General features: G+C 53.4%; 46 protein-coding genes, 2 riboswitches and 2 other annotated features (1 of these 50 running past the window's edge). Of the genes, 17 read left to right on the top strand and 29 right to left on the bottom strand.

The features are described 5' to 3' along the window. Positions 1-921, top strand: the final stretch of a protein-coding gene (locus C4S74_RS21740; RefSeq protein WP_103997440.1) for an ABC-F family ATP-binding cassette domain-containing protein. It extends 1035 nt beyond the left edge of the window; the window shows 921 of its 1956 coding nt (coding positions 1036-1956); its start codon lies off the left edge, out of view; it ends in the stop codon at positions 919-921. A 286-nt stretch (positions 922-1207) separates the two neighbouring features. Here C4S74_RS21740 and C4S74_RS21735 read toward each other — a convergent pair whose 3' ends face one another. From C4S74_RS21735 to C4S74_RS21725, 3 genes are all read right to left on the bottom strand, one after another. Then, positions 1208-2959: a methyl-accepting chemotaxis protein gene (locus tag C4S74_RS21735; protein ID WP_103997439.1), complete on the bottom strand. Its 1752-nt coding sequence runs from the start codon at positions 2957-2959 to the stop codon at positions 1208-1210. Positions 2960-3005: 46 nt separating this feature from the next. Further along, the gene (locus C4S74_RS21730) at positions 3006-4757 is read right to left on the bottom strand and encodes an alpha-glycosidase (protein ID WP_103997438.1); all 1752 of its coding nucleotides are present in this window, start codon (positions 4755-4757) and stop codon (positions 3006-3008) included. Between the two features lie 306 nt (positions 4758-5063). Beyond that, positions 5064-6614: a 2-isopropylmalate synthase gene (locus C4S74_RS21725; RefSeq protein ID WP_103997437.1), complete on the bottom strand. Its 1551-nt coding sequence runs from the start codon at positions 6612-6614 to the stop codon at positions 5064-5066. 113 nt (positions 6615-6727) lie between these two features. Next, positions 6728-7014, bottom strand: a binding site (T-box leader). 233 nt (positions 7015-7247) lie between these two features. Further along, positions 7248-7594, bottom strand: a binding site (T-box leader). Between the two features lie 345 nt (positions 7595-7939). On the opposite strand from C4S74_RS21725, the gene C4S74_RS21720 reads away from it, so the two are divergent. After that, the gene (locus tag C4S74_RS21720) at positions 7940-8896 is read left to right on the top strand and encodes a macrolide 2'-phosphotransferase (RefSeq protein ID WP_103997489.1); all 957 of its coding nucleotides are present in this window, start codon (positions 7940-7942) and stop codon (positions 8894-8896) included. Between the two features lie 143 nt (positions 8897-9039). On the opposite strand, the gene C4S74_RS21715 is transcribed toward C4S74_RS21720, so the two are convergent. The 12 genes from C4S74_RS21715 to C4S74_RS21660 all read right to left on the bottom strand — a co-directional run bounded on the left by C4S74_RS21715 (position 9040) and on the right by C4S74_RS21660 (position 18647). Next, the gene (locus C4S74_RS21715; protein WP_103997436.1) at positions 9040-10035 is read right to left on the bottom strand and encodes a hypothetical protein; all 996 of its coding nucleotides are present in this window, start codon (positions 10033-10035) and stop codon (positions 9040-9042) included. After that, on the bottom strand, positions 10032-10712 hold the full coding sequence (locus C4S74_RS21710) for an ATP-binding cassette domain-containing protein (protein ID WP_103997435.1): 681 nt from the start codon (positions 10710-10712) through the stop codon (positions 10032-10034). The genes C4S74_RS21715 and C4S74_RS21710 overlap by 4 nt, the downstream gene beginning before the upstream one ends. Positions 10713-10729: 17 nt before the next feature. Beyond that, positions 10730-11503 carry a hypothetical protein gene (locus C4S74_RS21705; RefSeq protein WP_103997434.1) on the bottom strand — a complete coding sequence of 258 codons (774 nt, stop codon included), beginning with the start codon at positions 11501-11503 and terminating at the stop codon, positions 10730-10732. Beyond that, positions 11500-12180, bottom strand: coding sequence for a hypothetical protein (locus tag C4S74_RS21700; RefSeq protein WP_146065519.1), 681 nt, complete (start codon positions 12178-12180; stop codon positions 11500-11502). The genes C4S74_RS21705 and C4S74_RS21700 overlap by 4 nt, the downstream gene beginning before the upstream one ends. 118 nt (positions 12181-12298) lie before the next feature. Continuing rightward, positions 12299-13102, bottom strand: coding sequence for a hypothetical protein (locus C4S74_RS21695; protein WP_103997432.1), 804 nt, complete (start codon positions 13100-13102; stop codon positions 12299-12301). Positions 13103-13162: 60 nt separating this feature from the next. After that, on the bottom strand, positions 13163-13630 hold the full coding sequence (locus tag C4S74_RS21690; protein WP_103997431.1) for a hypothetical protein: 468 nt from the start codon (positions 13628-13630) through the stop codon (positions 13163-13165). 540 nt (positions 13631-14170) lie between these two features. Continuing rightward, on the bottom strand, positions 14171-15196 hold the full coding sequence (gene tsaD / locus C4S74_RS21685) for a tRNA (adenosine(37)-N6)-threonylcarbamoyltransferase complex transferase subunit TsaD (protein WP_042234088.1): 1026 nt from the start codon (positions 15194-15196) through the stop codon (positions 14171-14173). Positions 15197-15247: 51 nt separating this feature from the next. Beyond that, positions 15248-15691: a ribosomal protein S18-alanine N-acetyltransferase gene (gene rimI / locus C4S74_RS21680; RefSeq protein WP_258042570.1), complete on the bottom strand. Its 444-nt coding sequence runs from the start codon at positions 15689-15691 to the stop codon at positions 15248-15250. A 70-nt stretch (positions 15692-15761) separates the two neighbouring features. Beyond that, positions 15762-16769: a tRNA (adenosine(37)-N6)-threonylcarbamoyltransferase complex dimerization subunit type 1 TsaB gene (gene tsaB / locus C4S74_RS21675; RefSeq protein WP_258042567.1), complete on the bottom strand. Its 1008-nt coding sequence runs from the start codon at positions 16767-16769 to the stop codon at positions 15762-15764. Then, on the bottom strand, positions 16766-17239 hold the full coding sequence (gene tsaE / locus C4S74_RS21670; protein WP_103997428.1) for a tRNA (adenosine(37)-N6)-threonylcarbamoyltransferase complex ATPase subunit type 1 TsaE: 474 nt from the start codon (positions 17237-17239) through the stop codon (positions 16766-16768). Before tsaE ends, tsaB begins: the two co-directional genes overlap by 4 nt. A gap of 15 nt (positions 17240-17254) precedes the next feature. After that, positions 17255-18286: a thiamine-phosphate kinase gene (gene thiL, locus C4S74_RS21665; protein WP_103997427.1), complete on the bottom strand. Its 1032-nt coding sequence runs from the start codon at positions 18284-18286 to the stop codon at positions 17255-17257. A 163-nt stretch (positions 18287-18449) separates the two neighbouring features. Next, complete coding sequence (locus C4S74_RS21660; protein WP_103997426.1) at positions 18450-18647, bottom strand: hypothetical protein; 198 nt, start codon at positions 18645-18647, stop codon at positions 18450-18452. Positions 18648-18836: 189 nt separating this feature from the next. Here C4S74_RS21660 and C4S74_RS21655 point away from each other — a divergent pair, with 189 nt between their 5' ends. Then, positions 18837-19700 (top strand): Ku protein, encoded by an 864-nt coding sequence (locus C4S74_RS21655; protein ID WP_103997425.1) that lies wholly within the window; start codon positions 18837-18839, stop codon positions 19698-19700. A 245-nt stretch (positions 19701-19945) separates the two neighbouring features. Here C4S74_RS21655 and C4S74_RS21650 read toward each other — a convergent pair whose 3' ends face one another. Further along, on the bottom strand, positions 19946-20896 hold the full coding sequence (locus C4S74_RS21650) for an RNA ligase family protein (protein ID WP_103997424.1): 951 nt from the start codon (positions 20894-20896) through the stop codon (positions 19946-19948). 314 nt (positions 20897-21210) lie between these two features. On the opposite strand from C4S74_RS21650, the gene C4S74_RS21645 reads away from it, so the two are divergent. From C4S74_RS21645 to C4S74_RS21625, 5 genes are all read left to right on the top strand, one after another. Continuing rightward, positions 21211-22506, top strand: coding sequence for a uracil/xanthine transporter (locus tag C4S74_RS21645; protein ID WP_103997423.1), 1296 nt, complete (start codon positions 21211-21213; stop codon positions 22504-22506). Positions 22507-22597: 91 nt separating this feature from the next. Then, positions 22598-24229, top strand: a complete 1632-nt coding sequence (ggt, locus tag C4S74_RS21640) for a gamma-glutamyltransferase (protein ID WP_103997422.1) — start codon at positions 22598-22600, stop codon at positions 24227-24229. A gap of 94 nt (positions 24230-24323) precedes the next feature. Continuing rightward, the gene (locus tag C4S74_RS21635) at positions 24324-25490 is read left to right on the top strand and encodes an oxalate decarboxylase family bicupin (RefSeq protein ID WP_103997488.1); all 1167 of its coding nucleotides are present in this window, start codon (positions 24324-24326) and stop codon (positions 25488-25490) included. 241 nt (positions 25491-25731) lie between these two features. Beyond that, positions 25732-26625 carry a non-homologous end-joining DNA ligase gene (gene ligD / locus C4S74_RS21630; RefSeq protein ID WP_103997421.1) on the top strand — a complete coding sequence of 298 codons (894 nt, stop codon included), beginning with the start codon at positions 25732-25734 and terminating at the stop codon, positions 26623-26625. A gap of 212 nt (positions 26626-26837) precedes the next feature. Next, positions 26838-27245, top strand: coding sequence for a hypothetical protein (locus C4S74_RS21625; protein WP_103997420.1), 408 nt, complete (start codon positions 26838-26840; stop codon positions 27243-27245). 89 nt (positions 27246-27334) lie between these two features. Here the strand turns inward: C4S74_RS21625 and cls are convergent, their stop codons facing one another. Continuing rightward, a complete protein-coding gene (gene cls / locus C4S74_RS21620) occupies positions 27335-28765 on the bottom strand; it encodes a cardiolipin synthase (protein ID WP_103997419.1) in 1431 nt (476 codons plus the stop codon). 199 nt (positions 28766-28964) lie between these two features. On the opposite strand from cls, the gene C4S74_RS21615 reads away from it, so the two are divergent. After that, positions 28965-29711 (top strand): HAD family hydrolase, encoded by a 747-nt coding sequence (locus tag C4S74_RS21615; protein ID WP_103997418.1) that lies wholly within the window; start codon positions 28965-28967, stop codon positions 29709-29711. A 42-nt stretch (positions 29712-29753) separates the two neighbouring features. Here the strand turns inward: C4S74_RS21615 and C4S74_RS21610 are convergent, their stop codons facing one another. From C4S74_RS21610 to C4S74_RS21600, 3 genes are all read right to left on the bottom strand, one after another. Further along, positions 29754-31238, bottom strand: a complete 1485-nt coding sequence (locus C4S74_RS21610; RefSeq protein WP_103997417.1) for a glutamate synthase subunit beta — start codon at positions 31236-31238, stop codon at positions 29754-29756. A 43-nt stretch (positions 31239-31281) separates the two neighbouring features. Further along, on the bottom strand, positions 31282-35871 hold the full coding sequence (gltB, locus tag C4S74_RS21605; RefSeq protein WP_103997416.1) for a glutamate synthase large subunit: 4590 nt from the start codon (positions 35869-35871) through the stop codon (positions 31282-31284). Positions 35872-36254: 383 nt separating this feature from the next. Beyond that, positions 36255-36884 carry a YdcF family protein gene (locus C4S74_RS21600; RefSeq protein ID WP_103997415.1) on the bottom strand — a complete coding sequence of 210 codons (630 nt, stop codon included), beginning with the start codon at positions 36882-36884 and terminating at the stop codon, positions 36255-36257. Positions 36885-37137: 253 nt separating this feature from the next. Between C4S74_RS21600 and C4S74_RS21595 the strand changes: the two genes are divergently transcribed. The 6 genes from C4S74_RS21595 to C4S74_RS21570 all read left to right on the top strand — a co-directional run bounded on the left by C4S74_RS21595 (position 37138) and on the right by C4S74_RS21570 (position 43013). Beyond that, positions 37138-37716: a thymidine kinase gene (locus C4S74_RS21595; protein WP_103997414.1), complete on the top strand. Its 579-nt coding sequence runs from the start codon at positions 37138-37140 to the stop codon at positions 37714-37716. Positions 37717-37822: 106 nt separating this feature from the next. Continuing rightward, complete coding sequence (locus C4S74_RS21590; RefSeq protein ID WP_103997413.1) at positions 37823-38923, top strand: glycosyltransferase; 1101 nt, start codon at positions 37823-37825, stop codon at positions 38921-38923. A 250-nt stretch (positions 38924-39173) separates the two neighbouring features. Continuing rightward, positions 39174-40157, top strand: coding sequence for a M23 family metallopeptidase (locus tag C4S74_RS21585; protein ID WP_103997412.1), 984 nt, complete (start codon positions 39174-39176; stop codon positions 40155-40157). 1 nt (position 40158) lies between these two features. Then, entirely contained in the window at positions 40159-40602 is a 444-nt protein-coding gene (locus tag C4S74_RS21580) for a polymer-forming cytoskeletal protein (protein ID WP_103997411.1), read from the top strand. Between the two features lie 99 nt (positions 40603-40701). Next, on the top strand, positions 40702-41580 hold the full coding sequence (locus tag C4S74_RS21575) for a DUF2935 domain-containing protein (RefSeq protein WP_103997410.1): 879 nt from the start codon (positions 40702-40704) through the stop codon (positions 41578-41580). Positions 41581-41663: 83 nt separating this feature from the next. Then, a complete protein-coding gene (locus C4S74_RS21570) occupies positions 41664-43013 on the top strand; it encodes an FAD-dependent oxidoreductase (protein ID WP_103997409.1) in 1350 nt (449 codons plus the stop codon). Positions 43014-43373: 360 nt separating this feature from the next. On the opposite strand, the gene C4S74_RS21565 is transcribed toward C4S74_RS21570, so the two are convergent. The 9 genes from C4S74_RS21565 to C4S74_RS21525 form a co-directional block, all read right to left on the bottom strand. Next, on the bottom strand, positions 43374-44423 hold the full coding sequence (locus tag C4S74_RS21565; protein WP_103997408.1) for an ABC transporter substrate-binding protein: 1050 nt from the start codon (positions 44421-44423) through the stop codon (positions 43374-43376). Positions 44424-44459: 36 nt separating this feature from the next. Continuing rightward, positions 44460-45224: an ABC transporter permease gene (locus C4S74_RS21560; RefSeq protein ID WP_258042566.1), complete on the bottom strand. Its 765-nt coding sequence runs from the start codon at positions 45222-45224 to the stop codon at positions 44460-44462. Continuing rightward, complete coding sequence (locus C4S74_RS21555; RefSeq protein WP_009674680.1) at positions 45157-45996, bottom strand: ABC transporter ATP-binding protein; 840 nt, start codon at positions 45994-45996, stop codon at positions 45157-45159. The genes C4S74_RS21560 and C4S74_RS21555 overlap by 68 nt, the downstream gene beginning before the upstream one ends. 597 nt (positions 45997-46593) lie before the next feature. After that, positions 46594-48948, bottom strand: coding sequence for a histidine kinase (locus C4S74_RS21550; protein ID WP_103997407.1), 2355 nt, complete (start codon positions 48946-48948; stop codon positions 46594-46596). 298 nt (positions 48949-49246) lie between these two features. Beyond that, entirely contained in the window at positions 49247-49864 is a 618-nt protein-coding gene (gene kdpC / locus C4S74_RS21545; RefSeq protein WP_103997406.1) for a potassium-transporting ATPase subunit KdpC, read from the bottom strand. A gap of 133 nt (positions 49865-49997) precedes the next feature. Beyond that, the gene (gene kdpB / locus C4S74_RS21540) at positions 49998-52043 is read right to left on the bottom strand and encodes a potassium-transporting ATPase subunit KdpB (protein ID WP_103997405.1); all 2046 of its coding nucleotides are present in this window, start codon (positions 52041-52043) and stop codon (positions 49998-50000) included. A 20-nt stretch (positions 52044-52063) separates the two neighbouring features. Next, the gene (gene kdpA, locus C4S74_RS21535; RefSeq protein WP_103997404.1) at positions 52064-53743 is read right to left on the bottom strand and encodes a potassium-transporting ATPase subunit KdpA; all 1680 of its coding nucleotides are present in this window, start codon (positions 53741-53743) and stop codon (positions 52064-52066) included. A 58-nt stretch (positions 53744-53801) separates the two neighbouring features. Then, positions 53802-53876 (bottom strand): K(+)-transporting ATPase subunit F, encoded by a 75-nt coding sequence (gene kdpF / locus C4S74_RS27275; protein ID WP_009674691.1) that lies wholly within the window; start codon positions 53874-53876, stop codon positions 53802-53804. 179 nt (positions 53877-54055) lie between these two features. After that, positions 54056-54496, bottom strand: a complete 441-nt coding sequence (locus tag C4S74_RS21525) for a hypothetical protein (RefSeq protein ID WP_103997403.1) — start codon at positions 54494-54496, stop codon at positions 54056-54058. A gap of 118 nt (positions 54497-54614) precedes the next feature. After that, positions 54615-54793: riboswitch (cyclic di-AMP (ydaO/yuaA leader) on the bottom strand. A gap of 107 nt (positions 54794-54900) precedes the next feature. After that, a riboswitch (cyclic di-AMP (ydaO/yuaA leader) is annotated at positions 54901-55094 on the bottom strand. A gap of 262 nt (positions 55095-55356) precedes the next feature. On the opposite strand from C4S74_RS21525, the gene C4S74_RS21520 reads away from it, so the two are divergent. Then, positions 55357-57447 (top strand): carbon starvation CstA family protein, encoded by a 2091-nt coding sequence (locus tag C4S74_RS21520; RefSeq protein WP_103997402.1) that lies wholly within the window; start codon positions 55357-55359, stop codon positions 57445-57447. After that, positions 57440-57643, top strand: coding sequence for a YbdD/YjiX family protein (locus C4S74_RS21515; RefSeq protein ID WP_103997401.1), 204 nt, complete (start codon positions 57440-57442; stop codon positions 57641-57643). The genes C4S74_RS21520 and C4S74_RS21515 overlap by 8 nt, the downstream gene beginning before the upstream one ends. The last annotated feature ends 28 nt before the right edge of the window (positions 57644-57671 follow it).

The following is a 57671-nucleotide window of genomic DNA, read 5'->3' as shown; positions in this document are numbered from 1 at the left end:
CTCGATTCCGTCTCGTTTGAGCTGCGGCGCGGCGAAACGGCTGCCCTGATCGGCCCCAACGGAATCGGCAAAACGACGCTGCTGAAAACCCTGATCGGCAGGCTGTCCCCCGATACCGGCACCATCCGTTGGGGGACCAATGTCAAGATCGGCTACTATGATCAGGAACAGACAACGCTGAATCCGCAGAAAACGATCCTGGAAGAGGTCTGGGATACGTTTCCTACTATAGAAGAAGCGCGCATCCGCTCCGTGCTGGGCAACTTTCTTTTCAGCGGCGAGGATGTGTTCAAAAAAATCTCATCCCTAAGCGGCGGCGAGAAGGCGCGCGTGGCGCTCGCCAAGCTTATGCTGCTGAATGCGAATATGCTCATACTCGATGAGCCGACCAACCATCTGGACTTGTACAGCAAGGAAGTGCTCGAATCGGCTCTGCTCGATTACGAAGGCACCCTGCTCTTCATTTCCCATGACCGTTATTTCCTGAACAAAATGGCGGAAAGCATGCTGGAACTGGAGCGCCACGGCGTGACCCATTATCTCGGCAACTACGACGACTATCTCGAGAAAAAAGCTGAGCTTGCCGAAATGGAGGCCGAGCGTATCCGCGAACAGGCGGCCCGTGACAGCAAGTCCAAGGCATCCGCTGCGTCTTCCGCGGCGCAGCAGGCGGATAAACCTTCGTCTTACGAAGCGGATAAGCAGGCCAAGCGGGAAGAACGCAACCGTCAGCGGCGGGTCGAGCAGCTTGAGCAGGATATCGCCCGGCTGGAAGAGGAAGTGACCGCTCTCGAGGAGGAACTGGCGGACCCGGCCGTTTACAACGATTATGTGCTTGTCCAGGAGAAGAACACCCTCATCGAGCAGAAAAAGGGAAGCCTGCAGGCATGTTACGAGGAATGGGAGACTCTTGTGGGTTAGACACTTGCGGCTTGACCGGCTGCTTCCAAAACAATAACATACAAAAAAAAGAGGCCCCTGCAGGCCTCTTTTTTGCGACATGCTGTTCTTATCTGATTCTGAGCGAGGTACTTAAGCTTCCTATGCGGTCGCTCCCTCACGCACTCCGCACCACGCGTCGGCACCCCACCCGGCACCCGGCAGGCGATATCGGTGGACTCCTGCCATACTGCGGGCATCCGTTAACCGTTCGGTCCCTGCCCCTCGCACCACACGGTGCTCGGCGTCACATGACGGTGGTCAACCCCTACAGCTTAAACCGGCTGATGCTCTGCTTAAGCTCCCGGGACATATCGCTCAGCGCACCGGCCGAAGCTGAAATATCCTCCATGGAAGCGAGCTGCTCTTCCGAAGAAGCGGCGACGGTCTGGGAGCTTTCCACGGTCTGCTGGTTCATGTGGGACAGCTCCGAGATGGACGCGGCGACTTCTTCCGTTCCCGCGGACATCTGCTGCGAGGACGAGGAAACCTCCAGGATCTGCTTCGCCAGCTCGTCCATATGATTGACAATGCGCTGGAAGGCTTCCCCGCTCTCGGACACGAGCTTCGTCATCTCCGTCACTTCTTCGGCCGTGTGGTTCATCGCGCCCACGGCCTGCCCCGTACCGGTGCGGATCGTGACGACGAGCTCGGCGATTTTATCCGAAGACTGCTTGGACTGCTCGGCAAGCTTGCGGATTTCATCGGATACGACCGAGAAGCCGCGTCCGTGTTCCCCTGCCCGTGCAGCCTCGATCGCCGCATTCAGCGCCAGCAGGTTCGTCTGGTTCGCGATATCCGAGATCAAAGCCGTAATACCGCCGATTTCCTCGGACAGCTGCTCAAGCTGGTTCATCGATTCCACCGAACGCTGTACCGTTTCGTTCATGAGGCTCATCTGCTTCACGTTATGCTGAATCATCCCGTTGCCGCGCGCCGCCTCTTCGGAAGCGGATTCCGAAGACTGGGCCGCATAACCCGCGGATTCGGCAATCCGCTGAATGCCCGTCGCCATCTCTTCCATGGCGTTCGAGCTTTCCTGCGTGCTCTGCAGCTGGCGCTCCGCTCCCGACGCTACCTGCTCGATGGCCGTCGCGATTTGGTGCGTGGCCTGCGTCGTCTGCTTCGCGTTGGTATCCAGCACTTCCGCGGCATGGCTAACCTGGTCGGAAGACTCCCGGATGCCCAGGATAAGGCTGTGGATGCTTGCGGTCATCGCGTTGAAGTTGCGGGCGAGACTACCGAACTCGTCTTCGCTGCGGACCGGAATGGAGACCGCCAGATTGCCTTCCGCCACTTCCAGCGACAAACGGGAAAGCTCCCCGATCGGCTTGAGAATCCTGCGGGTGAATACGCCCAGAAGCCAGGCGAACAGCAGAGCAATACCCACGTAAAAGGCCAGACTCATGAGCAGCCTTTTGGTTAAATCCCAGGAAACCGTGCCGTAATCGAAATCTACGCCGACATAAGCGACTGTTTTATCCGCTTCATCCTTCACCGGGCTCAGAATGGTTACCCATTCCCCCGCCTGATCCGTATAAACGGGCGTGCGCCCCTGTCCGCCGGTTTTTTTTACCTCTTCGAAGGCTTTCGTGTACTCCTCGGAGAAGGCGTAATCCGACAAAGGCTTCAGCCCCGCCTTATCGAGCGTCTCGTTCGCGGCGATAACCGTCAGAGCCGGTTTCCCGTCCGCCGTTTTTTCTTCCGGGTAGTATAATACGACGTTCGCCATATCCCCTTCTTTGACATAATGCTCCAACATCGCGCGGATCGCTTGAAGCTCCGTGGCCGCAGCGTCGGGTTTTCCTGCGCTTTTCATTTGATCCACCGCTTTTGTAAGGAGAGGGAGCTGCTGCTCCCATCCCAGTTCCACAACCCGCTCAATCGATTTGAGCCGGGTAAAATAATCGCTTCTTTGCGATAAATACGTCAAGGTCATGATCAAGATACAAAGGACCACCACCAATGCCGCCATCATCGCGATCAATTTCGCCGTCACGCTTCGTTTTAAGTATTTCATAGTTCCCCCCAAATAGTTAGATAGGAACTATATCGACAATGTTCGACTATTTTTTTAACGTTCTATATAAAATTCTATACCCAAGCTCCTCCAGCTCGATATGCATCACACCGTCCACCGGTTTGACCTCTTCCTGTGAAAGCGCATCGCGCCAATCTTCAGCCACCATAGGGTGCTGCAGCGTAACCCGTTCCTCGGTATTGTTCATCCAGATCGTAAAGTGCGTATGGGCGTCGATCCGCTCGTAAATGATGCAGGGATCGCCGTGATCCGCTTTCAGAAACCGGAAGCTGCCTTCCCGGAGCGCCCGGTTTTCCTTCCGCAGATGAATCAGCAGCTTGTAGAAGTCCAGCAGCTCGCGGTCCTGCATATCGGGATGCCATTCCATGCACTGGCGGCAGTCCGGATCGCCTTCTCCCTGAATGCCCACTTCGTCCCCGTAAAAAATACACGGCGTCCCCATGTACGTCATCAGGAAGACTACGCACAGCTTCAGTCTTCTTTTGTCGCCGCCTACTCTCGTCAGAACACGCGGAGTATCGTGGCTGCACAGCAGATTGAAGACGACCTCGTTGGCCTGTTTCGGATACCGCATCAGCAGGAAGCCCATGCTGCTCGCGAAGGAGTGCCCGTCCATGCCCGGACCCGAGAAGAATTCCAGCACCTTGTCAGAGAACGGATAGTTCATGACGGAGTCGAACTGGTCGCCCAGCAGCCACATCAGGGAATCGTTCCAAACCTCCCCGACGATGTAAGCTTCCGGATTGGCTGCCTTAACCACCTGCCTGAATTCCCGCCAGAAGCGATGGTCGATTTCATCGGCGACATCCAGCCGCCAGCCGTCGATACCGATCTCCTCGATCCAGTACTTGGCGACGTCGAGCAGATATTTTTTCACTTCGGGGTTGGCGGTATTGAACTTCGGCATGCCTTCGAAAAAACCGAACGTGTCGTAAGTCGGAATCCCGTCTTTTACGGCAACCGGATATTCGTTGATATGGAACCAGTCGGCAAAAGCGGACTCCTCCCCTTTCTCCTTCACATCCTGAAAAGCGGGAAACTCCAGCGCGCTATGGTTGAAAACCGCATCCAGCATGACCCGGATTCCGCGTTCGTGACAGGTCTCGACCACCTTCTTCAGCAGGGCGTTATCGCCGAAATGAGGGTCCACCTGCGTATAGTCCAGCGTATCGTATTTGTGGTTCGATGGAGACTTGAACACCGGGGTGAAATAGATCGCATTAATGCCGAGATCGACGAGATAATCGAGATGATCGAGCACACCCTGCAGATCTCCGCCGAAAAAGTTCTCCCGCTCGGGCTTTCCGCCCCATGGCTGCACGCCTTCCGGATCGTTTCCGGGATCTCCGTTGGCAAAGCGCTCCGGGAATATCTGGTAAAAGATCGCATCCTTGGCCCAGGCAGGGGGGCTGAACAGGTCGATTTCATGAATATACGGGAACGCGTAATAGCCTCCGGGCGGATAGGGCTGTTCGGAATGGATTCCGGTTTCCGTCATCCACAGCTGCTCGTTTCCGGCACTCAGCCTGAAGCAGTAAGACAACCGTTTGTAACTCGGCACCACTTCCGCCTCCCAATAATCGAACAGGGAATCCGAAGCGGTTTTAACCATAGAGATTTCCTGATAAAAGGTGTCCCAGTCGTATTTATCGCTGGCGATCACCGTCACATCTTCCACATCGTCCCTTTGTGTACGGACTCTCAAGTGAATCGTTTTGTTGTCGTACGCATAAGCCCAGTTGCTTCTCGTTCCGTGATAAAAGGCTTCTCTATTCATTCAGGCTCACTCCCCTGCGGATAAGTTTTGCCTTTTATATACACTTTTTTTTCCATGGCCGAACCATGTTTTTTATCCACACCTTCATCCACAAAAAAAATTAAAAAAAGCGCCGGAATTTCGGCGCTTTAAGCACTTATGAACAGGTTTATCCACATTATCCACAGTTTTCACTGAAAATGTTATCCGACAGTTATACGGAAAAGGAGGAAAAAACGGAAGCCTGAAAAATACGGATTTTTTAGAGTTATACACATTATCCACAGGGGGTGTGTATAAGTTCTTCACACCCATCCTGTTAATAATTTAAGCCATTAAGGATACACCTTGTGAAGCATTCGGATTGGCCCGTACGGCCTGGTTGCAGGCCGAGAGGAACGCTTTGGCGGCCGCAAACAGGATATCCACATCCAGGCCGGAGCTTTTGTAAGTCTGTGCGCCGCAGGAGACCGTCACGGTCGCTTCGCCGGTCGCTTTTTCGCTGGCCGATAAGGAGTACAGCTCCAGATCGGCGAACGTCACATCCATCGGCACCGCCTGGCGGATGCAGTTGACGATCGCTTCGATCGGTCCGTCGCCGGTGCCCGACCAGGTGGCCTCCGCGCCGCTCTCGTTATCGCGGATGGTGGCCGATGCCACGCGGCTGCGGTCGCTGGAGCTGACGACTTGAAGCTGTACCAGCGAGAAGCGCTCCGCCGCGGAGGCTCCCGCGTCACCGACCAGGCTCAACAGCTCGTCATCCGTGACGTGCTTCTGCTCGTCGGCCATGTCTTTGAAGCGGGCGTACACGTCTTCCAAGGCTTGAGCGTCCAAGTCGACTCCGTACTGGCCGATCCGGTGCTTAAGGGCGTGACGTCCGGAATGCTTGCCCAGAATGATCATCGAACGCGGAATGCCCAGCTTCTCAGGCTCCATAATCTCGTACGTGTTCCGGTTCTTCAGCAGTCCGTCCTGATGGATGCCCGATTCGTGCTGGAAGGCGTTGCGGCCGACGACCGGCTTGTTGAACGCGATCGGCATATTCATCATCCGGCTGACCATCGTCGATGTATTATAGATTTCCTCCAGCGCAATGCCGGTTTCCATGTTCAGCGTGTCTTTGTGTGTCTCGATCGCCATGACGATCTCTTCCAGGGAACAGTTGCCCGCCCGCTCTCCGATGCCGTTGACGGATACTTCCACGTAGTTCGCCCCGTTGCGGATGGCCGCCAGGCTGTTCGCAACCGCAAGGCCCAAGTCGTTGTGGCAGTGGGTGCTGAATTCCACCTTGTCTGCGCCTCTCGCATGCTTCCGTACATCCGAGAACATTTTGCCGTAATCCTCCGGCATCGCGTAACCGACGGTATCCGGCAGGTTGATGATCGTCGCGCCTTCGGCGATGACCGCTTCCACCATCTCATACAAATACTCCCGGCCCGTGCGGCTGGAATCCATGGCCGTAAATTCAATCCGCTCGCAGAACTGCTTCGCATAGGCAACCATCCGGCGCGCCTCCTCCAGCACCTGCTCGCGCGATTTGCGCAGCTGGAAGGCCAGGTGAATATCCGAGGAGGAGATAAACATGTGGATACGCCGTAAAGCGGCGTCCTGAGTCGCTTTTACCGCCGCGTCGATGTCGATCTTGACCGCACGCGCGAAGCCGCAAATTTCTACCCCCTGCAGTTCACGGGAAATTTGCTGCACAGCGGCGAAATCGCCCGGACTTGAGATCGGGAAACCGGGTTCGATCGTATCCACACCCATTTTCACGAGCTGCCGCGCGATGCGGACCTTTTCCTCCGGATATAAGGAACATCCCGGTGCCTGCTCGCCGTCTCTCAAAGTCGTATCAAAAATTTTAATTTGCCGTTTAGTCATTTTCGTTATCCTCCTGATTACCCGTTTCGGGTTTATTAAAAACTCCGGTCCGGAGTTTTTTGCGACATGCCCGCTTCAGCCGCCCTGAGCACGCAAAAAAGCCGCCGTCTCCGAAAAGAGACGACGGCTGTGCCGGCGCGGTACCACTCTTGTTGACCTTCCCCACGGGAAAGTCCGCTTACGGCAGCGAATGCGAACGGCTTTTCAACCTGCATTGCTGCGCGCCCGTTAACGGAGGCCAACCGTCGGCAGCTTAGGTGACGACCGCCGCGCATGCGGCATTCGTGACGTTCGGCTCCCGGCTCCCAAGCGAGTTCCCATCCCTTACGGACTGCGTCGCACCTACCCGCAGCTCTCTGTACCGTTACCGGATCGTACTACTCTTGTTCATTGCCTTTATGGATATACAAGTTTCGGTGTTTCCCCGGACACCCGCTCCTGCCTGAATGTCCGCTCGGTAAGCCTGCGATGATCACAGGTTGTGTCCGCAATTTTCTTGCTTTACTTGTTCCATCGTTCATTACCGTTGGTCGGGGCTTGCTCAGTTATGTCTATTTATCTCACTGTCGGTTATCGATGCTGTCTGCAAATCCGGCTTCCGCCAAGTATGCAAAAAGACCTGCCGCCTCTACTTCAAGAGACGACAGGCCGTTAGCCTTCCGCGTTACCACTCTCATTGATCCGCTGCAAGACGGATCCACTCGATGCGATTGAAATCAGGTCGGCCGGTATCCGGATACCGGGATGTTCCAATCGCTGCCCGATCACGGGGGCCAGCCGTTAAAACTTACTTCGCCGGATGCTTCGAAGACTTCTGTCCTGACCGGGAGACAATGTCTGCCGAGTTCGGGACGGGCTTGCCGGCGTTGTTCAGTTTTACCGCTCCCGGGCGAGTTCAGGGTTCATCCCGCTGCGTTGCACCAACCCGCAGCTCTCTGTGCGACATGAATGACCTTACTTTTCCCGTTCGTTGCGTGTACGTTTTGAACTTGTTGTGATTATAATATGCGCGAAAACGCAAAGTCAATACAAAATGTCAAAATGTTCAAAATTTTAAAAAAGTGCGGAATAAATTTTTTCAGAAAAACTCGCCCGTTGCCGGCGTTTCTCCCCATGGTAAAGTTAAAAAGGGGTTCCCCTAAATTCGATGGGAGGGGCGTTTAACATGGTTATCCACTTCATGCGGATCAGGTAATACAGACGGACTGACACATTACACCTGCTCTTTTTTCAAAAAAGAGAGATCAGGCTCATTTGTGCTGCCTCGTAGGGATGCTTTCATAAGATTCGATTACTTGATTAAAGATGAAGAGGTGCTGTCCGATATGAACGACTCCACAAAAAAATCGACGCAGTTAACGGAACAAGAGCAACTCAACCAATTTCGCGTACTGGCGGTAAAATATAATCTTAAACTGGACCTGTCCCAGTCTATGGAACTGAACGATTCCGGGCTGGACTTTCTGGCGGCCTCCGCCCGCACGACGGACGGCGCGGCTTGGATGCTTCGTATTCCGAGGCGACCGGACGTGATCCAATCTGCCGTTTACGAAGCGAAAGTATTAGAGCTTGTAAGCCGTAAGCTGCCTGTTGCCGTTCCCGGCTGGCAAATCAATCGGCCCGACTTTATTGCCTATCGCAAGCTGCCCGGAACGCCCGCAGCCACCATAGACACTACTGCAATGGCCTACAAGTGGCATATCGATCCGGAGGCGCTTTCCTCCGAGTTCGTTCAGTCGCTTGCGGCCGCAATCGCCGCCCTGCACCGGATAAACGGCCGGACCGCCGAACAGGCAGGCCTCTTGGCCGTTGAAGCCGGCGACCTGAGAGCGGGCGCCTCGGCACGTATGGAAGTCGTCCGGCAGGCTTACGGCGTATCGGAGGAGCTGTGGGAACGCTGGCAGGCTTGGCTCGCGGATGCTTCCTACTGGCCGCAGCACACCTCGCTGATCCACGGCGACCTGCATCCCGGCCATATCCTGGTCGACGAAAACGAGCGGGTTTGCGGGCTGCTGGACTGGACGGAGGCGGAATGCGGAGACCCGGCGGCGGACTTTTCCGCGTTTTACACCGTTTTCGGAGAGGAAGCCTTGTCGCGGCTGCTGGAGGAATATGAAAAAGCGGGCGGACGCGTCTGGCCGAGGATGAAGGAGCATATCGTGCAGTTCCAGGTGGCCTACCCCGTTAGCATAGCCTTGTTCGCCCTTAAATCAGGGCTGGAGCAATATGCAGACATGGCACGCGAGGCCTTGGGAGTCCCTGTTATTAAACGCGAGGAATAGAATTCACTTGAAGCAGGCTATGGAATTTCCGTCTGATGATTAAGATGAAGAAGTTCTGATTCGGTTCACACGCATAGCACAATGGCGTGATAAATAAAGACAGCCCCGGTTGCCGATAAGACTCCGTTGGCTGTCTTTGTTTCTTATTTTATTTGCGGGTATTTCGTTTTTGCCGCTTCGATTTCTTCTTTGCCTGCATTCATAATCCTGAATTCCTCGTTCTTCTCCCCGATTTTGTACATACTTTCCACCGGAGAACCAATAACCGGATCCTTATAGTGCAGGAAAATATAATGAGTATTGTCGGGCTTATTGTAGTAATCCTCATATTTTACTGACTCTTTAGCTATCAAACGATCGGGATAAAGCGGTCCTTTGTCTTTATCAATCCCGTACGAACTCATTCCTTCCTTATCCAAAAGAAGTCTATACATTGTCTTACCATCTTTCTGAATCTTGGCATTTTCAAAAGCTAGAGCCGTTTCCATCGGCAGCTTTTCCTTATCCGACGGGGTTGCCTTGCCGGCCTCTTCTCCCTTGTTTCCATCAGGTGTATAGATTGCCCGCGTATTCCCCTTTTCATCGGTATTAAGATAAACTTTACGATCGGTAAGTCTCTCCACATGATGTTTAGTAGGATAAAGAATAGTTAAAGCTAGATCAGGCCGATTAATAATTTTTTCGGGAACGCGAATATTTATAATACCGCTAACACTTTCTCCCACCTTTAATTGCATTAACGTTTTGAAATTTTGTGAATTTCCCGTGTCCCTCATAATTTCAAAGTCATTAAATCCATAACCGGAAAAAGAATGTGTAGAAATCGATGAAATTCCAATAGCAAGCTCTTCATTCCTGCCTTGCTCATCTATAATCTCGATCGTTACGGGAACGTCAATAACTACTTCGGCTCCTGCTTGTTTTGCTGTCATTTCCGGGTTAATTCGGTACGGCTCAATCGTATATTTCCGACCAAATGCCTCGATTGTAGCAGCTTGCCGGCTTGCATATTGCGCCGAAGTTTCGAAATTCTCTTTCAAAGAAGCATTCACAACCTGAAACCTGTATATAAAAATCAGGAGAAAGACAAGGATAGAGATACCTATCAGCCCGTTTATTTTCCGAATATGCCAATTCATAACGTGACGCCTGCCTTTTTAAACTCCTCGCTTCTTTGCCTTCCCACGATCGTCCCGCGTTCGATAATGATCTTCTCATCGGAAAGCTTCTCCAGTTCCTCACGATCATGACTGGCAATTACAATAGTCTTGCCCTCCTGTTTCATCCGAAGCAGCAAAGACCGCATATTTTCTACCGCATCCGTATCCAAAGCATTTGTAGGTTCATCAAGCAGAAGAAGATCCGGGTCTTCCATAATCGCTTGAGCGATGCCTAACCTTTGCCTCATCCCAAGCGAATACTTCCGGTATTTCCTTCGATCATTCGGGTCCAGCCCTACAATCTCCAGAACTTCACGGATACGCCGATCGTCTATTCTTTTCCTAATGGCTGCCAGCAATTGCAGGTTCTTAAATCCCGTGTATTGCGGCAAAAAGCCGGGGTACTCGATAAGAATACCGACACTTTCAGGAAAAGAGTTTTTTGAATCCAGTTTCTTGCCGGCTACCTCCACTGAACCTTCCGTGGGAACAATTAACCCACAAATCAAACGTAAAAGCATGGTTTTCCCCGAACCATTCTTGCCTTGTATGCCGTAAATATTTCCTTTTTCAAGATGAAGATCGATTTTATTTAAAACGATCTGTCCCTGCAATTTCTTGGTTACGTCATTTATCTTCACATAAGAAACATCCATTAAATAACTTTCCCCTTTTATTCAGATTTGGGCAGCACGTCTTTCCCTCGAATAACGTAGTGGCCAGCAAAGGCAAGCCCCGTGCAACTCACAGAAAAATATAAAAAAGCAGCCGTTAAATCCCAAAGGTTACGAGTTTCCAAGTATGGAGAGCGAATTAACATGCCGTAGTCCCCTGGAAGCCAAATCGATTGGACATAGCAACAAATAAGTAACACAGCTAGAGTAACAAAAAAAGACATAATGGTGCTGAACCATAAGCTTAAAACAGTCTGCAGCAGACCCATAAGTAAGGTAAGGGCACTTGAAAGCAGGACAGCAACCATGAGCAACTCAAAATCCTCTAATCCTTTTACCGGGAGTATGGCAGGCAATAATAAAAGAGAAAGTACAAATCCTACTGCTAAGAGTAAACCGTAATAAAGAACGACAGAGAGCACAGTCCACAAAATTTTGGACATCCACCATCTCCATGGATTTCTAACACGCGGGAAGATGTAGGTGCCATTAACGCGAAAATCCTCCGATGTATACTGGCCGATGACATAAAGAAATACGATATGTATCGCAAGCCAATCCGAAGGAAGCTTCAAATTTTCTCCTTCTCCAGGAGCATACCCTTCTAAAATATTTACAAGAATTAGTATGCCTCTATTCTCTCCATCTACTCTGTTCCAGATTGCCCAGAGAACGATCAATACTAAAACAACACCGGCCAAAATCCACTTCATAAAATTAAGCTGAAAACCGTGGATAAAATCTCGTCTAAATAAGATACGTATAGGTCTCATTGTTGTTCACTCTTCTCATGTGCTTTAAAATCCTGCTTTTCGAAAATCCTCTCACCGATTAGGATTAAAGCTGCAATAACCCCTATTAAATACACAACTCCCCATATAATTGAAGAAGGACTCAACCACCGCTCAATATTGGGAACCACATAATAAAATAATAGTTTAACCGGGATATCTGAGCTTAATAATCCTATTTCCGCACTTAATACGATAAATGTTAGGATAATAGCTAGAGCCGCATTCTTGGTCCATGTACGGATAATCTCCGTAACCAATAAAGCAAAAAACAAAGTTACGGCGTAATAAAAAAAACGCAGAGTCATGATTATACCCGTATGATAAAAATATTTATTTTGGGTCCAAACGGACGTCATATTCCTATTTAATGCTTCATGGTAGATCGCCCCTTCCATCATAATCCATGAATTTAAGTTTTTATTCAAAATCAGTGAAATTAAAAGTAAAGCGAGCATGGAGAATACGATGATAAGCGTCGCTGTCATAGCCATATATTTTATTTTCAGATACCAGATGCGACTCCTTACTCTGTAACGAATAATCTGATGCGACTGTTGAAAATCACGATCCAAATAATAAAAATAAGAGAATAATGCCACAGGAATATAAATAATCAACAACAAACTTCTACTAAATACATCATTTATCGCATCCATAAATTGAATGGACTCTGAAATTCGATACACATAAGCACTGTATACAAGTGTAATTATGAGGCAAAAACATACGGGTCCGGATAGGTATACGAGAGGACGCTGGCTTCTGTTAGATGGACTAATCAATCACATCCCTCCTCCTGGAACCTAAAAAGATAAGAATGCAAGCGATCAACAGACAAAACAGTAAAGTAGTTATAATACGAAAAAGATGATGGTCGATCATACCCGTACTCGCTCTCATCAGGACAAAAGGTATCCATTTGTATGGAATAATGATGGTTGCAATCAAATTCAGCAAAAAAACGGCTGATAAAACTACAAAGCGATTTTTCAAGAAAAAGGAGATTCCATAACTCAACGCTGCAAAGACAGCAGCATAGGCACAGGCTATTCCGATAAAAATAAATATGTACAAAAATGGATGCTCAAAAAATAACCCCAACCATTCGGAACCGTATTGAACGCTGAAATAACTCATGTAACTCAAATGCGGCGGAAGAACACTGGGGAGAATCATGGCTGAAACTGCAAGATCAAATAACAAGGGAACAAGGATGCTTATACCTCCTACCAACATAACGGCTAGAAGCTTAGATGAATAATAGCTTACTTTTGTAGTCCGAATTAAATAAAGCTTCTTAAACCCGCTTTTATAGTCTTGATAATAGGAATCCGCATAAGGAATAGAAGCAAGTAAGGGTAGAAGGTAGTAGAATTGCATATTAGTAAAGGACGCCCCATCAATCCCCAGCCAAAATAAATAGGGAGTCATAAATTGAGCGCCTATTAACGGTACCGGATAATAAGGAAGCACGCTCGTAGCAATGTGAATAATAGATATTGCCAAACCTGCAAGAATTGCAAATAGCAACGAGCGGCTATAAAAAGCTCGTATACATTCTATTTTTAAAGTTTTCATAGATGTACAATCTCCTTCAAAAAACTAGCAACTCTGATTAGAGTTGCTAGTTTGAAATAGTTAAATGCTATCTGGGCTCCATTTACCGTATACATTGTATTTGGAAGCTGTACCATCGTTTGTTCCTTTAATGGTAACATACACCTGCTTATTTCCATTATTTTCATAAGCCAAGTTAGAAATATATACACCTACGTTATTTGGATATATGGCTTTCTTTACACTGGAAGCTTTATAAAAATATTTATTCAGATCATCTTCGTACCTGTCACCTGCAGAATTAGCATAAACTTCAGCATACCAGACTCTACTGTTATCCGATTGGGTTCCTTTAACGTAGGAAGATGTTGCATCTTGCTTTAATCTAGGCGGTCTAAGCCAAGATTGATCGTTTGCAACAGCCACGTCAAATCCAATTGCAAAACTACTATCGCTTGTATTTCCCGCAAATACCGCTGACTGTAGGGAACCAATTAATCCAACGGACAAAGCTACACCTAAAGCTAACTTCTTTACTTGAAATTTCATCTTTACCTCCAATTTATATCTCATATTTTGTAGATCTACAGTAAATAATATACATTTTAAATAAATTATTGTCAATTTTTTACTAATTGTATATTTTTATCAACACTAACTATATGATATACCTTTTCTATTTAATCTTATTTCAGAGAAAGAGAATAATATGTAAGACTTAAAGAGTTATTCCTTCAACAACCCTTCTTTAGAGCAGTATCTAGCAAAAGTTTTATAGAAACTTTAAAATTTCATAGGAATCACTATATCTCATATTGAAATTTATGTCAATTTTAAGGATTACATACTCTTCTTCTAAAAAATAAGAAACATATAACTAGTACTTAAAGATCCGATACCGAGGATGAGCATTTAGAGGGATTACAGTGAAGGTAATGGCATCCGCTGTTCAATAAAAAATATAAGTAAACCATTAGGGTGATGTCCTAGATTAAATGAACATTAAATAAGCTGTCGAGATTTTCTCGACAGCTTGCAAGAATCTGATATTTAACGCTATCAGCTTCCTATAAATTTTTCCAATAAGCCTCAGTATCCCCACTTCTCCAGGCTCAGCACCGGCTCCGCCTTAAACTCCGGCCCCGTGATATCCCCGCGGTTCCATTTGAGGAAAGCGGCGGCGCCGATCATGGCGGCATTGTCGGAGCAGAGGTCCATCGGCGGCAGCAGCAGAGGCACGCCAAGCTCCGCACAGCGCTTCGTCAGCCCTTCGCGCAGTCCGCGGTTAGCCGCCACTCCTCCCGCCAGCAGAAGCTGCTTGGCGCCGTATTCCCGGACGGCCCGCGCGGCTTTCTCCACCAGCACGTCCACCACGGAGGACTGGAAACCTTTGGCGACATGGGCCGCCACGGGCTCTTCTCCGCGCATACGCGACTGGTTAAGGACGTTAAGGACCGCCGATTTCAAGCCGCTAAAGCTGAAATCGTAGGAATCGTCCAGCCAGGCACGCGGCATCGGAATTTCCCCGTCCGCTTCCTGGGCAAGGCGGTCAATGTGGGGACCGCCCGGATAAGGCAGTTTCAAGGCGCGCGCCACTTTGTCGTACGCCTCACCGGCCGCGTCGTCCCGCGTCTGTCCGATGATTTTGAAGCTTCCTTCGCTTTCCATATACACAAGCTCGGTGTGGCCGCCGGAGACGACAAGCGAAATCAGCGGATATTCCAGCTTGTGGACAAGCTGATTCGCATAAATGTGCCCGGCGATATGATGCACGCCGATCAAAGGCAGGCCGAGCGAGAATGCCAGCGCTTTGGCCGCCACTACGCCGACAAGCAGAGAGCCGACAAGCCCCGGCCCTTGTGTGACCGCAATGGCGGACATGTCTTTCATCGCAAGCCCCGCCTGATCGAGCGCTTCCTGCAAAATCCAGGTAATGCTCTCGACATGCTGGCGGGATGCGATTTCGGGCACGACGCCGCCGAAGCGCCGGTGGGTTTCGATCTGGCTTGAAACCACGTTGGACCTGATAACGGTCCCGTTCTCTATCACGGCTGCGGACGTCTCGTCACAGCTTGTTTCAATGGCCAGTATGTACACAGGCTTTGTAGTGTTCATGACGTTTTTTTCATTCCCTTTTATCGAATGCGAACAGGACGCTGCCGCCGCTCAGGCGGGTTGATTCGTGTCGGGCAAATCCGCCCACATAATGATCGCGTCTTCGTTATTGTCGGTATAATAGCCTTTGCGGACGCCGACGTACCGGAAGCCCATTTTATCGTAGAGGCGCTGCGCCACGTAATTCGACGCGCGGACTTCCAGCGTCATGCGGACCGCTCCCAGCGATCTAGCCTTCGCTTGAAGCTGGTGAACGAGCGAAACGCCCAGCTTGCGGCCGCGGAACCGGCTCGATATCGCGATGTTGGTCACATGAGCCTCATCCATAATGAGCCACATGCCCCCGTACCCCGCAATAACGCCGTCTACCATCATCACCGTGTAATGGGCAAAATGATTGCTCGTCAGCTCGTTGTGAAAAGCGCCTGCCGACCAGGGCGTCGTAAAGGCTTCCTGCTCAATTTCGCAAATGTGCGGGATGTCGTCCAGCCTCATCACACGGAAAATCGGGGTTGAAACAGGCTGCTCCCATCTTCGTTCGTCCAAAGAGCCCCTCCCCTTTCCGTCAGGATTTGGCCTTAGCCATCAGATTCACTTCAGCTTCCGTAAGCTGGGTGTAGTTCGGAACGAACGTATACTTGTCGATCGTTTCCCCGCGTTTTAACCGGTCCAGGCCAAGCAGACCCACCTCGGCCGCCGTCATATCATACGGAAGAACACGCACAGGGATGTTCAGTTCCGCCGCTGCCTGCCCGATCGCCTCTTCGAAAAAGGAAGTTTCGCCGACGAAAACGATCTCCTGAGGTTCTGCAAATGCGGAAGGCACGACAAAAGCTCCGCCGTCGCCCGCGGATTCCGCCCCAGTTGTCCCGGGGGCTTCAGCTCCACCCGCAGCGATCCCGATGTGCCGCGCAAAATCCGCCACGAGGCGGATGCCGTCCGGCTGAAGCCGGGCCCATCCGCTGCCCGTGCTGCCCGATTCCGCGCCGCCGTTCGCCCCTTCCAAGCCCAAAAGCCCGGCGGCCGGTCCATTCCCTGCCGAGGCGTAAACCGCGGTAAAGGCCTGCCCGCGCCGGGCATTCATCAAGGGCACGAACCAGCGCACGGCATCGTCCGCACCGTTGCCGGCCGTATCGGCGAGCAAAGCCGTCCGTCCGCCAAGCGCCAGCGCCTCCAGACTGGAGACGGCCGCAGCGGGAATGCCGAGCGACCAGGCGAACGTTTTCGCCGCGGTTACCGCGATCCGTACGCCGGTATAAGAGCCCGGCCCCTGGCCAGCCACGACCGCGGCAAGATCCTTCGGCTGAATGCCGCGGGACGCAAGCAGTTCCTGCAAATGAGGCATGAGGTGAATGGAATGATTGCGCTCCACGATGGTGTGTTTTTCTTCGACTAAGCAGCCGTCCCGAAGCAGGGCAACGGCCAGCGAAGCCGTGGACGTATCCAACGCAAGCACATACCCGTTCCCGTCATATACGGGCCTGCTGCGGTCCCGGTCCTCACTGTCTCCGGCCTGCGGAGAATCCGCCGCCTTTTCCCGCTCCCGCGTACTGTTCCCGCTTTCGCTGCTCATACCAACCATCCGTTCTCTTTCAAATTTGCGCACCAGCTCTCGTAAGGCTGTCCGGCCGGTTTCAAGCGGAACACCCGCTCGTCTCCTCCGCTGTGCTCGATATAAATTTCAAGCCGGTTCGGCGGCAGAAGCTCTTCCACCAGACTGGCCCACTCAATTAAAGTCAGGCCTTCTCCGTAAAAATAGTCGTCCAGCCCCAAATCTTCGGCTTCTTCCAAAGAAATTCGGTAAACATCCATATGATAGAGAGGGAACTCCCGCCCCTCGTATTCTTTAATCAGTGTAAAAGTCGGGGAGTTGACAACGCCCTGCACCCCGATCGATTTAGCCACCGCCTGCGAAAAACGCGTTTTGCCCGCGCCAAGATCGCCGTCCAGCGCGATTACGGCGCCGGGACCCGCAAGCGCTGCAAGCTGGGCTGCCAAAGCTTCCGTGTCCCGTTCGTCTGCGGCTTTATATTGGTAAGCCATTTCCGTCGCTTCCTCTCATTTCGCAGCAAAGTGATTGTAGCCCCGCTTCGGCAGCGGCTGCACCGAACCGTCCGGGCGCTGCAGCCGTACTCCGTCATCGGCACCCGTCACACGGCCGATGACGTGCAGGGGCAGCTCCGCGGCCGCGAAGGCCTCCCGCAGAGCCGCCAGATCCGCTTCCGCGGCCGTGCCGAGAAGCTGGTAGTCCTCGCCGCCGTACAGCGCCCACTCCAGCGGGTCGGCGGCCAGCTTCTCCGCGCAGGCGCGAAGCCCTTCCGCCAGCGGCAGCTTCTCTTCCGCGATGAGGACCCCGACTCCCGAAGCCTCGGCGATTTCGCCGGCTTCGCTCGCGAGCCCGTCGCTGATGTCGTTCAGCGCCCGGCACAAGCCTGTGCGCTGAAGCAGTTCCCCGGCCGCAGCCTGCGGCAGAGGCCGGGTGTGGGCGCGGACGAGTCCGGCCGCTTCGGCCGGCAGCTCGCCCCACTGCGCCGCGTCCGTGCCGCGGTTCAGAAGGTAGCTCAGCCCCGCGGCCGAGCCGCCGAGCGGCCCCGTCACGAAGACGGCGTCGCCCGGTTTCGCGCCGCTGCGCAGCAGGGCCCCGCCTGCGGGGACTTCGCCCAGAATCGTGACGGTCAGCACGATTCCGCCGCGCGTGGACGTCGTGTCGCCGCCGACGACGGCTACGCCGAACAAGTCCGCGCACTCGTACAATCCGGCGTAGATGCGCCGGATCCGCTCGGTGTCGGCATCCTTCGGAAGAGACAGCGCGACAAGCGCATAGCGCGCCTTTGCGCCCATCGCGGCCATGTCGCTGATGTTCGAAGCCATCGCCTTGAAGCCAATGTCCTCGTCGCGCATCGTCACGGGCAGGAAATGAATCCCTTCGGTCATCGTGTCGCAGGAGGCGACAAGCTGCATACCGGGGGACAAGGCGGCTACGGCCGCATCGTCACCGATGCCGACGACCACTCCCTGGGAACGCATCCCGTCGCGCTGCTGTCTGTCCCCCGTCAGCAGGCGGATCAGGCCGAATTCGTCATGCTGCATAGGCGGGCTCCTCCGGTTTGGTTTGCCTCCTATTATAGCCCTCTATCCTTCCTCTAGCAACCGGGATATCCGGGTTCCGTCAAGGCACGGACGCTCTTCCGGCTCCTTCTCCGCGCCGCAAAAAAAGCGCCTGCATGTACATTTCTTCATGCAGGCGCCAACCTTACTCTTCCCCGTTATCCGTTACGGATTCCGGATATCCCATCGTATCGGTCGTGGACTCCTCGATCAGACCGTTATGAACCGTAACCTGGCCGCCGCCGAGCCCTTCGTTGATCATCCGGTCGATGTCCATGTAGTAATCGTCCCGGCCCTGATGGGTGCTGTCTTTAAGTTCTTTCTCATTCTTGTCGTCTCCCATTTCATCACCTCCACTTCCCGGAGTAAACCTGGCTCCGGTTAGCGTGGCACAAAACCGCCTAAAGCATTCATATCCGGCGAATTTTTTGGACATACTGATCCTAAAAGAGTAAGGCCACAAAGCGTCCGGTTCCGTACGGACCCGGCAAAATAAGCCCGCCCACGCGGGCGCCCCAGGAGGTTTCCCCTCATGCATACGGTCTGGAAAGGCGCCATCAGCTTCGGTCTGGTGCACGTTCCCGTTAAAATGTTCTCGGCTACGGAAGAGAAAGACATCTCCATGCGTTACATTCATAAACGCTGTACAACCCCTCTTTCTTATGTGAGAAAATGCACCACCTGCGACACGGAAGTGGAGTGGGGAGAAATTACGAAGGGCTATGAATACGAGCCCGGCCGCTTCGTTCTTTTTGAGAAAGAAGAATTGGAGAAAATCTCCGGTGAAGCGACTAAAGAAATTAAAATTCTGGATTTTGTCGATTTGACTGACATCGATCCCATTTATTTTCAGAAAACTTACTACCTCTCTCCCGGTGATACAGGCGCCAACGCCTACAATCTGCTGCTCGAATCGATCAAACAGACCGGTAAAATCGGGATCGCCACCATTTCTATCCGTTCCAAAAGCAGTCTCGCCGCCGTCCGGGTTATCGATAACTGCATCGCTCTGGAAACGATTTTCTATCCGGACGAGATCCGTGCGATCAGTCAGGTTCCCAATCTTCCGGAAGCCTCGAACGTAAATGACAAAGAGCTCACGATGGCCAAAATGCTGATCGAGCAGTTGTCCACTCCGTTCGAGCCGGAGAAATACCAGGACGAATACCGCAGCGCGCTGATGGAAGCGATCCAGCACAAAGTCGCCGGCGAAGAAGTCCAGGTCGCTCCGGAGCAGAAACGTACCAACGTGATCGACCTGATGTCCGCGCTTCAAGCGAGCCTCGAAGCGGTCAAGCCCGTCGCGGCCGACAAGTCGGACGCCAAAGCCAAAGCGAAGCCGAAAGCGGCAAAACCGCGCAAGACGAAAGAAAAGGCGAAGGAAACGGTATCCTGAATCGGAGCCACGGAGCCACGCCCGGTTTTGGTTCCGGCTGTCTCCGGTTTCGCTTCGGCGCCTCCTTGGTTTGATACTTGCCGGATAATGACGTAAATAACGAGCCTCCGATTCGATTCGGGGCTCGTTTTTGTTTGTACCGGCTGCGTTTTCCTCCAGGAATGCACAATTATTTGAAGCGGAGGAAAGGAAAGCCTGGATTTTCGGCTGCCTCAAATTTCAGATCATACCGTATATTCATTTTGTTATTGTATTTGAGAAATCGTACAGCTTCTTGGAGGGACATCGACAAAGGCTTGAATGCTTGGATGTCTCATTGTGTTCGCAGGGGTGAATTCGAGAAATTCAACCTTAACAGCAAGCGCGGGACGTATCCATACGGCATCCTTCTGACGTAAAGGCATATTTACGAAGGGTCTATTTTCTATAGCTAATTCGTTCACTAAAGCGGTTATCTCCAACCACTCTTTATTAGTTAGCTTCCCCGTTCCGGCATGGCCAATATACGTCAGTTCCTTCCCTTCGTTATCGTACAGGCCCAGCAGTAACGAATTCACAATGCGATCACGAAAAGTAACCCCGCCGACTACCGCATAAAGGTCGACAAATATTTTGTGCTTCCTCCACCTGCCGTCCTTCCCGTTTAAGCTATACGCGCTCTGGAGGTCTTTATAAATGACTCCCTCCATTTGATGCTGCTTCATAACTTGAAAAAGAGCGTGTCCATCCGTGACATTCGGGACGAGTTGTACATGGTCATTTGGCACGATGACATTGTGGAGTAACTTTTGGCGATCACGCAAATTTTGGTCGATAACCCATTTTCCATTGAGATAAAGAATGTCAAACACCATATAACTTACCGGAATTTGGTTTACTGCAAGTTTTATTTTGGCGCTTTGCTTTAAGCTTTCTCTTCTCATCACTTCATGAAAGGACGGTTTGTTATTATCCAGACAAATAATTTCGCCGTCAAGGATCACGGAATCGGCCTGGCAAAATTTTCGCGTATCCAATAGTTCGGGATATTGCAGCGTACGTTCATTCAGCTTGCGGTTGAACAAGCGGGTTTCGGTTCCGTCAAAGTAATGCAGCATTCGTATGCCGTCCCATTTAATCTGGGTTATCCAATTTTCGCCTTCGGGCGTCTTGCTTGAACTTACGGGTTCAAAGGGAATGACGGGTGTCAGTTTCATTATGTGCCTTCTTCCGAAAAGGTTTGTTACCCGACATTATTCCCATCATCCGCCGATTTTTTTCGCAGCCTGTTCGAGGTGCCGTTTAACTCACTGGATAAATATTCAATTTATATAAATAAACATCTATTCTTATAAAGTTATCATTACATACAATTTTAATATGAACTTATTTTCACAAAATACCTATATTTATTTTTGTTTATGGGTAAACATTTGAAAGCCGCCAGGTAACTTCTTGTAAATCGCTGCTATCCCGGCGGTTCAGTTCAAAGCTATGAAAGGAGGTTAGGAGAAATGAAAGGAAAGATGTATTGAAGGGGGATAACTGGATAGCGGGGCTGCAGTGGTTATTTTTCATCTTTGCCAACAGTGTCATCGTTCCTCTGACTATCGGCCAGGCGTTCCAATTATCGGAGGATCGTATCATGACGACCCTGCAGCTCACTTTTATCGTCACGGGAAGCGCTTGTATTTGCCAGGCTTTTCTCGGACACCGCCGGGCCATACTGGAAGGCCAATCCGGATTATGGTGGGGCATGATTCTGACCACTGTAAGCATAGCGGCGGCCCAGAACATTTCATTAAACGAACTGGGTGGAAGTCTTACCGTAGGAATCCTTATTTCTGCCGTTGTGACGTTAACGGTCGGTATTTTCGGCTGGGGGGCCGCCTTGGCTAACTTATTTAAACCGGGGGTCATGGGTGTTTTCATGCTGTTGTTCGGCTTTCAATTAATCCAGATTTTCCTCAAGGGCATGCTGGGTATCCCCATGGGCAATTCACCGGATGACGCCAAAGTTAATCTCGGTATTTCGTTTCTATCGCTAGTTATGATGCTTCTGATCATTGTGGTGAATATTACCCTGCCAAACAAATTCAGCAAATACTCTCTGCTGGCGGGAATCGTTGCGGGCTGGGGTGCATTTGAGCTGTTTTTGGGCCAGGAAGAGACTGTTCCGCCTACCGCATCTTTTAAACTCGAATTTTTTATGCTGGGCAAGCCGGATTTAAACATAGGGATTATTATGGTGGCCGTGCTTTCAGGCCTTCTTAATCTGGCGAATACATTCGGGGCTTTAAAGGGGACCGAGGATTTATACGACAGCACCACACAAAAAAAACAATTCGATGCCAGCTTGATCGTTTCCGGTATTTTCACGGGGATCAGCGGGTTATTCGGACTGGTTCCTTATGCGCCCTTTGTCTCCTCCATCGGATTTTTAAAGCAGTCGGGAATCATTAATCGGCTGCCCTTTATTATCGGCGGCTCGTTATTCCTGATCATGGGGGCTATTCCGCCCATCGCTCATTTCTTTTCCAACATCCCCCTGAGTGTAGGCAGCACGGTGCTGTTCGTTGCCTATTTGCAGCTGCTGCTGTCCTCCCTGAAATTTTTCAAGAAGATAAAGTTGAATAAACGGAATGTATACCGCTCGTCTTTACCGGTATTTATAGCGGTAGTCCTCATGATACTTCCGAAATCGTATTTTTCAGGATTACCGACCTTTATACAACCTTTTATCAACAATGGTCTGCTTGTGGGGATTACACTGGCATTGATACTGGAAAATACAATAAATTGGGATAAAATAGAAGAATTTAATTGAAAATTAAAGTTTAATCTTATAAATATTGGTTAAATAGTGGACTAGTGCTTCTTACTGCAAGGAAGCAACTTTACATTAGGAAGGTGAGCAAATGAATATCAATTCGTACAAGATCGGTAGGGATATCGATCCCCGCTACGGCAGATCTTGTATAGCCAGGAAGTCGGCAGTTGCTACACCAAGCAACTTGGCCTCTATGGCTGCCAATCGTATTCTTAACGAGGGCGGAAGCGCAGTGGATGCCATGGTTGCCGCTAACAGTGTACTAAGCGTCGTATTCCCTCATATGACAGGTGCCGGCGGAGATGCTTTCTGGCTGATCTATGATGCGAAAACAGGAAAAAAACATTCGCTGAACGCCACCGGAAGATCGGGCTCGAACGTTTCCATGTCTAATTATTCACGGGAGGACGGAATCGATGTGCGGGGGCCAAAAGCGGTTAATACCGTGCCCGGTGCAGTGAGCGGCTGGCTTGAAGCTCATCGGAAGTTCGGAAAACTGCCCCTGTCCCGATGCCTGGAACCGGCCGTTGATTATGCGAGAAACGGATTTCCGGCAGGTGACTCCGTAGCAAGATTCTCGGAATTTGCCATCGATCTGCTGAGGACCTACCCCACCACAGCCAAAACGTTTCTGAAAGATGGGGTTGCTCCCTATATGGCCGGCGATATTATGAGGAATCCGAATCTGGCCAAAACGCTTGAAAAGATAGCCGAAGGCGGATTTGACGCTTTTTATAAAGGAGAGATCGCCAAGCAAGTGTGCGATTTTCTTCAGGAAAACGGAGGCTTTCTCACCACGGAAGACTTTGCGAATCATCGCGCTGACTGGTTCGACCCTATAGAGGTCGAATACCGGGACCGGAAGGTTTTGGCTCCGCCGCCGAACTCTGCAGGCTTTGTAACCTTGCAAATTTTAGGCATGATGGAGCACAAGGACGTCGGCAGGATGAAGCATGAGGAAAGTGAATTTATCGATGCTTTTACGAGGGCAACCGCCTTCTCCTTTAAAGACCGTGACACTTACCTGGATGACCCGGATTTTTATCATATTCCGCTTGAAACTTTATTAAGCAAGGAATATTTCCGCGACCGTGTCAAAAAATTGCATGACCCCAGCTTGGGGCCTCCCGAAAAAGGATTAGGTCAAAAAGGAGATACGACTTTCTGCTGTGCGGTGGATGAAGAGGGCAACGTGGCGGGCGTCATTCAGAGTCTTTATTGGGAATGGGGCTCGGGTTTAGTCGCAGGCGATACCGGAATGCTTCTGCAAAACAGAGGCACCCATTTCTCTCTGGATCCGAAATCCCGCGACAGGCTGGAGCCGAATAAACGTCCGGCACATACGCTCACATGCTCGATGGTTATGAAAGACGATAAACCGGAAATGGTTGTAGGCGCCATGGGCGGTGACGGAGAGCCTCAAACGCAAGCATTGATCATTATGCGGGTATTGGATCAAGGATATTCCGTACAAGAAGCCATTGATGCTCCGCGCTGGCTCCTGGGAAGGACATGGGGGGACCACGTCAGAGGCTTGAGACTTGAAGGAAGATACGATCCGAAAATTGCGGACAAGCTGCGTGAGCTGGGACATGAAAATGTCGAGATTCTCGAAAATTTCAGCGACCTGATGGGCCATGCCCAAGCGATCCGGATATGGCCGGAGCACTTGGAAGCCGGAGCTGATCCGCGGGCGGACGGCTTGGCGATCGGCGACTAGACACGGAAATATTGGACGGAATATTTCATTAATATTATATAAAAGAAAGGTGATATCCATGAAAAATTACGAAAACAATAAGGCTGACACTAACATGAACAATAACATGAACAACTGCTCGAATCATAACGTTCCCCAACCCCGAAAAGAAGACAAAGGCGGAGATATCTGGGGCGCGCGTAATATTCCCCGTGATTTGCAAAACCCCGATATCCTTGTACCTCCGGATACCGACCACGGAACGATGCCCAACTTGAAATTCTCCTATTCCGATTCCCATATGCGTGTGGAGCATGGGGGCTGGTCCCGGGAAGTCACGATCAGGGAAATGCCTGCCGCGAAAGAATTGGCCGGCGTTAATATGCATCTGGAGCCGGGCGGCGTCCGTGAGCTTCATTGGCATAAGGAAGCGGAATGGTCCTTTATCATCAAAGGCAGCGCGCGGATTACAGCGATTAACCCGGACGGCAGTTATTTCGTTGACGATGTGAAAGAAGGCGATCTATGGTATTTCCCATCGGGCATTCCGCACTCGATCAAAGGCCTGAGCGAAGGCGTCGAATTCATTCTTGTCTTCGATGACGGCAGTTTCTCGGAGAACAGCACATTCTCTATTACCGACTGGTTTGCCCACACACCTAAAGATGTTCTGGCGGCAAACTTTGGCGTATGCGAAAAGGCTTTTGACCAGATACCTAAACAAGAAGTTTACATGTATCAAGGTGAAGTTCCGGGTCCGATTATTCAGGAGCTGCCGAAAGATCTCAATGATCCGGTCAAGGAATCGTTCAGTTATAAACTGACGGAGAACAAGCCTATTGAAACCGACGGAGGCAGGGTTTGGATCGCCGATTCGAACAATTTCCCAGTTTCCAAAACCGTGGCAGCCGCATTAGTGGAAGTCGAGCCGGGCGGCATCCGGGAGCTGCACTGGCATCCGAATACGGATGAGTGGCAATATTACCTGGAAGGCCAAGGCCGGATGACCGTATTCGCTTCAGGCGGTAAAGCCCGCACCTATGATTACCGGGCAGGCGATGTGGGCTACGTGCCGTTTGCCATGGGACACTATATTCAAAATACCGGGGACAAGCCCCTGAAATTCCTGGAAATGTTTAAAAGCGATCATTTTGCGGATCTTTCTCTCACCCAATGGATGTCTCAAACTCCGCCTCACCTGTTGAAAGAACATTTGAATTTTGAAGACTCGTTTATAGAAAAGCTCCCTAAAGAGAAGAGACCTAATGTAAAATATAAATAATAGGTAAGGAAGTTAGTAAGATACGGCCTTGATTCCGGATATCGTGGGGATCAAGGCTTTTTACATTCTATTTTAGACATCCGGCATACTTCCTGAAACAGCTATTTGATCCGTTCGGAATCCGGCTTCTTCCCCTATTCTTTTGTCTAATCGGAAAACCGCCGCGCGTGCAAAGAATAGGCGGCGTCTTTTTCGCCCACAATGTGTATAAATGCTCGTACGTCCGGGAGGAGTGCACAGGATGCCCACAGGGTACAAAAAAACGCAAGGCACCATCGTGGTGGAGGGGCAGGAACTGACGATTACCAATCCCGAAAAACCGCTCTGGCCCGAGGCGGGAATTACGAAGCTCGATTTCCTCCAAAAGCTGATTGAGCTGTCCCCCTATTTGCTGCGCTACTGCCGGGACCGGCATCTGACGACGATCCGTTTCCCACACGGCATTCACGATAAATCGTTCTATCAGAAAAATACCCCGGAGCCCGTTCCGGATTTCGTGAATCTCGCTCCGCTGGACGGCATCCGGTATGTGAATCTGGATTCGCTTCCGACGCTGATCTGGCTCGGCAACCTCGCCTGCCTGGAATTTCATCCTTCGTTTCACCGCATCGGGGAGACGCTGCCGGCCGAGTGGCTCATTGATATCGACCCCAGCCTGGAAGTCGAGCCGCGGATTATGGAAGCCGCCCACTTGATCGGAGAGGTCCTGGATTCTCTTCATATCCAGTCCGTGCCCAAAACGTCCGGAGCGACCGGCGTACAAATCTACGTGCCCATTCAGCACGGATATACCTTCGAGCAGCTTCGCAAAATCGGCTATTTTATCGGCTCCTTCGTCGTTAAGAAATACCCGAAGCTGTTTACGATCGAGCGTCTGAAAAAGAACCGCGGCGATCTCATCTACTTCGATTACCTTCAGCACTGGTACGGCAAAACGCTTTCCGCTCCCTACACGCCGCGGGCGAAAATGCCCGGTACGGTCTCCACCCCGCTTCTGTGGGAAGAAGTCGAGCAGCGCTGTGATCCGAGGGATTTTACCCTGCACGTTATCGTGGATCGGATCAAGCGGATGGGGGATCTAATCGAGAAGGTGCCTCCCCAGAACCTGGACGCCGTTCTTTCTCATTTGGAATAGCGCGACGGTCCCATCCCATTGGCCCCTGGATAGACCTTTCCCTGTTGGGGGAGGTCTTTTTTTTGCATGCATGAAGAATTTCCAAATTTTATTTTCCAATGCTGCGATTATGAGATAAAATATAAGATACATTAACTACCAATTATGGATGACGGACAAAATCGGACGATGTATTGTTTACAAATTCGTTATACAGGGAGGCGATGGCTGCCTTGAACTTCAAAGAAGCCTTGAAAGACAGAACGTTCATGCTGCTCGGTTTGCTGTTTACGCTTTTCTTTTTGTTTAAAATGATTCCGCGGCTGGATGCCGGTAAACCCACCTATTGGCCCACCATCATCTTCCTCACTTGTATACTAATGAATATGTTATGCAATATTTATTTATCTCCCTTCCTCAAAAAACCGGATGAACGGATGAGATCGCTCCGGTCTAAAGCTATCTTCTATTCCTATTTCGCCGCTCTGATTTATTTCTCCGCAGCTTCGGCTCTAATTATGTTGGAAGTCACTCAAGTCCCGACTCATCTCCTGCTTATGGACTCGATAGGTCTGGCCGGTCTTACGCCCAGCCTTCTGCTTCTTCTATTTTTCAAAAAATCTGTGCCGCGCTCCTCATAATACTCCACTACTGAACCCCGGCCCAAACCTGAGAGCCCCGCTTCACTTTTCAAGTGAGACCGGGCTTTTTCCGCCGTTGGCCGCTTTTTTTAGAACAAAGGGGACAGCAGCCTTCCCAGCACTTCTTTGCCGCGCTGGAAACGGGAACGTTTTTCAAACTCCGACAGGATGATGCGTTTGCTGTTTTTCAAGTCCTCCAGGAAATCATGCTCCAGCCGCTGGATCGTTTCCGCGTCGTACAATATCGCGTTCAGTTCGAAATTGCTGTAAAAGCTGCGCATATCCATATTGGCGGTCCCCACGGTGGCGAACAAATCGTCAATGATGGTGACTTTCGCATGAACGAATCCGGGCTGGTACTGATAGAACCTCACTCCCGTCTGCATGAGCTCATGAATATAGGACAGGGAAGCATAATGGACGATCCAGGAATCGGGAATCTGCGGGAAAATAATTTTGACGTCGACGCCGCTTATGGCCGCCGTTTTAAGCCCCATCATCAGACTGGCATCGGGGATAAAGTAAGGGGTCGTGATATAGATCCGTTTCTTTGCGGTCGTAATCCCGCCGAAATACGATTCGAGAATAGAATCCCAGTGGGCATCGGGACCGCTGGCCACGATTTGAACGGGTTGTTTGCCTATACATGTATGTTCCGGAAAAAAATTCGTATCCACCAGCTTCTGGCGGCAGACAAATTCCCAATCGGACAAGAAGGTGCTCTGCAAATAATAGACCGAATCGCCTACAAGCTTCAGATGAGTATCCCGCCAAAACCCGAGAACCGGATGTTTTCCCAAATACTCGTCACCTATGTTAATGCCGCCCACAAACCCGACGGTTCCATCCACTACGATAATTTTCCGGTGGTTCCGATAGTTCATTCGTTTATCGAAAAAAGCGATAAAAGCCGGAAGAAAACAATAGGTCTCGACTCCCGCTTCAATCAATTCGCGTATGTAAGAAGAAGCAAGCTTGTAGCTGCCGATTCCGTCATAAATGACCCGAACCTTCACGCCCTCGCGCGCCTTCCGGATCAGAAGCTCCTGAAATTTCTTGCCGGTGTCATCGTGCCGCACGATATAGAACTCGAAGTGGATGTGATGTTTGGCCTTCTCCATGGCATCGAACATGGCTTGGTAAGCCGCCTCGCCGTTGGTCAATACCTCCACCTCGTTATTGCGGGTAATCGGCGAACTGGGGATGTTGCTCAGTAAACCGAAAAGCCGGGGTTCCTTGACAATTTTGGGCACGGGATAATCCTCGCCTTTTTTTGTCTTCTCCAGCTCCCGGCGCATTTCTCTTTGCATTTCCCCGAGCACCCGCCGGTTTTTACGTTTGACGTTGCGCCGCTGCGAGTATTCTTTGGCCAGAAAATAGTACATAATAAATCCGATGACCGGCAGGATAAACAAGATCATCAGCCAGGCAACCGTTTTGGTCGGATTCTTGAACTCCACCATAACGATCGTGACGATTTGAAAAATAAATAAAAGCAGCGCAATGACAAGCCACAGCATCGGCCGGTTCCCCCTTCTCTATTCCGTAACCGGCCCTTGCCGGCCGGGATTGCCGTATCTTTAGGTTTTACGTACTCTTAATCCACTATTCGGATCCTATAAACATAAGCCGACCACGTTGTCTTGTAAAGCTGGGTTATCTAAACCGGACATGGTATAATAATCGTTAAACCTATCTAGAGACCAGGAGAGAAAGCACATGAGACAAACCATTTTGTTCGATCTGGATGACACACTCATTCACTGCAACAAATATTTTAATGTCGTGATTCAGCAGTTCGTGGATACGATGCTGACCTGGTTCGCGGGCCATCGCCTCACGGATGAAGACATTAAACACAAACAGCTTGAAATAGATTTGGCGGGTGTGGAAATCCACGGATTCAAAGCGGAGCGTTTTCCGCAGTCATTTATCGAAACTTATCATTTTTATTCCGAGCTTTACGGCAGAACTCCCCGGAAAGAAGACGAGCAGTGGCTTTATCAGCTCGGCAACAGCGTTTACGAGCATTCGATCGAGCCGTATCCGATGATGGACACGACTCTTCAATCCCTTATGGATCAGGGACACGAGCTGTACCTGTACACAGGCGGGGATGCCACGATCCAGATGCGTAAAATCCAGGAAGCCGGCCTTCACCGTTATTTCGGCGAACGGATTTTCGTCGCGCTGCACAAAACCCGCGAATTTATGGAAACTCTTATTCATACCCAGCAGTTCGAGCGCGCCCGCACGTGGATGATCGGCAACTCCGTACGGACCGATGTCCTTCCCGCCATCGAAGCGGGAATCAATGCCATTCATATTCCGGCCCAGCTGGAATGGAAATACAATATCGTCGATATTACCGCAACGCCAAAAGGCGCCTTCTTCACGCTGCCTTCCCTGACGGAAGTTCCGAAGGTGATATCCGACTACAGCGGCAAACAAGCCGTTAGCTTGTAAACGTAAAAAAAAGGAGCCATTCGGCTCCTTTTTTATTTTACCTTACGGAAGGTTCGAACTGCCCATCAGGAAACGGTCCACTTCGCGTGCCGCTTCCCGTCCTTCATTAATGGCCCATACGACAAGGCTCTGACCGCGGCGTACGTCGCCTGCGGCGAAGATGCCTTCCACGTTCGTTTTGTACTTGCCGTACTGTGCTTTCGCGTTCGAACGCACATCTCTTTCAATGCCGAGCTGGTCAAGCAGGTTCTGCTCGGGACCCGCGAAACCCATGGCCAGGAAAACGAGCTGAGCCGGGTAAACCTTCTCGCTGCCTTCCACTTCTTCAGGCACGAGACGGCCTTGGTCATCGCTTTTCCAGCTGACCTTGACGGTTTTGAGCCCCGTCAGGTTGCCGTTATCGTCGCCGACAAAGTTTTCGCTGAGCGTCAGGTATTCACGCGGATCTTTGCCGTGAACGGCTTTCGCCTCCTCATGACCGTACTCCAGCTTGTAAACCTTCGGCCATTCCGGCCAAGGGTTGCTTACCGCACGGGTTTCCGGCGGCTTCTCGCGGTACTGGAACTGGACCACGCTCTTCGCTTTGTGGCGCACGGCAGTCGCAACGCAGTCGGTACCGGTATCGCCGCCGCCGATGACGATAACGTCTTTGCCTTCGGCATTGATGTACTCGCCGTCAGCCAGGTTCGAATCGAGCAGGCTCTTGGTATTCTTGTGCAGGAACTCCATCGCCGGGTAAATTCCTTTAAGCTCGCGGCCTTTAATATCCAGTTCACGCGGGCGTGTGGCGCCGATTGCCAGAATGACGGCGTCGAACTCGTCCTTCAGCTGATCGACCGGCACATTTTTGCCGATTTCCGCATTAGTGACGAAGTTAACGCCTTCCGCCGCCAGCAGGTCAACCCGGCGCTGCACGAGATGCTTCTCTAGCTTCATGTTCGGGATGCCGTAGGTCAGCAGTCCGCCGATCCGGTCGTCACGCTCGTAAACGGTCACGGTATGGCCCGCTTTGTTGAGCTGTGCCGCCGCCGCGAGTCCGGTCGGACCGGAACCGATGACGGCGACTTTCTTGCCCGTACGCGTCTTCGGCGGTTCAGGCACGATCCAGCCTTCCGCAAAACCGCGGTCAACGATCGCTTTCTCGATGTCCTTGATCGTAACCGGAGAATCGATCAGCCCCACCGTACAGGAGCCTTCGCATGGAGCGGGACAGACCCGGCCGGTGAATTCCGGGAAGTTGTTCGTCTTGTGGAGCCGGTCAAGGGCTTCGCGCCATTGACCGCGGTAGACGAGGTCATTCCATTCCGGAATGAGGTTGTTTACCGGACAACCAGTCGTTGATCCGGCAATAATTTTGCCTGTATGACAATACGGTATGCCGCAATCCATACAGCGTGCTCCCTGAACCTGCAGTTTCTCTTCGGAATTTTTATTGTAAAATTCCTTCCAGTCCTGAATCCGCTGCAGAGGGGCGCGCTCGGTGGGCAGCTCGCGTTGAAACTCGATAAATCCGGTAGGTTTTCCCATTGCGCTTCCTCCATCGTTTAGAATCTGTCCTGCTCGTTATGAATTAGTTGCCGCCGACACGGGCCAGATCGCGCGTGTTTTCTTCGAACGCCTTCATAACGGCATCCTGCTGGCTCAGTCCGGATCTCTTCATCCGTTCGATAGCATCGAACATCCGTTTATAGTCCTTCGGAATGACTTTCACGAATTTCCAGATATATTCATCCCAACGGCCCAGCACGCGGTGTGCGATCGAGCTGTCGGTAAAGGTTGCGTGATGCTGAATCATCAGCTTGAGTTCGTTGATTTCGTAGCTTTCTTCCACCTGCTCCAGCGACACCATTTCGGTGTTGCAGCGGCTTGCCATCGTGCCGTCCTCGTCGAGAACGTAAGCTACGCCGCCCGACATGCCCGCCGCGAAGTTGCGGCCGGTCTTGCCGAGGATGACAACGCGTCCGCCCGTCATATACTCGCAGCCGTGGTCGCCCACGCCTTCGACAACGACGCGCACGCCGGAGTTGCGGACAGCGAAGCGTTCGCCCGCGATACCGCGGATGTACGCTTCCCCGTCGGTAGCGCCGTAGAAGCCCACGTTGCCGATGACGATGTTGTCTTCCGGCACGAACGTCGATTCGCTCGGCGGGAAGATGACGATTTTACCGCCGGACAATCCCTTGCCGACGTAATCGTTGGCGTCGCCTTCCAGCGACAGCGTCACGCCCTTCGGCACGAATGCGCCGAAGCTTTGACCGGCGGAGCCGTTGAAGTGCAGGCGGATCGTGTCGTGCGGAAGCCCCTTCGCGCCGTAACGGCGGGTCACTTCGCTGCCGAGAATCGTGCCGACAACACGGTTCGTGTTGTTGATCGGCAGCTCGATGCGGACATGATCCTGGTACTCCAGCGCCGGCTTGCAGAGCGGAAGGATTTCGCGCATATCGAGCGATTTATCCAGCCCGTGATCCTGCTGCATCTGGTTGTAGCGGCCGACATCTTCCGGCATTTCCGGCTGGTGAAGCAGAGGGCTGAGATCCAGGCCTTCGAGCTTCCAGTGGCCCGCTTCTTCTTCCTGGGTCAGGAATTCGGTGCGCCCGATCATCTCTTCCAGCGTACGGAAACCGAGCTCCGCCATCGTTTCGCGGACATCCTGCGCGATAAAGTGCATGAAGTTCACGACATGCTCCGGCTCGCCCATAAAATGCTTGCGAAGCTCCGGATTCTGCGTCGCTACGCCGACCGGACACGTGTCGAGGTGACACACGCGCATCATGATGCAGCCCAGCGAGATAAGCGGTGCGGTGGAGAAGCCGTATTCCTCGGCTCCCAGCAGCGCCGCGACGATAACGTCCCGGCCGGTCATCATTTTGCCGTCGGATTCCAGTACGACGCGGCTTCTCAGGTTGTTCAGAATGAGCGTCTGGTGAGCTTCGGCCAGGCCAAGCTCCCAAGGAAGCCCCGCATGGCGGATACTCGTCTGCGGCGAAGCACCCGTACCGCCGTCGTATCCGCTGATCAGGATGACGTCCGCCTTGCCCTTGGCCACGCCGGCCGCGATCGTGCCGACACCGACTTCGGAGACGAGCTTCACGCTGATGCGCGCCTGGGGGTTCGCGTTCTTGAGATCGTGGATCAGTTCCGCCAGATCCTCGATCGAATAGATATCATGGTGCGGAGGCGGTGAGATCAGGCCGACGCCGGCCGTCGTACCGCGCACTTCCGCTACCCAAGGATAGACTTTCTTGCCAGGCAGCTGACCGCCTTCTCCAGGCTTGGCGCCTTGGGCCATCTTGATCTGAATCTCGTCGGCGTTGACGAGATAATTGCTCGTTACGCCGAACCGGCCGGAAGCTACCTGCTTGATGGAGCTTCTGCGCAGATCGCCGTTCTCGTCCGGCGTGAAGCGGTTCGGGTGCTCCCCGCCTTCGCCTGTATTGCTGCGTCCGCCGATACGGTTCATGGCGATGGCAAGCGCTTCGTGCGCTTCCTTGCTGATGGAGCCGAACGACATCGCGCCGGTCTTGAAACGCTTGAAGATCGCTTCAATCGGCTCGACTTCCGCCACCGGAACCGGCGAACGGTCCGATTTCAGCTTAAGCAGGCCGCGCAGCGAAGCCGCTTTCTTGGATTGGCGATTGATGAGCTCCGCGAATTTTTTGTACATGGAATAGTCATTGTTCCGCACCGCCGTCTGCAGCGAGTGGATCGTCTCCGGCGTGAACACATGATCCTCGCCGTCCTGACGCCATTGCAGCTCGCCGCCGGCATCCAGAACGGGATCGCGCCCGTCGCGCGGAGAATAAGCCCGCTGATGGCGCTGCAGCGTCTCCTGTGCCACTCCTTCGAGGCCGATGCCTTCGACAGGCGTGTAAGTCCAGGTGAAGTAACGGTCCACGAATTGCTGGCTGAGGCCGACCGCTTCGAAAATCTGCGCCCCGCGGTAACTCTGGATGGTCGAGATCCCCATTTTCGCAAGAACTTTGACGACCCCTTTGGTCGATGCCTTGATGAAGTTGTAGGAAGCTTTCTCTTCCGTGATATCTTTTATTTGACCGTTGCCGATCATATCTTTAAGCGTCTCGAAAGCGAGATACGGGTTGATCGCGCCCGCTCCGTAACCGAGCAGCAGAGCAAAGTGATGCACTTCGCGCGGTTCGCCGGACTCGACGATCAGGCTCGCTTTGGTTCTCGTTCCCTGGCGGATCAGGTGGTGATGGAGGCCCGCAACGGCCAGCAGAGCCGGAATGGCCGCCTGTTCCCCATCCATGCCTCTATCGGAGAGGATCAGGAAAGTAGCTCCGTCTGCAATCGCTTTATCGGCGGCGGCATAGAGCTCTTCCATCGCCTGCTCAAGCCCTTGGCTTCCCGACGATGCCTGGAAGATAGTCTGCAAAGTGACGGATTTAAAGCCGTCACGCTTGATGTAGCGCAGCTTCGCCAGTTCCTCGTTGGAAATGATCGGAGTCGGAATCCGGATCTGACGACAGCTTTCCGCTTCCGGACGGATCAGGTTGCGCTCCGGTCCGATCGTCGTTTCCTGCGCCGTGACGATTTCCTCGAAGTTGGAGTCGATCGGCGGGTTCGTTACTTGAGCGAACAGCTGCTTGAAATAGCTGTAAAGCAGCTGCGGGCGTTCCGACAGAACGGCCAGAGGCGCGTCGTAGCCCATGGAACCGATCGGATCGACGCCGGTTTTGGCCATCGGCTCAAGGAATTTGCGAAGATACTCAAAGGTATAGCCGAATGCCTGCTGGCGCTGGATGAGCAGATCGTGAGCCGGCTGCGGCTCGGAAGCGGCTTCCGGCAGGTCCCCGATGGAAACGAGATGCTTCTTGAGCCATTCCTGGTAAGGCTGCTCGTTAATGATCTGTCCTTTGATCTCTTCATCGGTCAGAATGCGTCCCGCCACCGTATCGACGACGAGCATGCGTCCCGGCTGCAGACGTTCTTTACGCGCAATCCGCTCCGGCTCGATGCTGAGTACGCCGACTTCGGACGACAGGACGATGAGATCGTCATGCGTGATGTAGTAACGTGCCGGGCGAAGACCGTTGCGGTCGAGCAGGGCGCCGATAATGCGGCCGTCTGTGAACGAAATCGCGGCAGGTCCGTCCCACGGCTCCATCAGCGTGCTGTGGTATTCGTAGAAAGCGCGTTTTGCCGGATCCATCGTTTCGTGCTTGGACCACGGCTCCGGTACCATCATCATGGCCGCGTGCGGCAGAGAGCGTCCGGAAAGCGTAAGGAATTCGAGTGTGTTATCGAGAATTTGAGAATCGGAACCGTCGGTATCGACGATCGGGAGAAGACTTTGGAAATTTTCACCGAACAAATCGGTTTGGATCATGGCTTGGCGGGCGTGCATCCAGTTAACGTTGCCCCGCAGGGTATTGATTTCACCGTTGTGGATGACGTAGCGGTAAGGGTGGGCGCGTTCCCAGCTTGGAAAAGTGTTGGTACTGAAACGGGAGTGAACGAGGGCCATTGCCGTCTCGAAGGACGGATCTTGCAGTTCCGTGTAATAAGCGTCTACCTGCTCGGGCGTGAGCATGCCTTTGTATACGATGGTACGGCTGGATAAGCTGGGGAAGTAGAGCTGTGCGTTATCCAGAGCGCGGGTTTCATTCTCGATCCGTTTGCGGATCACATACAATTTGCGTTCGAAGTTCAGTTCGTCCTGGATATCTCCGCTGCGGGCGATGAACAGCTGACGCACGAAAGGTTCGGAAGCTTTGGCCGATTCGCCGAGTGTGGCGTTGTCGGTAGGTACCGTTCTCCAGCCCAGGAACTGCTGGCCTTCTTCCTTGATAATCCGCTCCGCGATGCGCTCGCATTGCTGCCTGGCTTCCAGCCCCTGCGGGAGGAATACCATGCCGACTCCGTAAGTCCCGGCTTCCGGGAGGGAAATGTTATCTTCGGCGCACACCCTGCTCAGAAATCCGTGCGGAATCTGCAGCAGGATACCCGCGCCGTCACCCGTATTGGCTTCGCTGCCCTGGCCACCCCGGTGGTCCAGATTGCAAAGCACATTCAACGCCTGCCCGACGATTTCGTGGGAAGGCCTGCCTTTTATATTCGCAACAAATCCAATCCCGCAGGCATCATGCTCGAACCGCGGATCGTACAAACCTTGTTTGGAAGGGGAAGCGTTTCTGTTCATGATTGTGCAACCTTTCCTCTTGTTTATTTGGGTACAGCATCGTTTCCATGCCTGCATTAAAGGGGTGAAGTCCGGAAATACGCGCGTAAGTTGCCAAATTCGCCTGTATTTGCCCAAAAACCGAATCTTTTAGCGATTCGCCTCGATATTTTTCTATTATATTAACATTAGACTTTCTAGAGTGCAATTTAAAAAAAGGTTATGGGTTGAAAAAAAATTTTAATGGGAAACACTGGACAGGGCTTGAAACTCAGAGATTTCGCGGAAAAATTTCGCTTTTTATGAATCTACAAATCTACCATTTAATGTTAGTTTACAAAATTTTCAAATCCGAAAGTTAACATGGACTTACCCTTTAAATGTTTGTGTTTGGACAAGGAGGTTTATCCGATTCCGATTGTCTTTAAAAGGCGTTCGCTCATAAAATAGGTAATTCCGGCGCATTCGCGAAGCGTATAATAGTAGATCGCCACCGGTTTGATCCGGACCGGTTCAGCCGTTACGTTCATGTTTAGGCTCCTTGCCATAAGCAGGGAACGGTACGTATGAAAGCCGTGCGTTACGATGACCGCCGTCTCCCACTTCTCCCTCTCCATGATCTTGCGGCTGTTGTCCAGATTCTCTATCGTGGAGGTAGATTCATCCTCCAGAAAGACCGCCGTCTCCGGAATGCCTTTGCCGACAAGGTAGGTTCGCATCACGCTGGCTTCCGTCGGTTCGCTTGTCGTCGTGCCGCCCGTTGCGATGATATTCTTGGCCAGCCCGCCGCGGTAAGCCTCGACCGCGATATCGAGCCGCTCCTTCATCGCGTTGCTGGGCTTTCCGTTCCAGACGGCCGCGCCCAGAACGATGATCGCGTCACTCCGGCTGCCGCGGGAATTTTCCCCGACATAATAAATCCATCCGCTCATTCCTACTATATATAATAGGATCACTCCCATGCAGGACAAGACGACGTACAGCCGTCTTACCCATCGCTTATTCTTCCGTCTGCCTTCCCGTACGGCCTTCATTCCGTCTTTTTCCTGCCTTTCTCCCCCGATACCGCTCCGCCAGACCGGGGTCCGTCCGGAGCGGCCGTATCTTTGTTCTTCTATCATAACTTGCCGTGAGGAAGTTAGCTATATAAACGGACAGCTTTTTCCACTTTCCGCCAACGCTTGGTTCCGGCTTCCATCGATGCCCTTTTTTCTGACGTATAAAACATGCTATGATAGCATATACCTGATGGTTTATTGTTTATTGGTAACAGAGAGGACGACACCTGTGGCTAAATTATATTTCCGGTATGGAACCATGAACAGCGGCAAATCGATTGAAGTGCTGCGCACTGTTCACAACTACGAAGAACAGGGTAAGAAAGTATTGCTGTTCACTCCCTCGGTGGATGACCGGAGCGGAATCGGCATCGTTGCCTCCCGCATCGGTATGCAGAAGAGCGCCATCGTCATTCAAGACGGGGTTAATATGAAAGAACTGGCGGCCAAAGAAAGGCCGAATTGTATTCTGATCGACGAAGCCCAATTTCTGAACGCCGGGCAAATCCAGCAGCTTGCCGAAATCGCGGACGACCTTAATATTCCGGTTATTGCCTACGGGCTGCGGGCGGATTTTATGGGTCAGCTTTTCGAAGGAAGCGCCAGCTTGTTCGCCATCGCCGATAAAATCGAAGAAATCAAAACCGTATGCTGGTATTGCGATAAAAAAGCTACGATGAACATGCGCTGCAAGGACGGCGAGCCTATTTTTCACGGGGAGCAAATCCAGATCGGCGGCAACGAGAGCTACATTCCCGTCTGCCGGAAATGTTACACAGACAAGAAAAGAGAGGCGGAGCAGCACTGACCGCCGAACACAAAATGCCCGATCCGGCGCCAGACCTCCATTCGGAATTCAGAGCCTGCACGCGCGCTTCCCGGCTATTTTGTCGATTAAGGAAAGGTGAGGTTTCTTGAGAAAAAAACGAATTCTGCTCCTTTCGGAGGGATTCGGATCCGGACATACCCAGGCGGCCCACGCACTGGCGTCCGCTCTGCGCAGGACGAATCCCGGGCTGATCATCCGCGTGCTGGAACTCGGTGCTTTTCTGCATCCGACGATAGCACCCTGGATCTTTACAGCTTATCGCAAAACTGTCGTCTCCCAGCCGAAGCTGTACGGGAAGCTTTACCGCTCCCAGTCGAAAAAGCCGCTGAACGGTTTTTTACAGCATGCTCTGCACCGGATTTTTTACCGGAAGGCGGAAGCCGTGATCGAGCAGCTGCGGCCGGATATTATCATCTGTACCCATCCTTTTCCTAACCTGATCGTATCGCGCCTGAAAAAACAGAACGGGCTCCATATCCCGCTCTGTACGCTGCTGACGGACTATGATGCCCACGGGTCGTGGATCAACGAGGAAGTGGACAGGTATTTCGTCTCGGCCCCCGACGTGAAACGAAGACTTGTGGCGAAGGGCGTATCGTCACGCAGAATCAAAGTGACGGGCCTGCCCGTCCACCCGAGCATCAGCGAGCAGTATTCGGTCGATGAGATTTACCTGGAGTTCGGACTCCGGGATATGCCGACCGTGATGCTCATGGGGGGCGGCTGGGGTCTGCTCGACGAAAAGCTGCTGAAGCGCATCGTCCAGTGGCGCGACCGCGTTCAGCTCCTCTTCTGCCTCGGCACGAACGAGAAGGCGCGCCAGCAGCTTCAATCGAATGATCTGTACCGGCATCCGAACATTCATTTGTTCGGGTATACGCGGGAGATCGGCAAGCTCATGCAGGTGTCCGACCTCCTGATCACCAAACCGGGCGGCATGACCTGCACGGAGGCCATGATCAAAGGGGTGCCGATGCTCTTCTACAATCCGATTCCGGGCCAGGAGGAAGAAAACTGCCAATACTTCACGGAGCATGGCTACGGGGAGGAACTGACTTCCCTGAATGAGCTGGATGGGTATTTTGCCCGTTTTATGGAAAAAAGGCGCGATAAAAGCACACGCAAAGAGAGCGGCCGGCGCCTTTCCAGCCTGTTTGCCAAAAGCGTCATGCAAATGCTCCGCTGACGTACTTGTACCGCGGACTTCACACTATACTCACATTATATGGAAGAGCTATGACCACTCCTACAATAAGGGGAAAGTCAGGGCTCTTTTTCGTTTATCCCCACTTTTTTTGAGGTCCTGTTTTTAGCGTAAGAACAGGCATTTCAGCCTCTTCGCCCGTTATTTGTCCGAATTTATGCGGCATGTACGCCAAAAGTCCTGAATACAATTCGTTAGGGGTTCGGTTTCGCGCGAAAGGAAGGTTCATCGCATGAAGACCAAAGAGGACAAGAAAGAACTGACGCTCATGTTCATTCCCGGCGCCGACAAGCGGGTCCTCCGTTTCAGGGTCCCCCGCATCAGCCTGTATGCCGTCCCATCCGCCGCCGCCCTTGTCATCCTCGGCTTCTCTCTGACCATCTACGTACAGAACACCAGCCACCGGAGCACTACGGAGCAGCTCACCGAAACGTTTACCGGTCAGGAAAAGCAGCTTACCGAACAGTTGATGCTGAAAGATTCGGAGCTTGAAAAGCTGCAGATCGAACTGATCGATTTATCGAAGCAGGCCGAGCAGTTCAGAAGCAAGCTGGAGGAAATCCGCAAGCTGGAGAACAAGATAAGTCCGGGCACCCCGGTTTCTTCCGGAAAAAGCGCAGCTCCCCCCACTTCGTCCAATTCGGACGTCGGCGGCACGGAAACGCCGGCAGGTCCCCGAGAAATGAACGAACTGGCGGCGCAGACAAAGTCCAGCCTCTCCGGAATGATCGGCGACATCGACGGTCTGCTGGTACAGTTGACGGAGAGCGAGCGCAAACTGCAGGAAGCGCGCCGGCTGAAACGCATCACCCCTACCATCTGGCCGTCGGATTCCCGAACGGTCACCTCGGGTTTCGGGGTGAGGCAGGATCCTTTTACCGGGAGACCCAATGTGCATACGGGCCTCGACATCGACGGCGAGCTGAACGATCCCGTCTATGCCGCTGCCGACGGCACGGTCACTGCGGCCGGTTACGATTCCCAGCACGGGAATCATATCCGCATCGACCACACGAGAGGCATCGAAACCGAATACCTCCACCTGAACAAAATGGAGGTACAGCCGGGCAGCACGGTCCGCAAGGGCCAAATTATCGGACGCGTCGGAACGACCGGGCGAAGCACCGGAACTCATTTGCATTACGAAGTTCATAAAAACGGCACGAAAATCAACCCCTCTCCTTACCTCATTTCCGATCGAAAGGATGATAACTGACATGGTATTCGATAAAAAACGGAATACGGACAACAAAACGACCGACACGATCATCGGAGAAAGCACGGTCTGCGAAGGAAAGATTCTTTCGGAAGCCAGTCTTCGTATCGAAGGACAGGTGCTTGGCGACATCGAATGCGCGGGCGATATCGTTATCGGGGAAAATGCCGTCGTTCATTCTTCCATCCAGGCAAGGGATGTCACGATAGCGGGCAAAGTCAAAGGCAACGTGGCGACCAAAGGCAAGCTGACCGTGATGAGCACCGGGGAGCTGATCGGGAACATTCAAGTCCGGGCTTTCATCGTTCAGGAAGGCGGCGTTTTCCAGGGAACGAGCGCCATGACGGCTTCCGGACAGGACGACAAAGCGCCGAGCCCGATCTCCAGCGCTCCTTCGGCCAAGAACCGCAAAGAAGAACAGTCACTGGCAGCCAGCGCCAATTAAGCGCCTGCTATTAATAGAAGGAAAACATCCAAAGGCGTCCCGGCGTGCGCTCGTTATACAATCACAGTTCAGGCATACAAAAGAACGGGAGGTTTTACGGTGGCCCAAACACCTAAGCTTAGCGTATGGACGGAGCACCGTTTCTGGCTAGGCATTCTTTATGATCATGCGACCTTCGTATGGCAGGCCCTCGCGCCGAGCGAGCAGCCTCTGATCCAGGCGGCAAACGGATTCCGCCAGACTTTCGCCGGCCTTATCAAACAAGTCGAGCTGACTCCGCAGGATCTTCCGGTATCTTCACCGGTGATGATCAAGCTGGCCCAGGATATTCTGCCGGCGGCAAGCGGCTACTACCAGTTCGAGGGACATATCCAAAGCCTGCGGATAAGCAATAAAATCGTACTGGAGCTGACTCCCTCTTATTTTAACGGAACGTTAATCGAGAACGAGGAATATCTCCGGCTGCTGTCGTTCTGGACCCGGGGAGTCGAAGCGGAAGAATTGACGCTGTACGGACTGCTGGATATGTGGCTGGAAGATCAGCTCGGCCATGCCGTTCTGCTCTGGGACCATCTCGATCCCGTAGAAATCGAATTGTCGGAACAGGCCCGCCGGTATTCCAATGCCTTCCAGGCTTATATGGTCAAAAACCGCGCCATGGGAGGCTACCTCCGATTCACTCCTCCGGGCTTCCCGGCTCAGCGCCGTTTCGCTGCCGATGTGGCGGTGGCCATCGTCAACTTTTATGATTTTGTCGTCAAAGTTATTGATATGTATGTCGACGAAGAACTTCTCAGCCGCCTGACGCTGCGGTTCCTGGATCACCACCTGCCGGAAAGCTGTTATTTCCTCCATAAATTGGCCGTTTACGAGCCTAACCTTACAATTCCCGGAAACTGTTTTCTATACAAGCCGATAGCGCCCAACGAAAATATCCCCTACCCGGAACTTACGCCTCCTCAGCCCAGAGAGGATTAATCCGTTCTTTCCCTGGGTAAAGGGGTATAGATGCGGGTAAGGCTGTGTCCCCCGCTTACTTACAGAAAGAGGCGGTGGAGATCGTGAACAATTCTCAATTCGATACACTTGTTGTCGGTTCAGGCTTGGCAGGCCTCAGCTGCGCGTTTGAGCTCGCCGAACAGGGGCAGCGCGTACATATTATAGAAGCGGCGCCTTTCGCCGGAGGCCGCACATCAAACTGGGCGGATGCCGGTATGGAAGTCGAGTCGGGTTTTCATAAATTTATCGGGTTTTATGAAGCACTTCCGAATCTGCTGAAAAGGGCCAGGATTAAGCCGAACAGCATGCTGACCTGGGAAAAAACGTTCGAAATCCGGCTGCCTGACGGGGAAACGACCGGAGAATTCGGGATCGCCCCCTTAAAATCACCAATTAAAACGATCGCGGGAGCTTTCACCAACAACGATATTATTTCTCCGGTCGACAAAGCTTCCCTGATGCCCTTTGTGGCAGAGGGTCTCAAGCTGCTGTCGGAGAACCGGATGGAGCTGGATACGTACAGCGTGGCCGAATTCGCCCGTAAGCACGGCGTTAAAGAGGAGGCGCTGCAGCATGTGCTGGGACCGCTGACGACCGGCGTGCTGTTCCTCCCTCCGGAGAATTATTCCGCTCTCGTTTTCTTTGGGCTCTTTGCGCCGGGAGTGCCGAAGTTTTACAAGATGCAGATCGGCGGGTTCAACGGCGGCATGACCGACGTCATGATCAACCCGCTGCTCGCCGCGCTTGAAAAAAGAGGCTGCCGGATCAGCCTGAGCACTCCTGCCGAAGGGTTAAGCCTGGAAGACGGTCGGGTCACGGGCGTCTCCCTGCAGGAGGGCGGGACCCTGCACGCCTCTCACGTCGTCATCGCCACGGAAATCTCGGCGGCCAAGCGGCTGCTCCAGCCGCCGTTCGGGGGAGAGGCGTGGTATCAGCCTATCCGGGAGCTGCCGACGATGCCCGACGTGACGATTCAGCTGGAGCTCAGCGAGCCGCTCCTCCCGCAGGACCGCGTAACCTTCGGTCCGGGCACGTGCATCGGCAGCTTCAGCGAGCAGTCGCGCACGACGTTCCCTCACCTGCCCGGCCGCGTCTCCATGATCCTCTCACCCCCGGACGAGTTCATCGATATGCCGGATGATCTCGTTTTCGAGCGGGTGTGCGCGGATGCGGACAAGCTCGGCCTCGACCTGCGCGCGAAGGCCAAGGATTACCGGGTGATCCGCAGACCGGATCACTTCTACTCCGTCCGGCCCGGAAGCGAAAGGCTCCGCCCCGAGCAGCGTACGCCTGTGCCGGGACTCGCCCTTGCCGGCGACTACACGCGCCAGCCGATGTTCGCGACGATGGAAGGCGCGGTCATCTCGGGACGCAAGGCGGCCGAAGCCGTGCTGGGCCGGGAGCTGGTCTGAGCATGATGGCAGCTTAGCTAGACTGGCAACCCAGCTTGGTCGACAGGCGGTGCTCGATGGCGAGCCTATGGGCTGGGCTTGATGACAGGCCCGGCTTGATTGGCAGACCGAGCCCGGTTAGCGAGTCACGCTTGGCGGATTCCGGACTTGTCGCCGTTATGCCCGAATGTGTTATGCGATACTGTCAGCACGGCTGCTTTGGCCCGGCACCTTACTGCACTGTGCCGTGCTAGGTCCATGCTTTGCAGAGCATTGCACAGCCGAAGGGCAGATTGTGCGACACGGAGTAGAATACGCCCCTAAATCAAAAAGGACAGCCGGTTATACGGCTGTCCTTTTTCCAACTCTTTTTCATAAGAATTACTTTTTCTCTTTTTTCACTTCGTCCAGAAGCGACAGATCCAGGAACTTGCTCAGATCCAGCTCTTCCTTCTTCACGTTCTTGATGAAGCCGGCATCGATCGATACTTTCGCCATTTCTTCAATCGCTTCCTTGCTCACATCCGGGGTCAGATTGAGGCGGGAGAGCGCCGCTTTGATCAGCTCGTTATCGAGTCCTTTGCCGCTCAGCTTTTTAAGCTGATTGTTAATCAGATCGTACGATTTATCGGGGCTGCTTTTGATAAAGTTAATCGCATCGATATTCGCCTGAATCGCGCCTTTAGCCATATCGCGGTGGTCCTTCAGGAACTTGTCGCCCGCAACGAGGATCGTCAGCGGATAGTTGCCGTTGTTAGGCGGGATTTTGTCCCAATCCACGAGAATTTGGCCGATGCCTTCCTTCTCCATCTGCGTTCCCCACGGTTCCGGGATAAGCGTGGCGTCGATTTCTTTCTGGCGCATGGCAACCAGCGTATCCGCCGGAGCGCGGGCGATAATTTCTACGCCGGACTTATCCGTCGTCACTTTCAGCCCTTCCTGCTGAAGCAGCAGGCGCAGCGAAATTTCGTTCGTGCTGCCGCGCGTCGGGATGGCGACGGTTTTGCCTACAAGGTCTTTCACGCTTGAAATTCCCGCGTCTTTACGGACAGCCAGTACGGCGCCGCCGTTATTGGAACCGGAAATGACTTTGAAATTCTTGCTTTTCAGGTATTGGTTGGTGGAGGGCCCGGGACCGACGAAGCCGAGATCAATCTGATCCGTCGCCAGTGCGGTCGAAAAGTCCGAGCCGTTATCGAAAGCCGTGACCTCCACTTTAACGCCTTCGCCCCAATATTTTTCGAAATATTTATTTTCGAGCGCCACATAACCCGCGGCATGCGTAACGTTTTTGAAAATACCGACGCGGACTGTTTCCGGCTTCTTGCCGTCACCGCTCCCGCCGGAGCTTTTGGAATCCCCGCCGCCGCATGCGGTAAGCACCGTGCCGACCAGCAGAATGAGCGCAAGCAGCCATGCTGTTTTTTTCATCGTAAACTCCCCTTTATCTGTTCGTCTGTTTCTTGCTTATTTGCCGCTTGAGGCTAGACCGTAGCGGATCAAGATTTTATCCTCCAGCTTTTTAAAGCAGAGATGATCGGAAATGGTGCCGAGTACGGCGATAATGATGACGATGCAAAGCATAAGCGCGGTATCCGCAATATCGCGTCCCTGCTGAAGCAGCTGGCCCAAGCCGACGCCTTTGGCGATCAGTTCCCCGGCTACGAGCGCCCGCCAGGCGAACGCCCAGGCTACCCGCACCCCGTTGATAAGATGAGGGAAGGCCGCCGGCACCATGATCTGCCAGAACATCCGCAGCCCGTTGCCCGTTCCCATGGTCTGGGCCGCTTTCAGATAAATCGGCGGGATGTTCATAATTCCCGTGCGGCTCGACATGGCCATCGTCCAGGTAGCCCCGAGCGCCGTGATGAAAATAACGGAGGTGTCCGTGAGTCCGAACCAGATGATCGCGAACGGCAGCCAGGCAATACTCGGCACCGTCTGGAGGGCAACCACGACAAATCCGAGCGTGTCGTCCAAAAACCGGAAGCGTGCGAAAAGAAAACCGAGCAGCGTACCTATGACGAGGGATATGCCGAACCCGGTCAGGAGCCGGCCGAGCGATCTGAACGTCGCTTCCAGAAGCTGCCCGTCCGTAAAACCGAGTCGGAAGGCGTCCAGTGTCTGGAACAGAGACGGGAATTTCCATCCCCAATCGAAGATTCTATATCCCGCCTCCCACGCTATCAGCAGAATCACGAGAAAAATCGTTCTTCTTAAGGCTGTACTCATCGCCCATCTCCTCCTTTACCACTTTCTCGAGCTCCTCGGCAAGAACGTCCATGATCGCGCTCTCGACATGGTGGATAACGGAGTCGGCATTGTCGCGCGGACGCGCGGCCTGCACGGCGAATTCCTTCTTGATCGTACCCGGCCGGGTCGACATGACGACGACGCGGTCGGACAAAATGACGGCTTCACGAATGTTGTGGGTAATAAACAAAATCGTTTTGCCCGTTTTCATCCAGATTTCTTCAAGTTCTTTATGCAAAATGAGGCGGGTCTGCTCATCGAGCGCCGCGAAAGGCTCATCCATGAGAAGTATCTCGGGGTCCATGGCAAGGGCGCGTGCAATCGCGGCACGCTGTTTCATGCCTCCGGACAGCTCGTGCGGATAACGGTCGGCAAATTTGCTGAGGTGGACCGTCTTGATCTGCTCCATCGCTTTCTCGTAGCGTTCCTTCTTCGGAATGCCCTTCTGTTTAAGGCCGAAGGCGACATTGTCGAGCACGGTCAGCCATGGAAACAATGCATGCTCCTGGAAAACGACGACGCGGTCGGAGCCCGGCCCCGTCACTTTCGTTCCGTTCACTTCAATCGTTCCTTCATCGTAGCCTTCCAACCCTGCGACCATGTTGAGCACCGTCGACTTGCCGCAGCCCGAGGGGCCGAGCAGAGACACGAACTCGCCTTTCCTGATGGTCAGCGAAACATCGTCAATAGCGGTAAATGATCCGCTGCTGCGCTGCTTGAAGGTTTTGCGAACATGCTTGATTTGTATCATCGCTTGATCTCTCCTTCAGGCTCGGACGAAAGCAGAAGCTTCGTATGTCCCGTTCCTATTCTTATACCAACTTATTTTATCGGAATTATGTTATTTGTCAACCTTTAATTGCATAAAGTTCTCATAAAAAAGCCCCTATAAGGGGCTTAAAAGGCTGATATAACAGGAATAAGGAACTGTGGAGCATACCGATTGACGCAGCGAAGCTGTTGCCGTCAGCCGGGATTTCGACGGGGCAGCCAGCGACGCCCCCGCACCCTGAATGCCGGATCAGCACGGACGGCTGCGGCAGCGATCACAGAGGCGCGCTTCATATAGACACGGCTATCGTTGCGGCTATGGTTGCGTGTGTGGCTGTGGCCGAGGCCCTGGCTGCGGATGGAGTTCATGCACCGGGGGTTCACCGTGTGTGTACTGCCCACGTCATCGAGACCCCAGTCACCCGTGCGCTTGCCGCCGACGACATCGAGACTGCGCTCACACGTGCGCTTGCCACCGTCGCCATCGAGACCGCGCTCATCCGGGCGCTTGCCGCCGGCGTCATCGGGACTGCGCTCATGCGCTTGCTTGCCGTCGGCGCCATCGCGGAAGCCGCGCTCACCCGCGGGCCCGGCGGCCCCGCCTGTCTTTGGCGGACTCGGACTCCGCCACGACGAGCACGTCCATGCTGCGCGCCCCGCGCATGATCCGCTTCACGATGGAACCGTGAAACAGCCGCTCCCACAGCGACTCGCGCGCCTGGCCGATGATGAGCTGCGTAGCGCTCAGCTCCAAAGCCCGCGCGAGCAGCCCCGCCGCGGTGCGTCTCCGTCCCGCGGCGCCCAGCACTTCGAAGCGGCCGCCGAGCCGCTCCGTCAAGGTCTGCAGCGCGGCGATCCGCGCATCCTCTCCTTCCGCCGGCGATCCGCAGCGGATGTAAGCGACGTGCCACCGCGCCTTCAGCCGGTAAGCGATGCGGAAGCCGCGGCGGATGATGCGCTCCGCGTGCCGGTTCAGCTTCACGCAGACGAAGATCACTTCCTCCCGCCGCCAGGGGCCGCGCAGGGAGCCGACGCGTTCCCACGCCTCCAGGCGCTCGTCCACGTCGTCGGCGATTTCGCGCAGCGCGAGTTCCCGCAGGGCAATCAGATTGACGGTTTTGAAGAAGTGGCCGAGCGCCTGGTCCACTTTATCCATCCCGTAAATCTTGCCCTCCTTCATGCGCTGCTGCAGCGTCTGCGGCGTAACGTCGATGAGCTCCACCTCATCGGCAAGCCGCAGTATGCTGTCCGGGACCGTCTCCCGGACCCGCACGCCCGTCAGCTGCTCGACGGAATCGTTCAAGCTTTCGAGGTGCTGGACGTTCACCGTAGAAATGACCGAAATACCGGCATTGAGAATCTCCAGTATGTCCTCATATCTCTTCTTGTTGACACTCTGAGGCACATTCGTGTGAGCCAATTCATCCACGAGAACCAGATCCGGCATCCGCCGGATCACAGCCGCTGTGTCCATTTCCTGCAACTCGGTTTCCCGGTAGGTAATGATTTTGCGCGGTATCAGCTCCAGATCGCCGACCTGATCCGCCGTTTCTTTACGGCCGTGCAGCTCCAGAAGGCCGATGACCACGTCGATATTTTTACGCAGCAGATCGTTTCCTTCCCGCAGCATGCTGTAAGTTTTGCCGACGCCCGGAGCGGCCCCGATATAAACCTTAAAGCGTCCTCGCCGCGCTTTCCTGATTTGCCGTTCCATCTCCTGGGGACTGGGGCGGCGGTAGAGCTCGACCGGCTTCTGGGCATCGCTCTTTCGTTTTGCCGGAAGGATCCGCTCTCCGTCCCTCTCCGCCCGGTCGGCAACCACGAACAGATCGATCCCTTGCAGACGGCTCACCGCATCGTTAAGCACCGAGCCCTGCCAAAACTCCTGCCGGCGGCTGTGCTTGGAATGGCCCAGCACGATCCGGGTCACTTTGCGGTCGATCGCATAACGGATGAGCGCCTGTGCAAGCTTCCGCCTTCCTGGAAAGGGAAGCTCATCGAAACTGCCGCCCACTTTCTCGACCAGCTTGATGATCGAACGGCGAAACGCAGCCGCATCCTTGGATAAAGCTCTTCCCGGCCGGGCAAATGAGACGACGAACAATTCGCCGCTCAGCCGGTCCGCTATCTGCTGGCCCCGCCGGACATAGATGGACCCGTTCCAATGGTACTGGGCGGAAACCAAAATCCGCTCATCCGCTCCCGAAGGTCCGGTCATGCCCATCTCTCCCCGGTGCTTCTCCAAGGATTCGTTAACTCCTTCCGCTACGAGCCGAAGGGCAAGCTCACGCAGCACGCCGATATTCCCCCGTTCCAGCACTTTGCGCTCGTGCCACTGGCACCCCCTCATTCCTCCCTCTTCAAGACGGTTAAGGATCGTTTCGGGCGTGGCATCGATAAGCCTCACTTCATCAGCCAACTCCAGGGTATCCGCAGGCACCGTGTGCTCCACTACGATGCCCGTCATTTTACGGGCAAGCTCCCGCGCCCCTTCCAGTTCATATACGTTCACGGTTGCCAGCACGCTAATCCCTTTGCTCAGCAAAAATTTGATATCCTCCAGCCTTGTCTCATTAAGGGCTCCCGGCCGGTTGCGATGAGCAAGACCGTCGGTCAGCACCACTTCAGGGTTGCGGGCAGCAAGATCATCGAGCGGCAAATCCTGCTGCCTCACCCCGTCCTTCATCCACTCGATGCTTCTAACCCGTTCCAGCCCGCCGGCCTGTTCCAGCGTTTCGGGCCGTCCTTCCATGGAAACCGCGCACAGCACGACATCGATTCCCTGTTCGCGAAGTGTCTGTCCTTCCCGCAGCATGTGGTACGTTTTCCCCGATCCGCTGACGGCACCGATATATATTTTCAGCCTGCCCCGGTGGATTTCCGAAATCGACAGCAAAATTTCTTCGGGCGTTCTTCTCCGGAAATTATCCATCCTCCGGCTCCTTTCCCGTTCCTTGTCCCATGTTCTAAAGTTTGCCCCGGCATCATAAACGACGCATCCTATACCTCACACTATTCTCCCACGAAATTCCCGCCGTCTTGTAAGCATCATGCAAGCATTAGCGTTTCGAAAACGTGGGTCCGTATGCTCGGACTGCAAAGGGACTATATATAATAGTAGAGACACATTTTTCATACGTATAAATTCGGTTTTTTTCGCCTTGAAAATTTGCAAAACGCATGCCCCCTGATCGGATCGGACATGCGTTAATTAGTGTGCAGGTATCCGGTTATTTCCCGGCTGCCTTTTTCAAATCCAGATTTAATTCCAGCACATTCACACGAGGCTCGCCGAACACGCCAAGGTCCCGGCCGGCCGTATGTTTTTTCACCAGTTCCTGAAGCTGGGCAGTCGATACTCCCGTCACTTGAGCAATACGGGGAATCTGGACTTCAGCCGATTCTGGCGTAATATGCGGGTCGAGACCCGAAGATGAGTTCGTGAGCAAGGAAATCGGCACTTGATTGACGGGCACGTCCGGGTTTTCCTTTTTCCATGTATCGATGGATTCCTGTGTGCGCTTGACCAGTTCGGGTTTGGAAGGCGCATAGTTGTTCGAGCCCGAAGCCTCCGCTTTATACTCAATGGAGGAGACACGGCCGTGAAAATACTTCGGATCTGTAAACAGTTGCCCGATCAGCTCCGAGCCGACGATGTCCCCCTGCTCGTTCTTGATGACACTGCCGTTGGCCTGCTTGGGGAAAATGACCTGTGCCAGTCCTGTCGACACAAGCGGATAAATAATCCCGCACAGCACGATAAACAATATGCTGATACGGACGGCAATAGACAAGACGGATCCGTTCCACTCGCCGTTTTCTTTAGGTACCGAAGTGCCTGGATTCATCCTCTTTCAATCCTCTCTTATACCGGGAGAAGCCTTCGAGAGGCATTCCCGGCCTGTGGTTGTTCTTTGGTTGCAGCGCATTTTCTGCCATTCATTTGCGCTTTTATGGCTTCGGTGTTCATGAAAACAGATCCTAGATCCAGACATGAACGACCAGATCAATCATTTTGATTCCGATAAAAGGAACGACGACTCCGCCCAGCCCGTAAACAAAAAGGTTCCGGCCGAGCAGCTTTGTCGAGCTCATCGGGCGGTACTTGACTCCCTTCATCGCAAGAGGAATGAGCAGCGGAATGATGACCGCGTTGAAGATAAGCGCGGACAGAACCGCCGACAGGGGCGACCCCAGCCGCATGATGTTGAGAGCTTCCATCTGCGGAATCGCCAGCATAAACATCGCCGGGATGATCGCGAAATATTTGGCGATGTCGTTGGCGATCGAGAAGGTGGTAAGCGCCCCTCGTGTCATCAGCAGCTGCTTGCCGATGCCGACCACTTCAATGATCTTGGACGGATCGGAGTCCAGATCGACCATGTTGGCCGCTTCTTTGGCAGCGATGGTGCCGCTGTTCATCGCCAGGCCCACGTCGGCCTGGGCAAGCGCCGGGGCGTCGTTCGTGCCGTCGCCGGTCATCGCGACAAGCTTGCCTTCCGCCTGCTCCTTGCGGATCACGGCGATTTTATCCTCCGGCTTGCTCTCGGCGATAAAGCCGTCCACGCCGGCTTCTTTGGCGATGGTAGCCGCCGTGAGCGGGTTGTCGCCGGTGCACATGATCGTTTTGATCCCCATTTGGCGCAAGGTATCGAAACGCTCCTTCATGCCGGGCTTCACGGTATCCTTCAAGTAAATCAGGCCGTACACCCTGCCGTCCACGGCTACGGCGAGCGGAGTCCCGCCTTCCGTAGCGATCGCGTCCCCGTTAGCCTTAAGATCGGCGGGAACCGTACCGCCCTGCTCCTGCACCCAGCGGACGACGGCGTCTACCGCGCCCTTGCGCACTTTTCTCCCGTCTTTCAAGTCGATGCCGCTCATCCTGGTTTCGGCTTTAAAGTCGATAAACTCCCCGCCTTCCGCGAGAGAGGGCTCGTAAACCAGGTGCTGCTTCTTCATCAGCTCCAGCACGGAGCGTCCTTCCGGCGTTTCGTCTTTCACCGAGCTGACGGCCGCCCAGGCAGCCGCTTCGCCCGTAGAGGCGCCGCCTACCGGGATAAATTCGCTGGCCATCCGGTTTCCGAATGTGATGGTTCCCGTTTTGTCCAGAATGATCGTATTGATGTCTCCGGCCGCTTCGACCGCTTTACCCGACATGGCCAGGACGTTGAACTGGGTGACCCGGTCCATCCCCGCGATCCCGATAGCGGACAGCAGAGCGCCGATCGTCGTCGGAATGAGGCAGACGAGCAGGGCGATCAGGACGGCCGTATCCAGCTCGACATTCACGAACCCCGCGATGGGCTTCAGCGTAACGACCACGATCAGAAAAATAAGCGTCAGCGTAATAAGCAGCGTGTTCAGCGCGATTTCGTTCGGCGTCTTTTGACGGGACGCTCCCTCCACGAGGGAAATCATCCGGTCGATGAAAGACTCGCCGGGATCGCTCGTAATCCTTACACGGATCGCGTCGCTCACGACCCGCGTGCCGCCCGTAACGGAGCTGAAATCGCCGCCCGCTTCTTTAATGACCGGCGCGGATTCACCCGTAATCGCCGATTCATCCACAGAGGCCAGCCCTTCTATCACTTCCCCGTCGCCGGGAATCATTTCTCCCTGGGCGACAGCGACGATGTCGCCCTTGCGGAGTTCCGTGGACGGAACGACTTTGATGCCGCTGCCGACCACCTTGTTGGCTTGAATTTCCTGCTTGGATTTCTTAAGCGAGTCCGCCTGGGCTTTCCCCCTGCCTTCCGCCAGCGCCTCGGCAAAGTTGGCGAACAGCACCGTGAAGAGCAAAATCAGAAATACGGTCAAGTTAAACCCGATCCGGTCCTGCGTTCCGAAGTAGCCCGGCAGTACCGTCATCAGTAGAACCATGAAGGTTCCGATTTCTACCACGAACATCACGGGATTTTTCATCATCGTAACCGGATTTAATTTAAGAAAGCTTTGCGCGACCGCCTGTTTGACGATATCCCCGCTCAGCATTGATTTTCGTTTCGTTTGAGAAGCATTTGAGTTCATCCGTTTTCACCCCATCGTTATTAACGCAATGTCAAATATTCAGCCACCGGACCAAGCGCGAGTACCGGTAGGAAGGTGAGCGCCCCAATGATGACGACCGTTCCTACCACGATCCCGGTAAACAAGGCATTGTCCGTACGGAACGTACCGATTGTTTCCGGAACCCACTGCTTGCGGCCCAGCGAGCCGGCCACACCCAGAAGGGCGATGATCGACACGTAACGGCCAAGCAGCATCACAATACCTGTGGAAACGTTCCAGAACGGCGTATTGTCCGCAAGGCCCTCGAAGCCGGAGCCGTTATTGGCCGCCGACGACGTGAACTCGTACAGCACTTGAGAGATTCCGTGGAACCCCGGGTTGGTGACCGCTCCTTTGCCAAGCTCCGTCATAAAGGCGAGCGCCGTAGGAGCCAGAATAATAAGCGGATGCGCCAGAATCGCGACGGCGATCAGTTTCATCTCGCGGGACTCGATTTTGCGTCCCAGAAATTCCGGGGTCCGGCCGACCATAAGCCCCGCCAGAAAGACGGCCAGAATGGCGTACATGAGCATATTGACCAGCCCGACTCCGTCCCCGCCGAATACGCAGTTCAGCATCATTTGGGCGAGCGGAACCATTCCGCCCAGCGGCGTGAGCGTGTCGTGCATGTTATTGACGGACCCTGTCGTAGCCGCCGTCGTTACCGTAGTAAACAGCGCGGACTGGGCAATGCCGAACCGCACCTCTTTGCCTTCCATACTGCCGATGGACGAATCCGCTCCAAGGGCATTTAAGGCGGGATTGCCGGCCTTTTCCGAGAAGAAGGCGACCGACAGGAAGACCAGGAACAACGTCATCATGGCCGTAAAAATAACCCAGCCCTGTTTCCGGTTCTTCGCAAACCGTCCGAAGGTATAGGTCAATGAGGCCGGAATACACCACATGGACAGCATTTCGATCACGTTGGTCAGCGGGGACGGATTCTCAAACGGATGGGAAGAGTTCACTCCGAAAAATCCGCCTCCGTTCGTACCCAAATGCTTGATGGACACAAGCGACGCTACCGGTCCGATAGCGATTTGCTGCTCTCCGCCTTCAAGCGGCTTTGCGGCCAGCGACGGGTCCAGCGTTTGCGGCACCTTCAGGCCGACAAGCAGCAGCGTAACGACGATGGCCAGCGGCAGCAGCAGACGCGTGTGGCCTTTTACAAAATCGGTAAAAAAGTTGCCGATGGTGCTGCCTTTGGACGTCAGCCCGCGGATAAACGCGATCGCGACCACGATTCCCGTTACGGCGGACGTGAACATCATCATCATGATGACCGCCATCTGCGAGAAATAGGACAGCCCCGTTTCCCCGCTGTAGTGCTGCAGGTTCGTGTTGGTCATAAAGCTGATGATCGTATTGAACGACAAAGTCGCTTCCATATTGTTGATCCCGTTCGGGTTAAAAGGAAGAGCGCGCTGCAGGCGCAGGATCAAATACCCGACCGCCACAAGCACGATGTTGGTCAGCACGAGGCTGCCCGCATATTTTTTCCACGTCATGCCGTGCTCGCTGCGGATGCCCGCAAGCTTGTAAATGGGTCTTTCCAGCCAGCCGAACCATTTGTCCGTCCGGTTTTTTTCATTCGAGAAAACGTGATAAATATAAGTGCCAAGCGGCTTCACCAGCAGGCAAAGCACCGCGATTACGATTAAAATTTGCAATATCTCCATAGATTCCGATCCTCCTCAAACAACTCCGCGCAGGGTTCTCCGGGCGCCCGCAGGCGCCTTAAAATTTCTCCGGATGAATAAGCGCGTATATCAGATACAGGAAAAGCCCTGCCGTAAAAAGCGCGATAATCATCATGAACGGCCGCCTTCCGGGCCGTCCGCAGCATGGTCACACCAGAGCAGAAATCCGTAAAAAATGAAATAAATGACTGCCAGCAGCAAAATCATATAAAGATCCGTCATGCGCGCCGGCTCCTTTCTTTCCTATTTATAGGGTTATTCTTTATCGTTCGCACAAATTGTTCCGCAAATTCAGCGCAAAGCTTCCTCGGGCACCTGGCCCGGTGCCGCTCCAAGCAGGAAAGAGACCTGACGGGTATTCGTATGCACCACATGGTCGGCGCCGAGCGCTTTATAAATCAACCGCGGTGTGGCGTTCGTTTTCACCACGTAAATCGTTCCGGTTGTCCAGCTGCGGACCATCTGAAGATACCGGCAGCAAAGCGGCAGGCTGTCTTCGAAAAGATACACGTCACCGATCGGAAGCTCCGGGACTTCCCAGGCTTCGTGGCGCACGGTATCCACCTCCACGAGATGCCGGACTCCCAGCTTCTTCATCCGCTGTCCTTCCACGGGGTTATTAACAAGCGCCGCGAAGGGTTTGCGGTAAATATTCAGCAGTTTAATAAAGTTCTCGCCGGTGACATTCGGTGCGGAAACCAACGTATAGGTTTGGATCTTTCTCTCGTCCACTTTTTATCCCTCTTTCATGTTTTGGGCAGCAAAAAAAGAAGCCTGCGGAAGAGGAACTCTTCACGCGGCTTCTTGACGGTCACAGCCTAAAAAAGACTATGGCCGAAGCGCGATAGCAGTCGCCTCTCTCGGTACGCTTACGAGGTTAGCTGTCGGATTCGGGCGTGAGAGTCGCCCTACCATAACGGCACGGATGCCGCTTCTGGATTCACCCCATGAGGACCGGCCTTCAGGCCTGCAAGTCCTCGTTGGTTCCCCCGTTTTCCGCTTCACACGGAAACTCAGCGATAAAAACGCATGTTCATTTTTTGGCACATTTTTCATTTTCGGATGTTTTTGCACATAACAAAACCACAGCGAAACGAAGTCCCTGTGGTCGATGCCGATCACAAGCTTCTTCAACCCCTCCCGAACTCATGCGCTTACGAGGTTAGCTGTCGGATTCGGGCGGTGAGAGTCGCCCTACCTGATTGCCGGATCCATGGGTTCCGGCGCTTCAGGATTCACCCCTGCAGACACGGCTCCGGCTCTCACACCGGATCAATGCTGCGATGGTTCCCCCGCTTCCCCGGATGGGGAAATTCAGCGAAAGCAAGAAACTGTTTTTTTCAATTGATGGAATGAATGTTACACCTCCGTACGTGCTTTGTAAAGATATGGGGAGATTGGTTTTAAACCGATTTAAGCCAAAGAAATCCCCTAATGCGCTTACATTTCTTCTTTTTACGCGCTAGCTTGTTTATGCGTCGAAAATCTCGCGTTTTTGAAAACGGTTTGGTCACCCAGACTCTTCTCAACCGGGAAAAACCTGCTATACTACTTGTAAACGTTACCATAATAACCAGTAAGGAGGCGTATTTATGAAAAACGGATGGAAATCAATCTTGCTCTGGGGGGTGATTTCCATTGTCGGCGCGTTCGCTTTCGGGCTTGTCGCACTTAACCGCGGGGAGTCGATCAATGCCGCCTGGCTCGTCATTGCGGCCGTGAGCTGTTATGCGGTCGCCTACCGGTTCTACAGCCGGTTTCTCGCCCGCAAAGTATTCGTGCTTGACGACAACCGGAAAACACCCGCAGAGCTGAACAACGACGGCAAAGACTATGTGCCGACGAACAAGTGGGTGCTGTTCGGGCACCATTTCGCGGCCATTGCCGGCGCGGGCCCCCTCGTAGGCCCCGTACTTGCCGCGCAGATGGGCTATCTGCCCGGAACGCTATGGATCATTCTTGGCGTTATTCTGGGCGGCGCCGTCCAGGATTTCGTCATTCTTTTCGCTTCAACGCGCAGAAACGGTAAATCGCTCGGCGATATGATCAAGGACGAAATCGGCAGGGTGACGGGCACGATCGCCATGCTGGGCATTCTCGGCATTATGATCATTCTTCTCGCCGTGCTCGGGCTCGTCGTCGTCAAAGCGCTGATCGGCAGCCCGTGGGGTATGTTCACGATTGCCGCCACCATACCGATCGCACTCCTGATGGGTGTGTATATGCGTTACATACGGCCCGGCCGCGTCGGTGAAGCTTCCCTTATCGGCGTCGTTCTGCTGATTCTATCCCTCATCGGAGGCAAATTCGTCGCCGAGAGCGCATCGCTGGCACCGCTCTTCTCCTTCAGCGGGGAAACTATCGCTCTGATGATGATCGCCTACGGCTTTTTCGCTTCCGTCATGCCGGTCTGGCTGCTTCTCGCTCCCCGGGACTATCTCAGCACGTTCCTGAAAGTCGGAACGATCATCGGACTCGCGCTTGGCATTATTTTCGTCCTGCCGGATCTGTCCATGCCGGCCACGACCCGGTTTATCGACGGAACCGGCCCCGTCTTCGCCGGGAACTTGTTCCCGTTCCTGTTTATTACCATCGCCTGCGGCTCCGTGTCGGGCTTCCACGCGCTGATTTCGTCCGGCACGACGCCCAAAATGCTGGAACGCGAATCCCACGCGCGTCCGATCGGCTACGGCGCGATGCTGGTCGAATCGTTCGTCGCCATCATGGCGCTGATCGCCGCCTGCATCATCACGCCCGGCACTTACTTCGCGATTAACTCGTCCGCGGCGGCGCTGGGCGGTACCGATGTGGCGACCGCGGCGGCGACCATCACGAACTGGGGCTTCACCATCACGCCGGAGCAGCTGACCACGCTGTCCAAGGACATCGGCGAGAGTACCATCCTCTCGCGGACGGGCGGCGCGCCTACCTTCGCCATCGGCATGGCGCAAATCTTGTCCGGCGTGATCGGCGGCAAAACGATGATGGCGTTCTGGTATCACTTCGCCATCCTGTTCGAAGCCTTGTTCATCCTGACGACGATCGACGCGGGCACCCGCGTGGGCCGTTTTCTTATCCAGGATCTGCTGGGTTATGCCAGCAAGTCGCTGGGGGATACCCGGTCCACGGTCGGCAACCTTATCGCTACGGCTCTCTGCGTGGCGGGCTGGGGGTATTTCCTCTATCAAGGCGTTGTAGACCCGCTGGGGGGCATCAACTCCTTGTGGGCCCTCTTCGGCATCGCCAACCAGATGCTGGCGGGGATCGCGCTCGTGCTGGGGACGACCATTTTGTTCAAAATGGGCAAAAAGGCGTACGCCTGGGTCACGCTCCTGCCCACAACGTGGCTGCTTATCGTGACCATGTCCGCCGGCTGGCAGAAGCTGTTCCACGAGAAAGCGAACATCGGCTTTCTTTCTCACGCCAAGCAGTTCCAGAGCGCGCTGGACAGCGGCAAAATCTTGGCCCCTGCCAAGACGGCCGCCCAGATGAAGCAAATCGTGATGAACGATTATATCGACGCGGCCTTGTGCGGATTTTTCATGATCGTGGTGCTCATCGTGTTTATCTCGGCCATCCGCGTATGGCTGAAGGCGATTTCGAACAAACCGCTGGATCTCTATGAGGCCCCGTATATCCCGCGCGGCGGGAAGGGCGGATCCGAGGCGACGAAATATGTTTAAGCGCCTGAAACTCATTTGGAGCTACCGCAGCCAGTTCATCCATCTACTGGTCGGCGTTCCCCACTACGAGACTTATGTGGCCCATATGAAAGAAGCCCACAAAGACCAGCCTGTGCTGAGCCGTGCGGAATTTTTCCGCCAGGCCCAGGACAACCGCTACGACGCCAAGGACGGGAAAATCTCCCGCTGCTGCTAGACGTCTGCGGCAGCACGCCACGGCAGCA

The sequence above is a fragment of the Paenibacillus sp. UNC499MF genome (assembly GCF_900107975.1).
Lineage (GTDB): Bacteria > Bacillota > Bacilli > Paenibacillales > NBRC-103111 > Paenibacillus_F.
This window is presented reverse-complemented; position numbering and strand designations above follow the sequence as displayed.

Excerpts from the sequence above, each read along its gene's own strand:
- tsaD (WP_042234088.1), bottom strand. The coding sequence starts at position 15,196 with ATGAACACTACAAAGCCTGTGTACATACTGGCCATTGAAACAAGCTGT.
- C4S74_RS21660 (WP_103997426.1), bottom strand. The coding sequence starts at position 18,647 with ATGGGAGACGACAAGAATGAGAAAGAACTTAAAGACAGCACCCATCAG.
- C4S74_RS21560 (WP_258042566.1), bottom strand. The coding sequence starts at position 45,224 with ATGAGTACAGCCTTAAGAAGAACGATTTTTCTCGTGATTCTGCTGATA.
- C4S74_RS21710 (WP_103997435.1), bottom strand. The coding sequence starts at position 10,712 with ATGGATGTTTCTTATGTGAAGATAAATGACGTAACCAAGAAATTGCAG.
- C4S74_RS21585 (WP_103997412.1), top strand. The coding sequence starts at position 39,174 with ATGAAGACCAAAGAGGACAAGAAAGAACTGACGCTCATGTTCATTCCC.
- ggt (WP_103997422.1), top strand. The coding sequence starts at position 22,598 with ATGAATATCAATTCGTACAAGATCGGTAGGGATATCGATCCCCGCTAC.
- C4S74_RS21515 (WP_103997401.1), top strand. The coding sequence starts at position 57,440 with ATGTTTAAGCGCCTGAAACTCATTTGGAGCTACCGCAGCCAGTTCATC.
- C4S74_RS21695 (WP_103997432.1), bottom strand. The coding sequence starts at position 13,102 with ATGAAAACTTTAAAAATAGAATGTATACGAGCTTTTTATAGCCGCTCG.
- C4S74_RS21725 (WP_103997437.1), bottom strand. The coding sequence starts at position 6,614 with ATGACTAAACGGCAAATTAAAATTTTTGATACGACTTTGAGAGACGGC.
- C4S74_RS21615 (WP_103997418.1), top strand. The coding sequence starts at position 28,965 with ATGAGACAAACCATTTTGTTCGATCTGGATGACACACTCATTCACTGC.
- C4S74_RS21600 (WP_103997415.1), bottom strand. The coding sequence starts at position 36,884 with ATGAAGGCCGTACGGGAAGGCAGACGGAAGAATAAGCGATGGGTAAGA.
- C4S74_RS21720 (WP_103997489.1), top strand. The coding sequence starts at position 7,940 with ATGAACGACTCCACAAAAAAATCGACGCAGTTAACGGAACAAGAGCAA.
- C4S74_RS21735 (WP_103997439.1), bottom strand. The coding sequence starts at position 2,959 with ATGAAATACTTAAAACGAAGCGTGACGGCGAAATTGATCGCGATGATG.
- gltB (WP_103997416.1), bottom strand. The coding sequence starts at position 35,871 with ATGAACAGAAACGCTTCCCCTTCCAAACAAGGTTTGTACGATCCGCGG.
- C4S74_RS21650 (WP_103997424.1), bottom strand. The coding sequence starts at position 20,896 with ATGAAACTGACACCCGTCATTCCCTTTGAACCCGTAAGTTCAAGCAAG.
- kdpB (WP_103997405.1), bottom strand. The coding sequence starts at position 52,043 with ATGAACTCAAATGCTTCTCAAACGAAACGAAAATCAATGCTGAGCGGG.
- kdpC (WP_103997406.1), bottom strand. The coding sequence starts at position 49,864 with ATGAATCCAGGCACTTCGGTACCTAAAGAAAACGGCGAGTGGAACGGA.
- C4S74_RS21730 (WP_103997438.1), bottom strand. The coding sequence starts at position 4,757 with ATGAATAGAGAAGCCTTTTATCACGGAACGAGAAGCAACTGGGCTTAT.
- C4S74_RS21635 (WP_103997488.1), top strand. The coding sequence starts at position 24,324 with ATGAACAATAACATGAACAACTGCTCGAATCATAACGTTCCCCAACCC.
- tsaE (WP_103997428.1), bottom strand. The coding sequence starts at position 17,239 with ATGGCTTACCAATATAAAGCCGCAGACGAACGGGACACGGAAGCTTTG.
- C4S74_RS21520 (WP_103997402.1), top strand. The coding sequence starts at position 55,357 with ATGAAAAACGGATGGAAATCAATCTTGCTCTGGGGGGTGATTTCCATT.
- C4S74_RS21655 (WP_103997425.1), top strand. The coding sequence starts at position 18,837 with ATGCATACGGTCTGGAAAGGCGCCATCAGCTTCGGTCTGGTGCACGTT.
- C4S74_RS21550 (WP_103997407.1), bottom strand. The coding sequence starts at position 48,948 with ATGGATAATTTCCGGAGAAGAACGCCCGAAGAAATTTTGCTGTCGATT.
- cls (WP_103997419.1), bottom strand. The coding sequence starts at position 28,765 with ATGCTGTGGCTTGTCATTGCGCTGCTTTTATTTATTTTTCAAATCGTC.
- kdpA (WP_103997404.1), bottom strand. The coding sequence starts at position 53,743 with ATGGAGATATTGCAAATTTTAATCGTAATCGCGGTGCTTTGCCTGCTG.
- rimI (WP_258042570.1), bottom strand. The coding sequence starts at position 15,691 with ATGAGGCTGGACGACATCCCGCACATTTGCGAAATTGAGCAGGAAGCC.
- C4S74_RS21610 (WP_103997417.1), bottom strand. The coding sequence starts at position 31,238 with ATGGGAAAACCTACCGGATTTATCGAGTTTCAACGCGAGCTGCCCACC.
- tsaB (WP_258042567.1), bottom strand. The coding sequence starts at position 16,769 with ATGAGCAGCGAAAGCGGGAACAGTACGCGGGAGCGGGAAAAGGCGGCG.
- C4S74_RS21690 (WP_103997431.1), bottom strand. The coding sequence starts at position 13,630 with ATGAAATTTCAAGTAAAGAAGTTAGCTTTAGGTGTAGCTTTGTCCGTT.
- C4S74_RS21705 (WP_103997434.1), bottom strand. The coding sequence starts at position 11,503 with ATGAGACCTATACGTATCTTATTTAGACGAGATTTTATCCACGGTTTT.
- C4S74_RS21555 (WP_009674680.1), bottom strand. The coding sequence starts at position 45,996 with ATGATACAAATCAAGCATGTTCGCAAAACCTTCAAGCAGCGCAGCAGC.
- C4S74_RS21715 (WP_103997436.1), bottom strand. The coding sequence starts at position 10,035 with ATGAATTGGCATATTCGGAAAATAAACGGGCTGATAGGTATCTCTATC.
- C4S74_RS21700 (WP_146065519.1), bottom strand. The coding sequence starts at position 12,180 with ATGGATGCGATAAATGATGTATTTAGTAGAAGTTTGTTGTTGATTATT.
- C4S74_RS21580 (WP_103997411.1), top strand. The coding sequence starts at position 40,159 with ATGGTATTCGATAAAAAACGGAATACGGACAACAAAACGACCGACACG.
- C4S74_RS21565 (WP_103997408.1), bottom strand. The coding sequence starts at position 44,423 with ATGAAAAAAACAGCATGGCTGCTTGCGCTCATTCTGCTGGTCGGCACG.
- thiL (WP_103997427.1), bottom strand. The coding sequence starts at position 18,286 with ATGCAGCATGACGAATTCGGCCTGATCCGCCTGCTGACGGGGGACAGA.
- ligD (WP_103997421.1), top strand. The coding sequence starts at position 25,732 with ATGCCCACAGGGTACAAAAAAACGCAAGGCACCATCGTGGTGGAGGGG.